At 67.3% G+C, this 55,570-nt stretch carries 51 protein-coding genes, 6 tRNA genes, 1 pseudogene and 1 riboswitch (2 of these 59 cut by a window edge); of the genes and pseudogenes, 32 read left to right on the top strand and 26 right to left on the bottom strand.

Annotation, left to right across the window (positions count from 1 at the left end; all coding sequences use genetic code 11):
* Positions 1-648: the beginning of an FAD-dependent monooxygenase gene (locus tag CFB81_RS04745; protein WP_089434700.1), read on the bottom strand. Its footprint begins 999 nt before the window's first position; the window shows 648 of its 1,647 coding nt (coding positions 1-648); its start codon is at positions 646-648; its stop codon lies beyond the left edge, outside the window.
* A gap of 58 nt (positions 649-706) precedes the next feature.
* Between CFB81_RS04745 and CFB81_RS04740 the strand changes: the two genes are divergently transcribed.
* Entirely contained in the window at positions 707-2,614 is a 1,908-nt protein-coding gene (locus CFB81_RS04740; RefSeq protein WP_089434699.1) for a tetratricopeptide repeat protein, read from the top strand.
* 81 nt (positions 2,615-2,695) lie between these two features.
* On the opposite strand, the gene CFB81_RS04735 is transcribed toward CFB81_RS04740, so the two are convergent.
* A complete protein-coding gene (locus CFB81_RS04735; protein ID WP_089434698.1) occupies positions 2,696-3,991 on the bottom strand; it encodes an MFS transporter in 1,296 nt (431 codons plus the stop codon).
* A gap of 353 nt (positions 3,992-4,344) precedes the next feature.
* Here CFB81_RS04735 and CFB81_RS04730 point away from each other — a divergent pair, with 353 nt between their 5' ends.
* Positions 4,345-5,280 (top strand): hypothetical protein, encoded by a 936-nt coding sequence (locus CFB81_RS04730; protein WP_179235912.1) that lies wholly within the window; start codon positions 4,345-4,347, stop codon positions 5,278-5,280.
* Positions 5,281-5,358: 78 nt separating this feature from the next.
* Here CFB81_RS04730 and CFB81_RS04725 read toward each other — a convergent pair whose 3' ends face one another.
* The gene (locus tag CFB81_RS04725; protein ID WP_069621093.1) at positions 5,359-6,057 is read right to left on the bottom strand and encodes a DUF2968 domain-containing protein; all 699 of its coding nucleotides are present in this window, start codon (positions 6,055-6,057) and stop codon (positions 5,359-5,361) included.
* A 115-nt stretch (positions 6,058-6,172) separates the two neighbouring features.
* Positions 6,173-7,363, bottom strand: coding sequence for a gamma-glutamyl-gamma-aminobutyrate hydrolase family protein (locus CFB81_RS04720; RefSeq protein ID WP_089434697.1), 1,191 nt, complete (start codon positions 7,361-7,363; stop codon positions 6,173-6,175).
* A 254-nt stretch (positions 7,364-7,617) separates the two neighbouring features.
* On the opposite strand from CFB81_RS04720, the gene CFB81_RS04710 reads away from it, so the two are divergent.
* The 7 genes from CFB81_RS04710 (at position 7,618) to CFB81_RS04665 (ending at position 15,637) form a co-directional block, all read left to right on the top strand.
* Positions 7,618-8,298, top strand: a complete 681-nt coding sequence (locus CFB81_RS04710; RefSeq protein ID WP_089434696.1) for a GntR family transcriptional regulator — start codon at positions 7,618-7,620, stop codon at positions 8,296-8,298.
* A gap of 6 nt (positions 8,299-8,304) precedes the next feature.
* Positions 8,305-9,681, top strand: coding sequence for an amidase (locus CFB81_RS04705; protein WP_089434695.1), 1,377 nt, complete (start codon positions 8,305-8,307; stop codon positions 9,679-9,681).
* Between the two features lie 158 nt (positions 9,682-9,839).
* Positions 9,840-10,352: a disulfide bond formation protein B gene (locus CFB81_RS04700; protein ID WP_089434694.1), complete on the top strand. Its 513-nt coding sequence runs from the start codon at positions 9,840-9,842 to the stop codon at positions 10,350-10,352.
* A 619-nt stretch (positions 10,353-10,971) separates the two neighbouring features.
* Positions 10,972-11,976 carry a xanthine dehydrogenase accessory protein XdhC gene (gene xdhC / locus CFB81_RS04690; RefSeq protein ID WP_069621098.1) on the top strand — a complete coding sequence of 335 codons (1,005 nt, stop codon included), beginning with the start codon at positions 10,972-10,974 and terminating at the stop codon, positions 11,974-11,976.
* 18 nt (positions 11,977-11,994) lie between these two features.
* Positions 11,995-13,020: an adenosine deaminase gene (locus tag CFB81_RS04685; protein ID WP_069621099.1), complete on the top strand. Its 1,026-nt coding sequence runs from the start codon at positions 11,995-11,997 to the stop codon at positions 13,018-13,020.
* A gap of 381 nt (positions 13,021-13,401) precedes the next feature.
* The gene (gene guaD / locus CFB81_RS04675) at positions 13,402-14,721 is read left to right on the top strand and encodes a guanine deaminase (protein WP_069621100.1); all 1,320 of its coding nucleotides are present in this window, start codon (positions 13,402-13,404) and stop codon (positions 14,719-14,721) included.
* A 127-nt stretch (positions 14,722-14,848) separates the two neighbouring features.
* Positions 14,849-14,986, top strand: a riboswitch (yybP-ykoY riboswitch).
* 78 nt (positions 14,987-15,064) lie between these two features.
* Positions 15,065-15,637: a TMEM165/GDT1 family protein gene (locus CFB81_RS04665; protein WP_069621101.1), complete on the top strand. Its 573-nt coding sequence runs from the start codon at positions 15,065-15,067 to the stop codon at positions 15,635-15,637.
* A gap of 57 nt (positions 15,638-15,694) precedes the next feature.
* Here CFB81_RS04665 and CFB81_RS04660 read toward each other — a convergent pair whose 3' ends face one another.
* Positions 15,695-16,405: a DUF4136 domain-containing protein gene (locus CFB81_RS04660; RefSeq protein WP_069621102.1), complete on the bottom strand. Its 711-nt coding sequence runs from the start codon at positions 16,403-16,405 to the stop codon at positions 15,695-15,697.
* Between the two features lie 187 nt (positions 16,406-16,592).
* Here CFB81_RS04660 and pepN point away from each other — a divergent pair, with 187 nt between their 5' ends.
* The 4 genes from pepN to CFB81_RS04640 all read left to right on the top strand — a co-directional run bounded on the left by pepN (position 16,593) and on the right by CFB81_RS04640 (position 21,974).
* Positions 16,593-19,286, top strand: coding sequence for an aminopeptidase N (pepN, locus tag CFB81_RS04655; protein WP_089434693.1), 2,694 nt, complete (start codon positions 16,593-16,595; stop codon positions 19,284-19,286).
* 280 nt (positions 19,287-19,566) lie between these two features.
* Entirely contained in the window at positions 19,567-20,580 is a 1,014-nt protein-coding gene (locus tag CFB81_RS04650) for a class 1 fructose-bisphosphatase (RefSeq protein ID WP_069621104.1), read from the top strand.
* 206 nt (positions 20,581-20,786) lie between these two features.
* Positions 20,787-20,862, top strand: a tRNA-Thr gene (locus CFB81_RS04645).
* An 857-nt stretch (positions 20,863-21,719) separates the two neighbouring features.
* Positions 21,720-21,974 (top strand): GlsB/YeaQ/YmgE family stress response membrane protein, encoded by a 255-nt coding sequence (locus CFB81_RS04640; RefSeq protein WP_006476609.1) that lies wholly within the window; start codon positions 21,720-21,722, stop codon positions 21,972-21,974.
* Positions 21,975-22,053: 79 nt separating this feature from the next.
* Here the strand turns inward: CFB81_RS04640 and CFB81_RS04635 are convergent.
* The 3 genes and pseudogenes from CFB81_RS04635 to CFB81_RS04625 all read right to left on the bottom strand — a co-directional run.
* A pseudogene (locus CFB81_RS04635) lies at positions 22,054-22,197 on the bottom strand (TlpA family protein disulfide reductase); the annotation flags it as partial.
* 5 nt (positions 22,198-22,202) lie between these two features.
* Positions 22,203-24,566: a TonB-dependent receptor gene (locus CFB81_RS04630; protein WP_089434692.1), complete on the bottom strand. Its 2,364-nt coding sequence runs from the start codon at positions 24,564-24,566 to the stop codon at positions 22,203-22,205.
* Positions 24,567-24,695: 129 nt separating this feature from the next.
* Positions 24,696-25,085: a DUF2946 domain-containing protein gene (locus tag CFB81_RS04625; protein ID WP_089434691.1), complete on the bottom strand. Its 390-nt coding sequence runs from the start codon at positions 25,083-25,085 to the stop codon at positions 24,696-24,698.
* Positions 25,086-25,282: 197 nt separating this feature from the next.
* On the opposite strand from CFB81_RS04625, the gene CFB81_RS36020 reads away from it, so the two are divergent.
* Together CFB81_RS36020 and CFB81_RS04620 are read left to right on the top strand one after the other, a co-directional pair.
* Positions 25,283-25,429 (top strand): hypothetical protein, encoded by a 147-nt coding sequence (locus tag CFB81_RS36020; RefSeq protein WP_009690993.1) that lies wholly within the window; start codon positions 25,283-25,285, stop codon positions 25,427-25,429.
* Between the two features lie 223 nt (positions 25,430-25,652).
* Positions 25,653-26,246, top strand: a complete 594-nt coding sequence (locus CFB81_RS04620; RefSeq protein WP_089434690.1) for a chorismate mutase — start codon at positions 25,653-25,655, stop codon at positions 26,244-26,246.
* Positions 26,247-26,275: 29 nt separating this feature from the next.
* Here CFB81_RS04620 and CFB81_RS04615 read toward each other — a convergent pair whose 3' ends face one another.
* Both CFB81_RS04615 and CFB81_RS04610 read right to left on the bottom strand, forming a co-directional pair.
* Positions 26,276-27,403, bottom strand: coding sequence for an exonuclease domain-containing protein (locus tag CFB81_RS04615; protein WP_069621108.1), 1,128 nt, complete (start codon positions 27,401-27,403; stop codon positions 26,276-26,278).
* Positions 27,404-27,542: 139 nt separating this feature from the next.
* A complete protein-coding gene (locus tag CFB81_RS04610) occupies positions 27,543-27,746 on the bottom strand; it encodes a cold-shock protein (protein WP_027783827.1) in 204 nt (67 codons plus the stop codon).
* A gap of 393 nt (positions 27,747-28,139) precedes the next feature.
* Here CFB81_RS04610 and CFB81_RS04605 point away from each other — a divergent pair, with 393 nt between their 5' ends.
* Positions 28,140-28,406, top strand: coding sequence for a hypothetical protein (locus tag CFB81_RS04605; protein ID WP_069621109.1), 267 nt, complete (start codon positions 28,140-28,142; stop codon positions 28,404-28,406).
* Between the two features lie 499 nt (positions 28,407-28,905).
* A complete protein-coding gene (locus CFB81_RS04600; RefSeq protein WP_069621110.1) occupies positions 28,906-30,051 on the top strand; it encodes a porin in 1,146 nt (381 codons plus the stop codon).
* A gap of 83 nt (positions 30,052-30,134) precedes the next feature.
* Here the strand turns inward: CFB81_RS04600 and greB are convergent, their stop codons facing one another.
* Entirely contained in the window at positions 30,135-30,698 is a 564-nt protein-coding gene (greB, locus tag CFB81_RS04595) for a transcription elongation factor GreB (RefSeq protein ID WP_006476618.1), read from the bottom strand.
* 128 nt (positions 30,699-30,826) lie between these two features.
* Here greB and CFB81_RS04590 point away from each other — a divergent pair.
* The 3 genes from CFB81_RS04590 (at position 30,827) to CFB81_RS04580 (ending at position 31,183) form a co-directional block, all read left to right on the top strand.
* Positions 30,827-30,903 (top strand) — tRNA-Arg (locus tag CFB81_RS04590).
* A gap of 66 nt (positions 30,904-30,969) precedes the next feature.
* A tRNA-Arg gene (locus tag CFB81_RS04585) sits at positions 30,970-31,046 on the top strand.
* Positions 31,047-31,106: 60 nt separating this feature from the next.
* Positions 31,107-31,183: transfer RNA gene (locus CFB81_RS04580), tRNA-Arg, on the top strand.
* A gap of 194 nt (positions 31,184-31,377) precedes the next feature.
* On the opposite strand, the gene CFB81_RS04575 is transcribed toward CFB81_RS04580, so the two are convergent.
* From CFB81_RS04575 to CFB81_RS04560, 4 genes are all read right to left on the bottom strand, one after another.
* The gene (locus CFB81_RS04575) at positions 31,378-33,744 is read right to left on the bottom strand and encodes a bifunctional (p)ppGpp synthetase/guanosine-3',5'-bis(diphosphate) 3'-pyrophosphohydrolase (protein WP_027783823.1); all 2,367 of its coding nucleotides are present in this window, start codon (positions 33,742-33,744) and stop codon (positions 31,378-31,380) included.
* Between the two features lie 63 nt (positions 33,745-33,807).
* Positions 33,808-34,011 (bottom strand): DNA-directed RNA polymerase subunit omega, encoded by a 204-nt coding sequence (gene rpoZ / locus CFB81_RS04570; protein ID WP_006025620.1) that lies wholly within the window; start codon positions 34,009-34,011, stop codon positions 33,808-33,810.
* 58 nt (positions 34,012-34,069) lie between these two features.
* Positions 34,070-34,753 (bottom strand): guanylate kinase, encoded by a 684-nt coding sequence (gmk, locus tag CFB81_RS04565; RefSeq protein WP_069621111.1) that lies wholly within the window; start codon positions 34,751-34,753, stop codon positions 34,070-34,072.
* 108 nt (positions 34,754-34,861) lie between these two features.
* Positions 34,862-35,785 (bottom strand): YicC/YloC family endoribonuclease, encoded by a 924-nt coding sequence (locus tag CFB81_RS04560; RefSeq protein ID WP_069621112.1) that lies wholly within the window; start codon positions 35,783-35,785, stop codon positions 34,862-34,864.
* A gap of 173 nt (positions 35,786-35,958) precedes the next feature.
* Between CFB81_RS04560 and rph the strand changes: the two genes are divergently transcribed.
* The 9 genes from rph (at position 35,959) to CFB81_RS04510 (ending at position 42,467) form a co-directional block, all read left to right on the top strand.
* Positions 35,959-36,699 (top strand): ribonuclease PH, encoded by a 741-nt coding sequence (gene rph / locus CFB81_RS04555; RefSeq protein ID WP_069621113.1) that lies wholly within the window; start codon positions 35,959-35,961, stop codon positions 36,697-36,699.
* Positions 36,692-37,318 carry an RdgB/HAM1 family non-canonical purine NTP pyrophosphatase gene (rdgB, locus tag CFB81_RS04550; RefSeq protein ID WP_089434689.1) on the top strand — a complete coding sequence of 209 codons (627 nt, stop codon included), beginning with the start codon at positions 36,692-36,694 and terminating at the stop codon, positions 37,316-37,318. Before rph ends, rdgB begins: the two co-directional genes overlap by 8 nt.
* 34 nt (positions 37,319-37,352) lie before the next feature.
* Positions 37,353-38,567 (top strand): radical SAM family heme chaperone HemW, encoded by a 1,215-nt coding sequence (hemW, locus tag CFB81_RS04545; RefSeq protein ID WP_069621115.1) that lies wholly within the window; start codon positions 37,353-37,355, stop codon positions 38,565-38,567.
* A gap of 44 nt (positions 38,568-38,611) precedes the next feature.
* Positions 38,612-38,699, top strand: a tRNA-Ser gene (locus CFB81_RS04540).
* 141 nt (positions 38,700-38,840) lie between these two features.
* Positions 38,841-39,236 carry a hypothetical protein gene (locus CFB81_RS04535; RefSeq protein WP_089434688.1) on the top strand — a complete coding sequence of 132 codons (396 nt, stop codon included), beginning with the start codon at positions 38,841-38,843 and terminating at the stop codon, positions 39,234-39,236.
* A 239-nt stretch (positions 39,237-39,475) separates the two neighbouring features.
* A complete protein-coding gene (locus tag CFB81_RS04530; protein ID WP_050011588.1) occupies positions 39,476-39,769 on the top strand; it encodes a hypothetical protein in 294 nt (97 codons plus the stop codon).
* A 307-nt stretch (positions 39,770-40,076) separates the two neighbouring features.
* Positions 40,077-40,568 carry an energy transducer TonB gene (locus tag CFB81_RS04525; protein WP_089434687.1) on the top strand — a complete coding sequence of 164 codons (492 nt, stop codon included), beginning with the start codon at positions 40,077-40,079 and terminating at the stop codon, positions 40,566-40,568.
* A gap of 303 nt (positions 40,569-40,871) precedes the next feature.
* Positions 40,872-42,182: an MFS transporter gene (locus CFB81_RS04515; protein WP_069621118.1), complete on the top strand. Its 1,311-nt coding sequence runs from the start codon at positions 40,872-40,874 to the stop codon at positions 42,180-42,182.
* A gap of 105 nt (positions 42,183-42,287) precedes the next feature.
* Positions 42,288-42,467, top strand: coding sequence for a hypothetical protein (locus tag CFB81_RS04510; protein WP_006486620.1), 180 nt, complete (start codon positions 42,288-42,290; stop codon positions 42,465-42,467).
* Positions 42,468-42,486: 19 nt separating this feature from the next.
* Here CFB81_RS04510 and waaC read toward each other — a convergent pair whose 3' ends face one another.
* A complete protein-coding gene (gene waaC / locus CFB81_RS04505; protein ID WP_069621119.1) occupies positions 42,487-43,485 on the bottom strand; it encodes a lipopolysaccharide heptosyltransferase I in 999 nt (332 codons plus the stop codon).
* Positions 43,486-43,677: 192 nt separating this feature from the next.
* On the opposite strand from waaC, the gene CFB81_RS04500 reads away from it, so the two are divergent.
* Positions 43,678-45,225 (top strand): chloride channel protein, encoded by a 1,548-nt coding sequence (locus CFB81_RS04500; RefSeq protein WP_089434686.1) that lies wholly within the window; start codon positions 43,678-43,680, stop codon positions 45,223-45,225.
* Between the two features lie 116 nt (positions 45,226-45,341).
* Here the strand turns inward: CFB81_RS04500 and CFB81_RS04495 are convergent, their stop codons facing one another.
* The 5 genes from CFB81_RS04495 to CFB81_RS04475 all read right to left on the bottom strand — a co-directional run bounded on the left by CFB81_RS04495 (position 45,342) and on the right by CFB81_RS04475 (position 48,626).
* Complete coding sequence (locus CFB81_RS04495) at positions 45,342-45,743, bottom strand: YXWGXW repeat-containing protein (protein ID WP_089434685.1); 402 nt, start codon at positions 45,741-45,743, stop codon at positions 45,342-45,344.
* A gap of 161 nt (positions 45,744-45,904) precedes the next feature.
* Positions 45,905-46,159, bottom strand: coding sequence for a cell division topological specificity factor MinE (gene minE, locus CFB81_RS04490; RefSeq protein ID WP_006476634.1), 255 nt, complete (start codon positions 46,157-46,159; stop codon positions 45,905-45,907).
* 12 nt (positions 46,160-46,171) lie between these two features.
* Positions 46,172-46,987 carry a septum site-determining protein MinD gene (gene minD, locus CFB81_RS04485; protein WP_006476635.1) on the bottom strand — a complete coding sequence of 272 codons (816 nt, stop codon included), beginning with the start codon at positions 46,985-46,987 and terminating at the stop codon, positions 46,172-46,174.
* A 59-nt stretch (positions 46,988-47,046) separates the two neighbouring features.
* Positions 47,047-47,832, bottom strand: a complete 786-nt coding sequence (minC, locus tag CFB81_RS04480) for a septum site-determining protein MinC (protein ID WP_046545139.1) — start codon at positions 47,830-47,832, stop codon at positions 47,047-47,049.
* Between the two features lie 170 nt (positions 47,833-48,002).
* Entirely contained in the window at positions 48,003-48,626 is a 624-nt protein-coding gene (locus tag CFB81_RS04475) for a GNAT family N-acetyltransferase (RefSeq protein ID WP_226093718.1), read from the bottom strand.
* Between the two features lie 554 nt (positions 48,627-49,180).
* Between CFB81_RS04475 and CFB81_RS04465 the strand changes: the two genes are divergently transcribed.
* Positions 49,181-50,341, top strand: a complete 1,161-nt coding sequence (locus CFB81_RS04465) for an alkane 1-monooxygenase (RefSeq protein WP_069621122.1) — start codon at positions 49,181-49,183, stop codon at positions 50,339-50,341.
* Positions 50,342-50,695: 354 nt separating this feature from the next.
* Here the strand turns inward: CFB81_RS04465 and CFB81_RS04460 are convergent.
* Both CFB81_RS04460 and serS read right to left on the bottom strand, forming a co-directional pair.
* A tRNA-Ser gene (locus CFB81_RS04460) sits at positions 50,696-50,786 on the bottom strand.
* Positions 50,787-50,902: 116 nt separating this feature from the next.
* Positions 50,903-52,204 (bottom strand): serine--tRNA ligase, encoded by a 1,302-nt coding sequence (serS, locus tag CFB81_RS04455; protein ID WP_089434683.1) that lies wholly within the window; start codon positions 52,202-52,204, stop codon positions 50,903-50,905.
* Between the two features lie 247 nt (positions 52,205-52,451).
* Between serS and CFB81_RS04450 the strand changes: the two genes are divergently transcribed.
* On the top strand, positions 52,452-52,721 hold the full coding sequence (locus tag CFB81_RS04450) for a DUF2164 domain-containing protein (protein ID WP_050011597.1): 270 nt from the start codon (positions 52,452-52,454) through the stop codon (positions 52,719-52,721).
* 43 nt (positions 52,722-52,764) lie between these two features.
* Here the strand turns inward: CFB81_RS04450 and CFB81_RS04445 are convergent, their stop codons facing one another.
* The 3 genes from CFB81_RS04445 to CFB81_RS04435 form a co-directional block, all read right to left on the bottom strand.
* Complete coding sequence (locus CFB81_RS04445) at positions 52,765-54,075, bottom strand: replication-associated recombination protein A (RefSeq protein ID WP_069621124.1); 1,311 nt, start codon at positions 54,073-54,075, stop codon at positions 52,765-52,767.
* A gap of 239 nt (positions 54,076-54,314) precedes the next feature.
* A complete protein-coding gene (gene lolA, locus CFB81_RS04440; RefSeq protein ID WP_069621125.1) occupies positions 54,315-55,004 on the bottom strand; it encodes an outer membrane lipoprotein chaperone LolA in 690 nt (229 codons plus the stop codon).
* A 46-nt stretch (positions 55,005-55,050) separates the two neighbouring features.
* Positions 55,051-55,570, bottom strand: the 3' end of a protein-coding gene (locus CFB81_RS04435; RefSeq protein WP_069621126.1) for a DNA translocase FtsK. 1,790 nt of this gene lie beyond the right edge of the window; 520 of the gene's 2,310 nt are visible here — the last part of the coding sequence; its start codon lies off the right edge, out of view; it ends in the stop codon at positions 55,051-55,053.

Here is a 55,570-nt window from a genome sequence, read left to right as displayed (position 1 = left end):
CAGGCCCGCGATGCCCGCGGGCGTCGTGAACAGATGGATCTCCTCGTCCGGCCAGTCGGGTATCGCCGCGAAATCGGCCAGCAGGAAAGTCTGTTCGAACGCATGCCCGGCAAAGCCCAGGCCGAGCAGGTGCCTGACCGTGCTGTGCGCGCCGTCGGCGGCAATCAGGTACGACGGGGCGAACGACTCGTCGCGGCCGTCGGCGCGGCGCAACGTCACGTCGAGCGACGTGCCGCCCGCGTCGCAAGCGGTCAGCGCCGTACCGCGTTCGACGGTCACGCCCATCCCGGCCAGGTGCTCGGCGAGCAGCCGCTCGGTAATGCTCTGGTCGAGAAACATCAGATACGGATAGCGCGTTTGCAGCGGATCGAAATCGAGCCGCGCGATCACGCGACCGTGGGCATGCAGCTCGGCCGCATGCGCGCGATGGCCGAGCGCGAGAAACGGTTCGACCGCGCGATGCTGCTCCAGCAGTTCGAGCGTGCGCGCCTGGATGCCGATCGCACGCGAGAACGGCGCGGGCGCGACGAGACGATCGATGATGCGCACCGGCACGCGGGCCCGCGCGAGGCTCATCGCCGCGGCAAGGCCGGTCGGCCCCGCGCCGACGATCAGCACGGGCGGGATATCGGATAGTGTGTCAGCCATGGAGACCTCGATGACACGCGACCCTGCCAGTCTACGCCGCTCCGCGTGACGGGGCCATATGCCAACCGGCCGATGCGCGGCCTCGCCGCGCGGTGTGGGAAAATACGCGCTTTCCGCCCCTTTTCGCGTCATGGATTCCGCATTCGACCGGGCGTACGCCGCGCATCGCGCGGGCCGCCTCGCCGAGGCCGAGCACGGCTATCGCCACGCGCTCGCCTCCAACCCCGCCGACGCCGACGCACTGCACCTGTTCGGCGTGCTGCGGCACCAGCAGGGCCAGCACGCCGAGGCAGCCGATCTCGTCGGCCGCGCCGTCGCGCTGCGTCCGGACGATGCCGCGCTGCAGCTCAATCTCGGCAACGCGTTGAAAGCGCTCGGCCGGCTCGACGAAGCGATCGACCGCTTCCGCAACGCGCTGACGCTCGCGCCCGAATTTCCGCTCGCGCACTACAACCTCGGCAACGCATATGCGGCGCTGCAGCGTCACGACGATGCGATCGACGCGTTCGGCCGTGCGCTGCGGCTCACGCCCGACGACGCGTCGATCCACAATAATCTCGGCAACGCGCTGAACGCGCTCGGCCGCCACGACGACGCGCTCGCCGCGTTCGGTCGCGCGCTCGAGCTCCGGCCCGGGCATGCGGGCGCGCACAACAACCTCGCGATGGCGCTAAGCGCGATGGGGCGCGCCGACGATGCGATCGCGCACTTCCAGGCCGCGATCGCCGCGCAGCCGCGGTTCGTCGCCGCGCATTTCAATCTCGGCAACACGTTCGATGCGATCGGCCGGCATGCCGAGGCGGCCGCGGCGTTCGAAGCCGCGCTCGCGCTGCACCCGCCGTTTCCGCTCGCGCTGTTCGGGCTCGCGAATGCACTCTGCGCGCAGGCGCGCCACCGCGACGCGCTGCCCTACTACGAGCGCGCCGTCGGGCTCGATCCGTCGTTCGGGCTCGCCTGGCTGAATCTCGGCAACGCACATCACGCGCTCGGCGCGCACGAGATGGCGCAGCGCGCATTCGACCAGGCGCTGCGCGTCGCGCCCGATCTCACGCTCGCGCGGCTGCATCGCGCGGTCACGCTGCTGACGCTGCGCGACTTCACGCGCGGCCTGCCCGCGTACGAAGCGCGCCACGAGACGCCCGGCGCGACGCCGCTCGGCGCACTGCCGCGCTGGCAAGGCGAGCCGATTGCGGTGTGCACGCTGCTGATCCGCGCGGAACAGGGGTTCGGCGACACCCTGCAGTTCGTCCGCTTCGTGCCGCAGGTGCGCGCACGCTGCGCGCGCGTCGTCCTCGAAGTCCAGCCGGAACTCGTCGCGCTACTGACGCCGGCCGCGTCGCGCTGGCGCGTGACGCTCGTCCCGCAAGGCGCGGCGAAGCCGCCCGCCGCGGACGTCGCCTGCACGCTGATGAGCCTGCCGTTCCTGCTCGGGCTTCAGCCGGAAGACATCGTCGGCTCCCGCTACCTCGACGCGCCCGACGGCGCCCGGCGGCGCTTTCGCGGCTCGCTCGGCGGGCAGTCGAAGCGCAAGTTCGGCCTCGCGTGGTCGGGGCGCCGGCAGGCGCAGGAAAACCGCTCGATGCCGTTCGACGCGCTCGCGCCGCTACTCGCGCTGCCGGACATCGACTGGATCGTGTTGCAGCCCGCGCTCGACGACGACGAACGCGCGCGCGTCGACGCGCATCCGCGCGTGCATCGTCTCGATGGCCGGCTGAACGACTTTGCCGATACGGCCGCACTGATCGAGCGCCTCGACGGCGTCGTCACGATCGACACGGCGGTCGCGCACCTGACGGGTGCGCTCGGCAAGCCGCTGTGGGTCATGCTGCCGTTCGCGGCCGATTGGCGCTGGTTCACCGGCGACGACTGCCCGTGGTACGCGCACGCCAGAATCGCCCGTCAGCCAGCGCCGGGCGCGTGGCCCGACGTGGCGGCCGCGGTGGCCGACATGCTGCGCGAAGCATGACCGCAAACGAACAAGGGAGCGCAATGCGCTCCCTTGTTCAAGGTGATCCGCGGCCGACGCCGCGCGCCATGCCGGCCGCCGTCACGCCGACTTGTACTGGTTGCGCGCGGCGGACGTGCGGTACAGCACGAGCGTCGCGATCAAGCCGCAGATCGCGGCCACACTCAGCCACAACCCCGGCGCCGCCTTGTTGCCCGTCTGGTGGATCAGCAGCGTCGAGATCGCCGGCGTGAAACCGCCGATCGTCGTGGCCAGGCTGTACGCGAGCGAGAAGCCGGCCGTTCGCACGTCGGCCGGCATCACTTCGGTCAGCGCGACGACCATCGCGCCGTTGTACGACGCGTACAGGAACGACAGCCACAGCTCGACCGCCAGCAGCCGCAGGAACGACGGATCGCCGACGAGCCACAGCACGGCCGGGTAAGCCGACAGCAGCGTCAGCACGGTGAACGCGATCAGCACCGGGCGGCGGCCGATGCGGTCGGACAGCGCACCGGACAGCGGCAGCCACACGAGATTCGAGATCCCGACGCAAACGGTCACGACGAGCGCGTCGAGCGACGACAGGTGCAGCACTTCCTTGCCGAAGGTCGGCGTGTACGCGGTAATCATGTAGAACGACACCGTCGTCATGATCACCATCCCCATGCCGGCCACCACGACGCCCCAGTTATCGAGCATCGAGCGCATGATCTCGCCCATCGTCGGGCGGTGGCGCTTCGCCAGGAATTCGTCGGTCTCCTTCAGCGAACGGCGGATCAGGAACAGGAACGGCACGATCAGGCAGCCGATCAGGAACGGAATGCGCCAGCCCCACGCGGTCATTTCCTCGACCGGCAACGCGCGGTTCAGCACGACACCGACGAACGCGGCGAACACGACGGCCACCTGCTGGCTGCCCGACTGCCACGACGTATAGAACCCCTTGTGGCCCTTCGTCGCGATCTCCGACAGGTAGACCGACACGCCGCCGAGTTCGACGCCCGCCGAGAAGCCCTGCAACAATCGGCCGAGCAGCACGAGTACCGGCGCGAGCACGCCGATCGTCGCATAGCCCGGTATCGCGGCCACCGCGAGCGTGCCGATCGCCATCAGCCCGAGCGTCAGGATCAGCCCTTTGCGGCGGCCGTGATGATCGATATACGCGCCGAGCACGATCGCGCCGACCGGTCGCATCAGGAAGCCGGCGCCGAATACCGACAGCGACAACATCAGCGACGCGAACGCGTTGCCGCTCGGAAAGTACGTTTTCGCGATGGCCGACGCGTAATACCCGTAGACCATGAAGTCGTACATTTCCAGGAAGTTGCCGCTGACGACCCGGAACACGGTGCGGACTTTCGATTCCTGCGCGATGGCAGGCGACGCTGTGGACATGTTTTCTCGCTCAGCTCGGATGGCGCGAATACCGCGCCGCATGAATCCGGCGACGCGCGCCGCGCCGGGGCGGGCCGACGCGCACGGGCATCGCTGCCCACCGGCGGCACGGCGCGTAACGGCGCGCCGCCGGCATGATTCGCGAATCATGCCACGGCAAGCCGACATTTGCCTTGTAGCGGCCCCGTCACTGACGTCACGGTGTCCGCCTCGTACAAGTCGCCCCGAAACGGGTACAAGAATCAGATCGATCTGATCGACCGACCTTCGCCGGCTGACCACAATGTCACGATTTGCGACGACATTTTCACGCCGCGCCGGCACGGTCGCCCGTGTCGCACGACGCCCCCGCCATGATCCCATCGCCCCTCGTCCCGGTCGAAGGCGCGCTTGCCCGCCCTCGCGCCACCCCGCTCGACCACGTCCCGCCGTTCGGCCACGAATGGCGATTTCGCGGCGCACCCGGTGTAGGGCCCGCTCGGAACTGCCTTGCGACGCTGACGACATCCTGTATCGATGTCGAACGGCCGCACCATGCGTGCCAATGGCAGCCGCTCTCCATGGCGGCGTCGCTGCCGGCCTCGGCCGGGTTGCCGGTCGCGCCGGCAGTCGTCCCCGGCCGGCGCTCGCGCCATCCGGCCCGCCGTCCTCGCGACCGGCGCGCGATGTACGCCGTCTGCTGGAGCATCGGCACACTCGGCATCATCGGCTGGCTGATCGGCGCATACGAGCCACCGGCGGGTTTCGCTCCCGCGCACACGATTCAAGCCGCCGGCGGCCCGCTCGACCACGTCGCGACATCGAGGGGCCCCGTACGTGTCGCTGCGGCCGAATCGACCACGTCGACGAACACCATGCCGCAGCGCAAGATCGCGACGCCTGCCGCGAACACGACGGAATCCCCGCCCGCCACTCAGCGCGTCGCACCGCTTCACCCGCGAGCGACGGCCGACGTGCGGCATGCCGCCCCTGCTTCGCCACGTCGGGCAGTCGGCCAGCGCACGGCGAAAGCCTCGCCCCGCACACCGGTCATACCGAGGTTGGCTGGACATCCGCCGATCCAGCGCGCCGCGGGCGACATCGGCACACGCGATCGGCTCGCCCGGCCGCCGCGCATGGCAGACACGCGCGAGACGCGCGACTCGCTCGCCGATCCGGCCACGTTGATTGCCATCGCGAACGCGCTGCGCGCCACTCGGCCGGCGCACCCGAGCGCGGTCGGCGTCGACTGGACGTCGCACCTGTCGCACCGCCGCGTGACCGACGTGCCGGACGCATTCGCGCATTGACGCCCGCCCAATAAAAAACCCGGCGAAGATCGCTTCGCCGGGTTTTCGCTCGTCTCGCTTCGTCCGCTCGTCCGCTCGTTACTTGTGCACGGGCAGCCCCGTCTCGGTCTGCTTCTCGAGTTGTCGCACCTGCTCCTGCAGATCGCGCAACTGCAACTGCGCCGCCCGCTTCTCGACTTGCAGCGCCTGCGCCTGCTCCTGCGCCGACTTCTGCCGCTGCGCGACTTCGGCCTGCTGGCTGCGCGCGACGCTCAGGTCGGCCTGCAACTGCTGCGCACGATTCGCCTGCAGCGCGATCACGCGTTCGAGAAATGCCTTCTGCGCCTGCAGCTCGGTCCGGCGAATCTCGATATCGGCGAGTTGCGCCGTCTGCTGGACGAAGTTCGCGTACACCATCTCCGCGCGATTCTTTTCCTGCGAACGGATCACGCGCCACAGGTTCTTGTCCTGGAACAGCGCGACGTAATACGTCATCTCGCGCGGATCGAACATCAGGCTCGCGCCGTAGCTGCCGTTGTACGTCGTCCGCATCTCGACGATCCGGCCGTCGTGCAGCATCTGCGTCAGCTCGGCGACGTTGCCTTGCGCGGCGGCGTCCGTCGCGACCGCGGCCGATGCAGGCGGCGACACGCCGCCGCTCAGGCTCGTGACCGCCGGACGCGTACCGGCGACGGGTGCGGTCACATCGGCGGACCAGGCCATACCCGCTTGCGCGCAGGCGGCCAGCGCAACGATCCACGTTGCGCATCGTGCAGGGGAGAAATTTCGGAAGGCCAACGTCAGACTCCGGCGAACGAATCGGAACTGGCGATTATCGTGCAAAACGAAACGGCCGCATCTCGAATTTATCGGGATGCGGCCGCCCTTGGTGCGACGCGAAAAAGACGGCGTGCTACAGACGCGTTTCGCGCGCCGCGCGCAGGAACGCATCGAGCAGCGGCGTGCAGTCGAGCAGTTCGGAACCGCCCGCGCGATGGAACTCCGGATGCCACTGCACGCCGACGACGAACGGCGAACGCCGATGGCGAATGCCTTCGATGATCCCGTCGCCGGCCGATACGGCCTCGATGTTCAGATCGCGGCCGAGATCGCGGATCGCCTGGTGGTGAATCGAGTTGACGATCGCTTCGCTGCGCCCCGGGAACATGCTCGCGAGCGTCGACGAATCGGGAAAGCGGATCGCGTGACGATGCTGGTCGTAATGCTCGCTCACGTGCGCGTTCGCGGTCGGCACGTCGGTAGCGATGTCCTGGTACAGCGAGCCGCCGAACGCGACGTTGATCAGCTGGCAGCCGCGACACACGCCGAGCACGGGTTTGCCGGACTCGACGAATTCGTGCAGCAGCTCGAGCTCGTACATGTCGCGCACGCGATCGCCGGGCCATTCGGGACGCGCATCCGACGCCGCGTAGGTCTGCGGCGACACGTCGGCGCCGCCTTGCAGCAGCAGGCCGTCGAGATGCTTCGCGTAATCGCGCAGGCGGATGTTGCTCGGATGGATCATGCCTTGATGGCCGACGGTCGGAATCATGAACACGAGCACGTCGCGCGACATCACCCAGTGGGCGATCGATTCCTCGAGATACTGCAGCGTCTTGCCGCGCAGCCCCTTCGCGCCTGGCTCCGGATGGAAGATCCGCGCCGATACGCCGATGCGCAGCGTGCGCTGCGTGATGCGCTGGCCGGCGCGGTCGAACAGCCGCCGCGCGCGTGCCGCGACGATCCGGCCGAACACCGACCACGGCGTGTCGCTCTGCTTCAGATAGGCAGGCGGCGCATTCTGCGCGCTCGCGGGCGGCGGCCGCGGCGTGTCGAAATCGGGCGGCGCGCCGAATCCGGGCGGCGGCGCGCCTGGCTTCAGCGGTGCTGCCGGGGCGGCGCCATCACCGACGGCGCCTGCGGCACCGGGCGCACCGGGCTCGGATGCAGCCGTGACGGGCGACGCGCCGTCATCGGCGACATTCTCGGCGGCGGCCTGCGTGGCCGGCGCATCGGGCGTTTTCACCGGATCGGGACGAGGAGAATCGGAAGAAGCGGAAGAAGTGCCGGGCAGACCGGCCGGGGAAGGCGTGTTTTCGCTCATGACGATAGTCTGATGCGTCGCTCGCGCGTAGGGATAGACGAGGATTCATTATGCTTCAGCGCACGATCGCGCGGCAAACCTGCAACATCCTGTCGATATTGTTGCAAGTCGGCGCCCGCGCGCGCCGGCACCGCTACCCGCTTCGCGCGCGCTGGACATCAGTGATATATCACAATAATATCCAGCGATCGTCCACGCTTCCCGAGCCTCCGCGCCATGATCGCGCCCCTCCCGGCCGCCGCGCCGCAACCGGCATGAGTACCGTGACCGACCTCACCCGCGACCGGGCCGCCGCGTCGCCGGCCAGCCTCGCCGACCGCGCGTACGCGCTGATCCAGCGCGACATCATCACGATGCGCCTGAAGCCGGGCGCCGCGCTCAACGAAGCCGATCTCGTCGCGCGCACGGGAATCGGCCGCACGCCGGTGCATCAGGCCGTGCATCGGCTCGTGCTCGAAGGGCTGCTGTCCGTGATGCCGCGCAAGGGCTTGATGGTGCAGCCGCTGTCGCTCGACGACATCGTCGCGGTGATCGACGTGCGGCGCATCAACGAAGCGCACTGCGCCGAACTCGCCGCGCGCCATGCGATGCCCGACGATCTCGCGCGCCTGGCCGCGCTGCTCGACGATGGGCAGGCCTGCGTCGACACGCACGACGTCGAGGGCATGATGGAGCTCGACCGCGCGTTTCATCAGACGATCGCCGCGGCCGCACGCAATGCCGCGCTCGCCGACATCCTGCGCGCGCTGCACGAGCGCTCGCTGCGCTTCTGGTTCGTCACGCTGTCCGAACCGCACCATCTCGCCGACGTCCAGCACGAGCACCGCGCGCTGTTCGACCGGCTGTCCGCGCGCGACGCCGCCGGTGCGCGCGCGGCCGTCGAAAGCCATATCGATTCGTTCCGCTCCACGCTCCTTCAACATCTTCGCCCCTGAGCCGCCATGACCACTTTCACGCCCTTCCCCCCGCTCGCCCAGCTCGCCGCCGACCTCGCCGCCGGCCGGACCACGAGCCGCGTGCTCGTCGACACCGCGCTCGACCGGATCGCCGATCCGTCGGGCCAGGGCGCCGTCGTCTTCACCGAAGTCGATGCCGACAACGCCCGCGCGGCCGCCGACGCGCACGACCGGCTGCGCGCCGCGGGCACCGTGCTGTCGCCGCTCGCGGGCATTCCGGTGTCAGTCAAGGACCTGTTCGACGTCGCGGGCCAGGTCACGCGCGCGGGGTCGCGCGTACTCGACGGCGCGCCGGCCGCGCGCACCGATGCGGTCGCCGTCGCCCGGCTCAAGCGCGCGGGCGCGGTGCTGGTCGGCCGCACCAACATGAGCGAGTTCGCGTTCTCGGGGCTCGGGCTGAATCCGCACTTCGGCAACCCGCGCTCGCCGTACCACCGCGACGTGCCGGGCGATGCGCGGATTTCGGGCGGCTCGTCGTCGGGGGCGGCCGCGTCGGTCGCCGACGGGATGGCCGCCGTCGCGCTCGGCACCGATACCGGCGGCTCGATCCGCATTCCGGCCGCGCTGTGCGGGCTGACGGGCTTCAAGCCGACCGCGAGCCGGATCCCGACGCAAGGCGGCGTACCGCTGTCGACGACGCTCGACTCGTTCGGCCCGATCGGCCTGACGGTCGCGTGCTGCGCGCTCGTCGACCGGATGCTCGCGGGGCTCGAGCCGCACGTGCCGGCCACGCGGCCGCTCGAAGGCGTGCGGCTCGGCGTGCTGACGAACTACGTGACGGACGGCGTCGATGCCGAAGTCGCGGCCGCGCTCGACACCGCGCTCAAGCATCTCGAAGCGGCCGGCGCGATCGTTACCGAAGTGCGCTTCCCCGCGCTCGACCGGCTGCCGGAGATCAACCGCTTCGGCTTCTCGCCGATCGAGGCGTACGCGTGGCATCGTCCGCTGCTCGCCAAGCATCGCGACCAGTACGATCCGCGCGTACTGACGCGGATCCTGAAGGGCGAACCCGCCAGCGCGGCCGACTATCTCGACCTGCTCGCCGCGCGCGCCGCGATGCTCGACGAAGCCGCGCACACGGTCTGGTCGCGCTTCGATGCGCTCGTCGCGCCGACGGTGCCGGTCGTGCCGCCGCGCATCGCCGAACTCGAAACGGACGACGACGCGTTCACGCGCACCAACGCGCTGATCCTGCGCAACCCGAGCGCGTTCAACTTCCTCGACGCGTGCGGGTTGTCGCTGCCGTGCCATCCGCGCGATGCGGCGCCGGTCGGCCTGATGCTCGCGGCGGCGCCGCATCGCGACGACGCGCTGCTTGCGATCGGCCAGTCGGTCGAGGCCGTGCTGAACACGATCCGCTGACCGCGCCGGCCGAGCGCAAGCCGATGGCCGGCCGATCGCCGTCGGCCCGCGCGCGATGCGGCAGGCTGCCGCACGCGCGCCGTCAGTTTCGTGCCAGATCATTCGCGCTAAAATCGCGCGATTGTTTTCCGGACCGACCGACGAGGAACTCCGCCGACATGAACGACTACACGCTTGCACTCCGCCGCGAACGCCGCCTGCTGATGCTGCTCGGATGGGTGTGCATCGCCCTGCTGGCCGGCGGGCTGTACCTGCAGTACGTGAAAAACGAAGACCCATGCCCGCTGTGCATCATCCAGCGCTACTTCTTCTGCGCGATCGGGATCTTCGCGTTCCTGGCCGCCGGGATCCGCCACTGGCGCGGCGTCTGGGTGCTCGAACTGCTGATCGCGATCGCCGCGGCCGGCGGCGTCGGCACCGCCGCGCGACACCTGTCGATCCAGATGAATCCGGGCTTCAGCTGCGGCTTCGACACGCTGCAGCCGATCGTCGACAGCCTGCCGCCTGCGCAGTGGTTCCCCGGCATGTTCAAGGTCGCCGGGCTGTGCGAGACCGTCTACCCGCCGATCCTCGGCATCCTGCTGCCCGGCTGGGCGCTGATCGGCTTCGCCGCGATCCTGATCGCGGTCGTCGCGAGCCTCTGGCGCCATCGCCGCAAGCTCGCGGGCTGACCAACCGGCCGCGGTGCCGGCCCGTCGCACGGGCGGCCCCGATCGAACGGGCCGCGCCGCCGGCGAGTCGTCTCCCGGCTGCGGCCTGCGCCGTCCCCGCCCGGCCATCGCGCGTAAACACCTATCCCGCCGCCACCCGGATTGCCGGGCTGGCGCGCGTCGCGCGATCGCCGCGCCCCCGCCCCGTCACACGTGCGTTTCGGCCCGATGTGCACGCATCGGTCCCCCGATCCCGCGCGGCCGGCCTATGATCGACATGATCGCCGCCTGATAGCCCGGATCACCGCCCGGCCATGTTCTCGCCGCGTGGCGGTGCTATCTTCGGGACTGGATGGCGATCTACGTGCGCGAGGCTAGGCGGTCTCACCGCTGCCTGCGTAACGCGCGCCCGATCCGCAATGTCGACTGGATTCATCATGACAACGCAAACCATCCGCATCCGTCACCCTCATGGCGTCCGCACGTCCGGCGGCGCCGTTCGCGCACGCCGTCAGTCCGCGGCCGCCGCACGGCATCGGCCGTGCAGCCGGCCCGCCCCGCTCCTGTCCGCCCTCGTTGCCGTCGTGCCCGCCAGCCCGCGCCGCGCGTCGTGCAGCGTCGTCCCGAACGGAGCGTGCTGATGGAAGCCTGGCTCGGCGATCTGCAGCAACTGCTCGCGCACGGCGAAGCGGCCGTGCTCGTGACGGTCGCGCATACCGACGGCTCCGCGCCGCGCGAGGCCGGCACCAAGATGCTCGTCACGCGCGACACGGCCCGCCATACGATCGGCGGCGGTCATCTGGAATGGAAGGCGATCGAGATCGCGCGGCACCTGCTGAAGGACGGCGCGCACGTCCCGCACGCGCGCCGGCTCGAGCGGCTCGCGCTCGGCCCGAGCCTCGGCCAGTGCTGCGGCGGCGCCGTGGTGCTCGCGTTCGAGCGGCTCGACGTCGGCGACCTCGGCTGGATCATGTCGCTCGCGAAGCGCGTCGCGGCCGGCGCCGCGACCGTGCGTAGCGTATCATTCGGCCCCTCGCCGGGCGCGCCGCTGTTGAGCGAGCCCGAATCGGAAGCCGCGCGCGCCGACTGCCTGCTGTGGGAAACCGGCGGCGTATCGCTGATGACCGAAACGATCGCGCCGTATGCGTTCCCCGTCATGCTGTTCGGCGCGGGGCACATCGGCACGGCGCTCGTGAAGGTGCTGGCGACGCTGCCGTGCCACGTGCGCTGGATCGACCGGCCCGATGCGGTGTTCCCGCCGGCCGACGCGCTCGCCGGCATCGGCAATCTCGCGATCGACGCGGCCGCTTCCCCGGCGGACGCGGTCGACGCAGCGCCGCCGCAGTCCTACTTCGTCGTGATGACGCATGACCACGCGCTCGATTTCGTGCTGGCCGAGCGCATCCTGCGACGCGGCGACTATGCGTATTTCGGGATGACCGGCTCGCATACGAAACGCGCGCAGTTCGATCATCGCCTCGCCGCGATCGGCATCGACCCGGCCCAGGTCGCGCGCATGCGCTGCCCGATCGGCGTCGAAGGCATCATCGACAAGGCGCCCGAAGTGATCGCGATCTCGGTGGCCGCGCAGTTGCTGCAGGCCGTCGAGGCGAATGCGTCCGCGCAGGCTTCCCTTACCTACTGACCGACCCAAAACGACGCCATGACCCCGACATTCAAGAACAAGATTGCCCGCGCGCCGAAAGCGGAGCTGCACATCCATATCGAAGGCTCGCTCGAGCCCGAACTGATTTTCGCGCTCGCGCAGCGCAACGGCGTGAAGCTCGCGTACGACTCGATCGACGCGCTGCGCGCCGCGTACGCGTTCACCGACCTGCAGTCGTTCCTCGACATCTACTACGCCGGCGCGAGCGTGCTGCTCACCGAGCAGGATTTCTACGACATGACGGCCGCGTACTGTGAGCGCGCGCTCGCCGACAACGTCGTCCACACCGAACTGTTCTTCGACCCGCAGACGCACACCGAGCGCGGCGTGCCGATCGAAACGGTCGTCGCGGGCATCGAGCGCGCGCTCGCCGATGCCGAAGCGCGCGGGCTGTCGAGCAAGCTGATTCTGTGCTTCCTGCGCCACCTGTCCGAAGACGACGCGCTCGCGACGTTCGAATCCGCGTTGCCGCTATTCGAGCGCTATCGCCATCGGCTGATCGGCGTGGGCCTCGATTCGTCCGAGCTCGGCCATCCGCCGACGAAATTCGCGCGCGTGTTCGAGAAGGCGCGCGCGCTCGGGCTGAAGCTGGTCGCGCACGCAGGCGAGGAAGGCCCGCCCGCCTACATCTACGAGGCGCTCGACGTGCTGAAGGTCGACCGGATCGACCACGGCGTGCGCAGCATCGAGGATGCGGCGCTCGTCGAGCGTCTCGCGAAAACGCGTACGGCGCTCACCGTGTGTCCGCTGTCGAACCTGAAGCTGTGCGTGTTCGACGACATGGCGAAGCACACGCTGAAGGCGCTGCTCGACCGCGGCGTGGCGGTGACGATCAACTCCGACGATCCGGCCTATTTCGGCGGCTACGTCAACGAAAACTACTTCGCGACGGTCGAAGGGCTGCAACTTACGGATGCCGAAGTCCATGCGGTGATCCGCAACGGCTTCGAGGCGTCGTTCATCGAACCGGCGCAGCGCGATGCACTGTACGCGCGCCTCGACGCGTACTGGCAGGCCGCGTGACGGCCCGCATCGAGACTCGCTGACAGATGAAACACGGCAACGGCATCCGCTTCGCGACTCCCCGGCCGGCCTTGCGCCGGGCCGGTCGGCTGCGTGCATGCGGCGCGATCGCGCAGTACGGCGTCGCTCGCACCCGCCGGTCGTCGCGGCTTGCCGTGCCGTTCGCCGTCGCATGGGTTGCGGACGTATCGGTTGCGCGCTCAACGGCCGCGAGGTGCGCCCGCAACCACTCGCGGGCGGCTTCGGCCGCCACGTTCGCCCGTGCCGTCGCCTCCGTGCCGCACATCACGTGCCGCCGCCGCTCGCGACGCACCGCCCCGCCCCCGTGCGGCATCGATCGCTTTCTTCTGTTCGCCTTACCTTGATGCAGGACCCTTCGTCATGACGCAAACCGCTTTCCGTTCCCAGCTGCTGACCTTCAACGGCGACCCGGCGCAATCGAGCCAGGCCGCGAACCACGAAACCGACGGGCTCCTGATCGTCGACGACGGCAAGGTCGTCGCGGCCGGCCCGTATGCGCCGCTCGCCGCGACGCTCGCGCGCGATGCGGTGGTCCACGATCTGCGCGACAAGCTGATCGTGCCCGGCTTCATCGACACGCACATCCACTATCCGCAGACGGACATGATCGCGTCGCCAGCCCCCGGGCTGCTGCCGTGGCTCGACAAGTACACGTTCCCGACCGAGCGCCAGTTCGGCGACCCCGAGCATGCGCGCGAAGTCGCCGACTTCTTCGTCGACGAACTCCTCGCGTGCGGCACGACGAGCGCGCTCGTCTACTGCACCGTGCACAAGCAGTCGGCCGATGCGCTGTTCGCGGCGAGCGACGCGCGCGACCTGCGGATGATCGCGGGCAAGGTGCTGATGGACCGCAACTGCCCCGAATTCCTGCGCGACACCGCGCAGTCGGGCTATGACGACAGCGCCGAGCTGATCGATCGCTGGCACGGCAAGGGGCGCCAGATGTACGCGCTCACGCCGCGCTTCGCGCCGACGTCGACCGAGGCGCAACTCGAGGCGTGCGGCGAACTCGCGCGCCGCCATCCGGACGTGTTCGTGCAAAGCCACGTCGCCGAAAACGTCGACGAGGTGAAATGGGTGGCCGGGCTGTTCCCCGGCCATCGCAGCTATCTCGACATCTACGACCGCTACGGGCTGCTGCGGCCGCGCGCGGTGTACGGCCACTGCATTCATCTCGACGACGAGGATCGCCGCCGGATGGCCGAGACGCGCACCGTCGTCGCGCACTGCCCGACGTCGAACTTCTTCCTCGGCAGCGGGCTGTTCGATTTCGACAAGGCCGGCGAATACGACGTGCCCGTCACGCTCGCGACCGACGTCGGCGGCGGCACGTCGTTCTCGATGCTGCAGACGATGAACGAGGCGCACAAGGTCGCGCGGCTGTCGGGCCATCACCTGACCGCCACGCGGATGTTCTGGCTCGCGACGGCCGGCGCCGCACAGGCGCTCGACCTTGCCGACACGGTCGGCACCCTCAAGCCGCGCACCGAAGCCGACTTCGTCGTGCTCGATCCGCAGGCGACGCCGCTGCTCGCGCGCCGCACGCAGCGCGCGGATTCGCTCGAGGAATTGCTGTTCGCGTTCGCGCTGCTCGGCGACGACCGCGCGGTGTACCGCACCTATGCGGCCGGCGAACTCGTGCACGAACGCGGCGCCGCGCGCCGCCCGGCCGCCGCGTAACGCCCCGCGGGTACGCCGTTCCGGCCGCGCGGCCGCTTCGCCGTCGCGCGTGCCGGAAATCGACGCGCATTGCGCGCCGTACGGCGGCTCCGGCTGCTTTCCCGCGCGCGATGCACCGTGCTAGAATTCGCCGCTCATTGGGGAGTAGCCGCTCCGCTCGATGTCCCGCGCCCCCGGCGCGCATCGTGACGGAGGCGTCCGTCAACAGACTTGGCCGTTCGGCCATGGCGGGCGCAGCCACGTTGGCCTGGCGAGACCGATGGTTCACTGCGCGCCGCATCAGGGCCCGGCGCGCGGCGGATCGTCGCTCGCACGCACAACAACGGCCCGTGGAACCCCATCCGTGTCTCAAGCCTTCCTGATCTCCACCGGCGCCGTCGCCCTCGCTGAAATCGGCGACAAGACCCAGCTGCTTTCCCTCGTTCTGGCCGCGCGCTATCGCAAGCCGGTGCCGATCATTCTCGGCGTGCTCGTCGCGACGCTCGTCAACCACGGTTTCGCCGGCGCGCTCGGCGAATGGCTGGGCGTGCTCGTCACGCCGTCGATCATGCGCTGGGCGCTCGCGTTCTCGTTCATCGCGATGGGACTGTGGATTCTCGTGCCGGACAAGCTCGACGAGAACGAAGCCAATGCGACCCGCTCGCGGCTCGGCGTGTTCGGCGCGACGCTCGTCGCGTTCTTCCTCGCGGAGATGGGCGACAAGACGCAGATCGCGACCGTCGCGCTCGCCGCCCGCTTCCAGGATTACATCGGCGTGGTGGCCGGCACCACGCTCGGGATGATGCTCGCGAACGTGCCGGCGATCCTGCTCGGCGACCGCTTCGCGCACCGTCTGCCGACGAAGCTCGTGCACGGGATCGCGGCCGTGCTGTTCGTTGCGCTCGGCGCGCTGGCGCTGCTGGGTATCGGGGTCTGACGGAAGGGAAACGGGCTGGCGCGGCCGGGCGGCGGCCGCGCCGAGAGGGATGCCGCGTTACTTCGCGACGGCCGCGCCCGACGCTGGCGCCGCCGGCACCGCGCGCTCGTTGGCGGCCGGCGCCGCCGGCCCGCCGCGCTTGTCGACCGGCAGCCTGACCGTGCGGACCGCGCCGTTCGACAACGGGAAATCGGCGAGCGCGCTGCGCGCGAGGAACGGCATCGCGTACAGCAGCGTGCCGTTGTCGCCGGTCGTGCGCGCGGACACGTTGTAGACCTCCTTGCCCGTCGCGCGCTCGGTGATGCGGATGCCGAGCATGTAGTCGAACACCTGGTACGTCTGCGCGACATAGCCGGACGGCACCGGCCCCCAGGGACCCCACGGGCCCCAGGGACTCCACGGCCCGCCTCGCCAGTACGGCCCCGGCCCCATGAACCACGGGTCATAGTAGACCGGCTGCGGCACCGTCACGAGATCGCTGCCGACCGAATAGGTCAGCCCGACGAGATAGCGCGCCTGCGATTGCGGCACCTGCCGGAATGCATACGCGGACAGCTCGTTCGCGACGATCGGCTCGTAGGTCGACTGCTCGATGCTGTTCTTCTGCGCGTCCGTGCGCGTGAACGCATAGGTGCGGGTCGCGTCGCTGCCGCTCCAGTCGGAGAAGGCCGTGACCTGGGTGGTCACGTAGCTGGTGCAGCCGGTCAGCAGCGCGACGCACAGCGCCGCCGCCCAGCCCGCACCGCGAAAAATCCATTCGCGTTTCATGTTGATCCTCGTCGATCCGTCACCCGTTCGTCGCACCGCGCGAAGCACAACGGGATGCCGATAATACGCGGACTCCCGGGAGCGGTAAAAAGTTCGCCCGGCACGCAGCCGCAAGCCTTTGTACAATGGCCCGGTTCGCCCGGCCCGCGCGACGGGCCCGCCCCCCACTCCACCGATCTCGACGACCATGTCCGACAACGCCTCCTCCACCGTGATCCGCCGCGCCGACTACACGCCGCCGGCCTTCCTCATCGATTCCGTCGCACTCGAATTCGATCTCGCGCCGGCCCGCACGATCGTCAGGAACACGATGCGCGTGCGCCGCAATCCGGACGCCGCGCCCACGCCCCACCTGGAACTGATGGGCGAGGCGCTGGAATTCGTCGGCGCGCAGCTCGACGGCGCGCCGTACGGCGCGGTGCGCGCACACGAACACGGGCTGACGGTCGAGAACGTGCCCGACGCGTTCGAGCTGACGCTCGAAAGCGCGTGCGCCCCCGATCAGAATACGACGCTGTCGGGCCTCTACGTGTCGAGCGGCAACTTCTTCACGCAGTGCGAAGCGGAAGGCTTTCGCCGCATCACCTACTTCCTCGATCGCCCCGACGTGATGGCGTCGTACACGGTCACGCTGCACGCCGACAAGGCCGCATACCCGGTGCTGCTGTCGAACGGCAACCTCGTCGATTCGGGCGACCTGCCCGACGGCCGCCACTTCGCGAAGTGGGAAGACCCGTTCCGCAAGCCGAGCTACCTGTTCGCGCTGGTCGCGGGCAAGCTCGTCGCGATCGAGGAAACGATCACGACCGGCTCCGGCAAGGAAAAGCTGCTGCAGGTATGGGTCGAACCGGCCGATCTCGACAAGACGCGTCACGCGATGGATTCGCTGATCCACTCGATCCGCTGGGACGAAAAGCGCTTCGGCCTCGAGCTCGATCTCGACCGCTTCATGATCGTCGCGGTCGGCGATTTCAACATGGGCGCGATGGAGAACAAGGGGCTCAACATCTTCAACACGAAGTACGTGCTCGCGAACCCCGAGACCGCGACCGACACCGATTTCGCGAACATCGAGTCGGTGGTCGGCCACGAATATTTCCACAACTGGACCGGCAACCGCGTGACCTGCCGCGACTGGTTCCAGCTGAGCCTGAAGGAAGGGCTGACGGTATTCCGCGACCAGGAATTCTCGGCCGACATGGCCGCCGGCGACGACGTCGAATCGGCGGCCCGCGCGGTCAAGCGGATCGAGGACGTGCGCGTGCTGCGCCAGTTGCAGTTCGCCGAGGATGCCGGCCCGATGGCGCACCCGGTGCGCCCGGAGAGCTACGTCGAGATCAACAACTTCTACACGATGACCGTCTACGAGAAAGGCTCGGAAGTCGTGCGGATGTACCAGACGCTGTTCGGCCGCGACGGCTTCCGCAAGGGGATGGATCTCTACTTCAAGCGCCACGACGGCCACGCGGTGACCTGCGACGACTTCCGTCACGCGATGGCCGACGCGAACGGGCGCGACCTCGCGCAGTTCGAGCGCTGGTACAGCCAGGCCGGCACGCCGCGCGTGTCGGTGCGCACCGCGTACGACGCGGCCGCGCGCCGCTATACGGTCACCCTCGCGCAAGGCTACGGCGACGCGTCGCCGGCCGCGCGCGAAACGCAGCAAGGGCCGCTGCTGATTCCGTTCGCGATCGGCCTGATCGGCCGCGACGGTCGCGACCTGCCGCTACGTCTCGACGGCGAAGCCGCCGCGTCGGGCACGACGCGCGTGCTCGAGTTCACCGACACCGAGCAGACCTTCACGTTCGTCGACGTGCCGGAAGCGCCGCTGCCGTCGCTGCTGCGCAACTTCTCGTCGCCGGTCATCGTCGAGTACGACTACAGCGACGACGATCTCGCGTTCCTGCTCGCGCACGACAGCGATCCGTTCAACCGCTGGGAAGCCGGCCAGCGCCTCGCGACGCGCGCGTTGCTGACGCTCGCCGCCCGTGCCGCCGCCGACGCGCCGCTCGCGCTCGGCGAGAACTTCGTCGCCGCGTTCCGCCGCGTGCTGACCGATGAAAGCCTGTCGCCGGCGTTCCGCGAGCTCGCGCTGACGCTGCCGTCGGAAACCTACCTCGCCGACCAGATGGCCGAGGCCGACCCGGCCGCCGTGCATCGCGCGCGCCAGTTCGTGCGCCGCCAGCTCGCGACCGCGCTGCGCGCCGACTGGCTCGCAGCGTACGAGCAGCACCAGACGCCCGGCGCCTACGAGCCGACGCCGGAAGCGTCGGGCCGCCGCGCGCTGAAGAACCTCGCGCTCGCGTATCTCGCCGAACTCGACGATCCGGCCGACGCCGTGCGCCTCGCCACCACCCAGTACGACGCGGCGAACAACATGACCGATCGCGCAGCGGCGCTCGGCGCGCTGCTGTCCGCGGCCGCCGCAGGTGCGAACGGGCCGGCCGAGCATGCGCTCGACGACTTCTACCGTCGCTTCGAGAAGGAGGCCCTCGTGATCGACAAGTGGTTCGCGATGCAGGCGGCGCAACGCGGTACGGCCGCGCAGCCGACACTCGCGAAGGTGCGCAAGCTGCTCGCGCACCCGGCGTTCAACCTGAAGAACCCGAACCGCGCGCGCTCGCTGATCTTCAGCTTCTGCGCGGCCAACCCCGCGCAATTCCATGCGGCCGACGGTTCCGGCTACGCGTTCTGGGCCGAACAGGTCCTCGCGCTCGATGCGATCAACCCGCAGGTCGCGGCACGCCTCGCGCGCTCGCTCGAACTGTGGCGCCGCTTCACGCCGGCGCTGCGCGACCGGATGCGCGAAGCCCTCGAACAGGTCGCCGCCGGCGCGAAGTCGCGCGACGTGCGCGAGATCGTCGAGAAGGCGCTCGCGTAAGTCGCGCGATCGCCCCAATCGCGTCCGCGCGCTCGAGCCGGCACCGCCTCATGCGGTGCCGGCTTTTTGATTGCACGCGCGCGGCTGAAACCGCGTGCACGGGGTCGGACCGCTCGGCGCGCCTCCGCGGCGACACGCGCCCCCGCCCGTCATCGCCGCCCGATACCGGTCCGATTCGACGGCCACGCCATGTAACCGGACGAAAAAAGCCGGCGGCAGCGCAGGCGCGGCGGGTAAAATTGCGGCCATTCAAGGATTCTTTGGCCTTTCGGAGTCTGTCATGTCCATTGCCCGCCGCACCACGCTGTCGAAGTTCCTGATCGAACAGCAACGTGAGACCAACAACCTCCCCGCCGACCTGCGCCTGTTGATCGAAGTCGTCGCCCGCGCGTGCAAGGCGATCAGCTACAACGTGTCGAAGGGCGCGCTCGGCGAAGCGCTCGGCACCGCCGGCAGCGAGAACGTCCAGGGCGAAGTGCAGAAGAAGCTCGACATCCTGTCGAACGAAATCCTGCTCGACGCGAACGAATGGGGCGGCAACCTCGCCGCGATGGCGTCGGAAGAAATGGAAACGTTCTTCCCGATCCCGGCGAACTACCCGCGCGGCGAATACCTGCTCGTGTTCGATCCGCTCGACGGCTCGTCGAACATCGACGTCAACGTGTCGATCGGCACGATCTTCTCGGTGCTGCGCTGCCCGGACGGCCAGCAGGCGACCGAGGAATCGTTCCTGCAGCCCGGCACCGAGCAGGTCGCGGCCGGCTATGCCGTGTACGGCCCGCAGACGGTGTTCGTGCTGACGACCGGCAACGGCGTGAACTGCTTCACGCTCGACCGCGAAGTCGGCTCGTGGGTGCTCACGCAAAGCAACATGCAGATCCCCGTCGACACGCGCGAATACGCGATCAACGCATCCAACGCCCGCCACTGGTACGACCCGGTCAAGCGCTACGTCGACGAGTTGAACGCCGGCAAGGACGGCCCGCGCGGCGACAACTTCAACATGCGCTGGATCGCGTCGATGGTGGCCGACGTGCATCGGATCCTGAACCGCGGCGGCATCTTCATGTATCCGGCCGACAAGCGCACGCCCGATCGTCCGGGCAAGTTGCGGCTGATGTACGAAGCGAACCCGATGTCGTTCATCGTCGAACAGGCGGGCGGCGCCGCGACGACCGGTACGCAGCGGATCATGGAAGTGCAGCCGACCGGCCTGCACCAGCGCGTGCCCGTGTTCCTCGGTTCGAAGAACGAAGTCGAGCGCGTGACCGGCTATCACGACGAAGCAAAATAATTGCACTGCAGCACTGGACGGAGGTGCGAGACATCAGTACAATCGCGCCTTCGCGATGTGGCCCTAACGGGTCGCATCGCAGTGAAGTGAAAGCGGAAAGTCCGCCGGATCGAGGGTTTCGCGAAGCAGCCGCAGCAAGCTGAAAAAATTTCGCAAAACCTATTGCCAAGATCGCGGATTTCACCATATAATTTCATTTCTCTGCTGCCGGTGTAGCTCAGTTGGTAGAGCAGCGCATTCGTAATGCGAAGGTCGTAGGTTCGACTCCTATCTCCGGCACCAAGACATAAAGGTCTGACAAGCATCGCTTGTCAGACCTTTTCTCTTTTCCGGCGTCGAAATCCTGAAGTCGTTCGACGGCGCGCACTACCGATCACGCCGAGCCCGATCTTCGTGTACGGATTCGGCAATCGCTCCCCTACACGTTGTCCGGCGCCAGTCCTCGCGGCGACCGTTATCTGCACAACATCCGCTCGACATTTCCACACACTCGACGGCGGCCGGCCGATCGAGCTGGACAGCCCACGCAACGGCACCGCATTTGTCGTGCGTCCCGACCGGCTCGCGCTCGGCCGCCGGGACGCGCGTCGGCGACATGGCTGCCACGCTCGATCTCCCGCTCCCTCCTCACGCGTCGTCCGAAGCAAATCCATCAGGACACCGAATGAGGGTGGACATCGGATACGGCACACGCTGCACCAATCCGTGCCACACGATGCCCCGGATCGGCGAAGCGATGCCGCCGCGCGTCCCATCCGTTTCGCGCTGCTGTCGACCGCAGCGAGAAGCGATGCCGCGACCGTCGGGCGCCTGATCGCCGACGCAGCTGACGGCCTGCCCCGAAGCCACCTTGCCGGCAACGACGCTCGAGCGATGATGTGCCCGACGGACGGACTTCGGCGACAGTCATCCTTACAGACTCATTTCGCCATGCGTCGCGCGCGCACGGAACATGCGCTACGCAGACAAATCCCCTGGAAAATCTGCTTAAGGGTGCATAACATTACTTAACGATCCTGACCCGTCTATCGCGTTACATTGCGTGGGCGGCGCCACGGCCGCATGTCGCTTGCGACCCGCTCGCGGCGTGCACCGGCCGGTGCCCGGTCATTTCGACTCAACCCAAGGAGAGGACCACCATGACTCATGGCTTGATTATGTGGCTCATCATCGGCGCGATCGCCGGCTGGCTCGCCGGCTTGCTCGTGAAGGGCGGCGGCTTCGGGCTGATCGTCGACATCATCGTCGGGATCGTCGGTGCGGTGATCGGCGGCTGGCTTGCCGGGTTGCTCGGCATCAGCATCGGCAGCGGCTTCATCGGCTCGGTGATCGTCGCGGTCATCGGCGCGGTGATCCTGCTGTTCGTGATCCGGCTATTCAGGCGAGCGGCCTGACGTTTCTCTCCACGCGCCTTCGGGCGCGTTTTCGCATCGGGCCGGCGCGCGGCCGGTTCGCCGCGCGCCACCGGCTCCGTCAGCGCTTCGCGTGCCGCAACCCGCCGTCGAGCACGTCGGCCTTCCGCAATCCGCTGCGCGCTTCATGCACACCATCGCGCCCGCTCCACACGGTGCGCGACATCTCCCCTCGCCATCCCGCATCGAGCGCCGCCCGCAGCCTCGCTTTCACAGCGACCATTTCAGTTCTCCATAGAAAGTGCGGCCCGGATACGGGTGGAACACGTAATAGCGGCGATCCGTCACGTTGTCGATGCCGGCCGACGCGGTCCAGTGACGACCGAAGCGATACCGCGCCTTCAGATCGACGACCGTGAACGAACTCGTGCCGCCGTAGACGTCCGGATTCACGTCGCTGTTGTCCAGCGTGTTGAACTGGCGACCCGAGTAGCGCACGCCGACGCTCGCGAGCCAGCGCTCGTCGAAGCGATACGACGCGAGCAGGTTCGCGCGCATGCGCGGAATGCGCGGGAAACGCGAACCGACGTAGGCCGGATTCGCGGCATCGGCGAGAATCTGCGCGTTGCTCGCCGACACGTTCGCGTCGACGTTGAGCCCGCGCAGCCCGACGTTCTCGCCGCTGAACGCGAGTTCGACGCCGCGCACGCGCACGCGGTCGACGTTCGAGATGTTGGTGACGGTGCTCGCGCCCGACACCGTTGTCTGGCTATAGATCGAATCGCGCAGGTCGCTCTGGAACACGCTCGCGCGCACGACGCCGACGCCCACATCGCGTTCGGCCGTGAAGTCCCAGTCGATCGCCTTTTCCGGCCGCAGGTTCGGGTTGTTGTTGACGATCGCGTTGTTCGAAATCGTGCCCTGGAACAGCTCGCCGACCGTCGGGAACCGCGTGCCGGTCGCGAACGACAGCCGGAAGCGCCAGACTTCCGTCGCATCCCATTGCAGCGCGATTTTCGGCGACAGCGCATTCGCGCCGCGATCCGCGTAGCCGAGCGTGCCCTTCGCATTGCCGAGCGCGCCGCCGTACGCATCCCAGCGCTCGTAGCGCAGCCCGAGCGTCGCGAGCCAACCGGGCGCGAAGCGCCACGCATCCTGCCCGAACAGCGCCTGCGTGCGGGTGTCGCCGCGATAGACGCTCGCGAGCGACGTGGTCGGCCCGGCCAGCCAGTCGGCCGTGTTGTACGTGACATTGCGCAGGAAGTAGGTGTCGTAGTGATAGCCGAACGTGAACGTATGGCCTTTCACTTCCGGCGCCTCGGCCTTCAGGTCGAGCGTGCGCCAGCCGGTGCCGTCGCCCTGGAACAGCGTGCCCGCCCCACCCTGCACGGTCGAGGCCGCACGCAACACGTCGCGCGACACGTCGTACGCGGACACCACGCCCGACAGCCGCCAGCCGGAATCGAGTCGGCCGTTCAGCCCGAGCGCATACAGCCAGTTCTCCTGGTCGCCGCGCTGCGGCGCGAACGCGTTTGGCGCGACCGTCATTTTCTGTCCGCCGAGCGACACGTTGCCGCCGTAAACCGGCTCGCCCGTCGCATCGCGCAGGAAGGTCTCGCCGTGCTGCCGGTAATGGTTCTCCCAGTGCCCGAGCGTCAGCGTCGCATCGACATGATCGGTGAACGCATAGCCCATCCGGACCGTCTCGTTGAGCTGCTCGGTCCGCTCGATCGTCTGCGCGCCGACGATGGTTCGCGGCTTGCCGTTGGGTCCGATGTCGGTCACGGCGCCCGTCACGGGGACGGCGACGCCGGGTTTCGGGTTGTAGACCGAATTGGGGCTCGCGTACTGCATCGGCTGGCCGTCGTTCTCCAGCCGGTCGAGCGACAGCGCGAACCAGAACCGGCCGACGCGGTTCGCGATCCGCGCGGTCTGATGATTGCCGCCGAAGCTGTCCGCGAACCCGTAGCCGTCGTGGTAGCGCTGCGTGAAGAACTGCGTCGACAGCGACGCCTCGAGCTGTTCGGGGCGGCGCGTGGTGAGCAGCACGGTCGAGCCGATCGCGTTGCCCGGGTACAGCGCGGAAAAGGGGCCGTAGAGCACGTCGACGCGCGCGATGTCGTCGGGCGGAATCAGCGACCAGCGCGGCGGGTACGCATAGCTCGACCCGAGCAGGTTCGACAGCAGCACGCCGTCGGCATAGACGAGCCCGCGCGCGCTCTGTAGTTCATTGAAGTCGCGGCCCGCGAATACGCTGTTGCGGTCGCCGATGTAGCGCTTGCGAACCATCAGGTTCGGCGCGTACTTCAGCGCGTCCTCGGTGGTGACGTTGGTGTGCGCATCGATCTGCTCGCGCGTGACCGACGCGACGACGGCCGGTGTATCCGGATCGACCGGTTGCCGCTGCGCGGTCACGCTGACGGCGGTCAGCGTGTCGCCCGCTGGGGCGGCCGCTACAGCGACATCCACGGACGCCGACGCCGCGGCGGCGGGACGATCGATGCCACCGCCGCGGGCCGCGTCGGCGCGGGCATCGTCGGTCGAAGCCGCGTGGGCGGCCGGGCATGCGAAAGCGGCCGCGCATGCGAGCGCGAGCCGGCCGCGCGACGAACGCGCGGCAAGGGTAGACGACATGAGTGAGTTCCTGAAAACGTGATCGGGCGCCGCCGGACACGGGCGCGCGAGCCGCGCACGCACGGCGCGACGCGCGGGCCGAGGCCGCGAGCGGCTCGCGCGCCACCGGGGGCGCGCGGATGACATCAATCAGACCGGAACGTTTTCAGGCGGGGCGCGCGGCTGCGCGAGACGGATGCCCTTGCGACGCGCATCGGGAACGATCGGGGCAGCCGCCCGATACGCGAACGTCCGCACGAAGCCCGGCATCGCGGGCAGGCTCGTGCCCAGCGCGACGTTCGCCGCGAAGCCCGGGCAGTACACGCAATGCGGGACGCCCGCATGGTCGAACGACGACGTATCGCGGTCGTCGCGCGCGTGCGCGAGCACGACCTGACGCGCGCCCGCTGCACTGCACAACTCGAGCGTGAGCGCGCCGGAACCGCTCGACGCAAGACGCGCGTAGCCGACGACGGGCGACAGTACGTTCAGTACCAGCGCCAGCCATACGAGGCCCATCCATCGCGTCGTTCGTCTCATCGCGGTCCGGGAAAAAGTGCGCGCAAGTATAACAAGCGGCCCGACTGTCACCATCGCGCCGCGCGCGATAGCGGGCATCACACTTCGCGCCGGAGCGCATGTGCCGTTAATACAACAGAGACAAAATCTAACGATTCGCCGCTGGCATAAATCCGAGCGCGAGGTTGATAATCATTGAACCTGCTGGAGAAACGATCATGGACGAAAGACCGACTCGCATGCCACCGCCCGAGCAAGTGATGAGCCCGGATCCGGAACCCGTCGGCGTGGAATTCCTCGCCGAATTGCCCGAGCACGTTCGGGCATTCTTCGATGAGCAGCACAAGCTGTACTCGCCGAAGTGAACGCCAGTTCGGTTCTGTAACCGCCACGTGTCGATCCTCGCTATCGTGCGGTTCATCCAGGCGCTTCGCGCGCAATTCGCCTCGCACCCGGGCCGCAACAGCCTGACGGTGCCGGATCAGCTCGCCTGCTGATTCTCCTGTCGCGACGCTACGCCGCGCGACTGTCTTCGTCTATCCTTCTGGTTTTCCACGTCCGGCCCGCCCGGCTCTCCCGATCGTTCCGATGAAGCAAGCCATTCGTGCCAGCGTCGCTGTCGCCGCGCTCGGTGTCGCCCTCCTTTCGTTGCCGCCTGCCGCCCGCGCAGACGGCGACGACACCGCCCTCACCAATATCGTTGCGCTCGCGTCGCAGCGCCTCGCGCTCGCCGAACCGGTCGCACGATGGAAATGGGCGAATCACAAGGCCATCGAGGACCAGCCGCGCGAAGCGGCCCTGCTCACTGCAGTCGAAAAGCGCGCGGTCCAGGCCGGCGTCGATCCCGCCTTCGCCCGCACGTTCTTCGAGGATCAGATCACCGCAAGCAAGGACGTGCAGAACGCACTGTTCACGACCTGGCGCACGACGCGGCCGCCGGAAGGCACGCCGCCCGATCTCGCGACCAGCACGCGGCCGGCACTCGACCGGCTGACGCAGAAAATGCTCACCGGTCTCGCGCAGGTCGCCCCGCTGCGCGACGCGCCCGACTGCCAGGCGCGGCTCGCGCGCAGCATCGCGAACTGGAAGACGCTCACGCGCTACGATTCCACGCAGACGCGGGCACTCGATACCGCGCTGTCGCATGTCTGCTCCGCCGGCGGGGCCAGCGCGATCGGCTGACGCAGCGGGCGCGGATCGCCCCGCGGCGCTCAGTCCGCGGGGGTCAGCGCCACGAGCGGAATCACCTGCAGGCCGCGCGCGAGGTGCGTCTGCAGCAGGCGATGGGTGAAGGGTTCGAACGCGCCGCCTGCCGCATCGGCCACGAGCCGTGCGGCCGCATCGAGCGAGTCCGCCGAACCGAGATAGCACCAACCGTCGATCACATGAAACAGGCGGCGCTCACCGGTCGCCTCGAACGCGACGGCACCTTCGAACGGCCAGGGCGCACCGCCCGCGCGGGCGGCGTCGGCCGTGGGGCGCCGGTTGTACGACGGGCGCAAGCGGGCGATCCATTGCGCTTCGGCAAGCATCGCCCCCAGCTCGTTGCCCGTCTCGCGCCATTCGACGCGCCGCACCTGCTGCGCGAGTCGCATTTCCTTCGACGAGCGGCGCTCGCCGGTCAGCAGCGCGCGCAGCCGCTGTCGCACGCGCACGCTGCGGCCGACATACAGCGCTTCGTCACGCTCCCCGAATAGCGCATACGCGCCGCACCCTGCCGGCGCGGTATCCAGCCACGCCTCGGTCAGGTCGCCGCCGAGACGGAAGTGGCGCGTCGTGCGCGCGATCTGGTCACGCAGCCGCTCGAGCGGCACGATGTCGTGCAGCTGGCGCCAGAACTGCCAGATCAGGTCGGCATCGGCCAGCGCGCGGTGACGCGCGGCCGGAACGAGCCCGTGCCGTTCGATCAACGCATCGAGCCCGTGCCGCGATTCGCGCGGAAACAGCGCGCGCGACAGTCGCACCGTACAGAGCACATCGGGATTGAACGCCAGGCCGGCGCGCTCGAATTCGGCGCGCAGGAAGCCACGGTCGAAGCTCGCGTTGTGCGCGACGAACAGCTTGCCGTCGAGCCGCTCGAACAGCGCCGGCGCGAGCGATGCGAACGTCGGTGCATCGCGCACCATCGCGTCCGAAATGCCCGTCAGTTGCTGGATGAACGGCGGAATCGCCTGCCCCGGATTGACGAGGCTCGTCCACGTCGACACGCCGAGCGGTCCGATTTCGACCACACCGATTTCGGTGATGCGGTGCTCGGCGGACGAGCCGCCGGTGGTTTCAAGGTCGACGAAGACGAGTGGCTGCTCGCTGCCGGGATCGGACGGAACGAAATCGGACATGAAAAGACAGGGAAACGATGCTTTCGTGAGTATGCACCGGCAGGCGGACTCGGGCCAGTCCGGACGGCGTACTCCGTCCCCGGAAAACAAAAAGCCCCCGCCATGCGGGGGCCGGACGTGATCGGCAATGCGTGGCGCGTCAGACCGCCTGGATATTCGCTGCCTGCTTGCCTTTCGGCCCGACTTTGACCTCGAACGAAACACGCTGGTTTTCCTTCAGCGTCTTGAAGCCGTCCATCCGGATTTCGGAAAAGTGCGCAAACAAATCTTCACCGCCATTGTCCGACGTAATAAAGCCAAAACCTTTAGCATCGTTAAACCATTTCACGATACCGGTATCCATGTCTTCGTTCCCCACTCTATAAGATCAAAAAAGCTATTTTTATAGCCGTTTTCCGAAATCCCGAAACATTGCGCCAGCACCCGCACCAGCACGCCGCCCGAGGACGGAGTGCTGACTTTATAAATTGGACAATCCGGGTGCGTCAAGAAAATTTTTAGCAACTGCTTTCTCGAAAAGACGCTAATACCACTGGAATCGGTACACCATCGCCGATGATTAATTGATTCGCATCAAAAACCTGTCAACATTACCGGGATCGGATCGCTAATAATCGCGGCAAGCGAAATTTCTACCGGGGACAAATCGACTCGGTAAAGTCCTCGGGTTTTTTCGGGTTGCAGAAATCCGGGGACGTTGCGATCCTGAATCAACGCCGAAAGGAAGGAGAGGGTCATGTGGCTGGACGGAATCAAGCGCTTCGCGAGCCGGCTCGGACGCGTACGTCGCAAGTCCCGCGCCCTGGCCGAGTCCGCGCGCGAAGCGCCGTGCGATACCGAATTCGATTTGACGTGGCACGGCGATCACTGGCAAAACCTGCTCGCATCGCCTCTGGATGCCCGTCACTACGTGATGGAAGACTGGACCAACACGCCGCCACCGATCGAAGCAGAGAACGCCGCGCCCGCGGGCAAGCGCAAGCGTCGCTCGTACACGTCGTAGCGCGCCGAGCAGCCGGGCAAAAAAAAGCGCGACTGGGAAGTCGCGCCGACAAAGGTTTGGAGATCTTTTCCGTCAACGAAAAAGTCTGCTTCGGAAAGCAGAGACCGCAGTATAGCGAGAGAACTACCTTTCATTATCCATGCTCCACACAAACCTCTATTGCCGATGTGTCAATAATCGCGCTATAGCCGCCCTCGCCCGCCTCTGGCGCCTGTCGCAAACGCGCAACGTCCGCTACGCAATCCCGATCGTCATTTCGTTTCGCCGCACCGCAGCGAACCCTTGCGCGGCAATCGTTTACGGGACCTTCCCGATTTTTGCGGATTCCAAAACACACTGTTTCTTAAAGTGTGGGCCGCTCCCGCTCCGCGCACTTCGTACACTGCAGATGGATTTCTGATAAGCGCACCGCCGTTCTGCCGGACCGGCTACAGCGTCAAGCAAAACACGGCCGTCCGCCCCAGGTTCGATCGACATCATCGTGTTTGGAGACAGATCCATGAAGAAAGCTCTGATCGTCACCGCGTTGTCGGGTGTGTTCGTGACCGCCGCCCACGCTCAAAGCAGCGTGACGCTGTACGGCCTGATCGACGCAGGCATCACCTACACGAACAATCAGGGCGGACACAGCGCCTGGCAGGAAACAAGCGGTTCGATCAACGGCAGCCGATGGGGCTTGCGCGGCACCGAAGATCTCGGCGGCGGCCTGAAAGCCATCTTCACGCTGGAAAACGGTTTCGGCATCAACAACGGCACGCTGAAGCAGAACGGTCGCGAATTCGGCCGGCAAGCGTTCGTGGGCCTTGCGCACACCACCTACGGTTCGCTGACGCTGGGCCGGCAGTATGACAGCGTCGTCGACTATCTCGGGCCGCTGTCGCTGACCGGTACCCAGTATGGCGGCACCCAGTTCGCCCACCCGTTCGACAACGACAACCTGAACAACTCGTTCCGGATCAACAACTCGGTCAAGTACCAGAGCGCGAACTACGGCGGCCTCAAGTTCGGTGCGTTGTACGGGTTCTCGAACTCGTCGGCGTTCGCGAACAACCGCGCGTATAGCGGCGGCGTGTCGTACAGCTACCTCGGCTTCAACGTGGCCGCAGCCTACTTGCAGCTGAACAGCGACGTGAACGCGCTCGCGCAGGCCGCGTCCGACCCGGGCGCGGTCGCCGGCGACTGGACCTTTGCGTCGCGCGTGCAGCGCACCTGGGGTGCCGGCCTGAATTACGGGTTCGGCCCCGCCACGGTCGGCTTCGTGTTCACCCAGACGCGCCTGAGCGGCCTGCGCGCGATCAGCGCCGGCCAGTCGGGCGTGGTAGGCGGCATCACGGGCCTCGGCGACACCGGGCGCTTCAGCAACTACGAAGTCAACGGCCGCTACGCGCTGACGCCGGCCCTGTCGCTCGCCGGCTCGTACACGTACACCCAGGGCCGCCTGTCCGGCGACAAGCCAACCTGGCACCAGTTCAACCTGCAAGCCGACTACGCACTGTCGAAGCGCACGGACGTGTACCTGCAGGGCGAGTTCCAGAAGGTCAACAGCGACGGACTCGACCTCGGCGCCAACATCAACGGGCTGGGCGCCGCGTCATCGACCAACAAGCAGATCGCGGTCACGGCCGGCCTGCGTCACCGCTTCTGAGCGACCGGCACATTCGCCGTACGCCGAAAGACGAAGCGCCCCGTCGGGGCGCTTTTTCCTGGTCGCGGCGCGCGAGCTGCCACTCAGGCGTCGCCCCGCGCCGGATACCGGACATCGAGTATGTCGATCGGCTGCGGGCCGGCCGGCGTCATCAGCGTGACGGTGTCGCCGATCTTCGCCTTGATCAGCGCACGCGCGACCGGCGAAATCCAGCTGACGCAGCCGCGATCGAGATCGACCTCGTCGATCCCGACGATCGTCACCGTGTGATCCTCGCCGTCCGGCGTCTCGTAATCGACCGTCGCGCCGAAAAACACCTGGTCGACGTTCTCCTGCCGGCTCGCGTCGACGACTTCGGCGAGGTCGAGCCGCTTCGTCAGGAAGCGGATGCGGCGATCGATCTCGCGAAGCCGCCGCTTGCCGTAGATGTAGTCGCCGTTTTCGGACCGGTCGCCGTTCGAGGCCGCCCACGACACGAGCCGCACGACCTCGGGACGTTCGACGTCGATCAGGTTCAGCAGCTCGTCCCTCAGCCGCTTGTGGCCGGCCGGCGTGATGTAGTTCTTCGCGCCCGCCGGAATCGCGGGTTGAGCCTGGTCGAGATCGTCGTCGTCACCGTCCGACTCTTTGACAAACGCCTTGTTCATGATGCAGATTCAACGTGAATGACTGATCCCCAAGGGTACACGATGGGCGGCCGGCCAAGGCCATGGCACCAAATTCGCGAATAAGGCTTCCCTTTTTATACGACTCTGCTATACTTCCGCTTCTGCGTGCGGCTGTAGCTCAGTTGGATAGAGTACTTGGCTACGAACCAAGGGGTCGTGGGTTCGAATCCTGCCAGCCGCGCCACTTTTTCGAGGGCCTTCCGAACCGAAGGCCCTTTCAGTTCGAAGCAGTAGAAGTTTGTTTTTGCGTGCGGCTGTAGCTCAGTTGGATAGAGTACTTGGCTACGAACCAAGGGGTCGTGGGTTCGAATCCTGCCAGCCGCGCCACTTTTTGGGGGCCTTCCCATCGCAGAAGGTTCCGACAGTTGAAGCAGTACCGTTTTGCGTGCGGCTGTAGCTCAGTTGGATAGAGTACTTGGCTACGAACCAAGGGGTCGTGGGTTCGAATCCTGCCAGCCGCGCCACCTTAAAAGGGCTTTCCTTCGGGAAAGCCCTTTTTCTTTTTGCACCCGCCCTCCCGTCGTTCGCACCATCACCCCGCACGCGTTCGGCAAGCGCCGGCAACATCGCACGCCCTTTCGGCAGCCCCAATGAAAACGGCGGCCATAAGCCGCCGTCCGTCGATCATCGAATCCGCCCGCCGCCGCGCGTGTCGGCGTCAGTAATCCTGCCGCTCGCGCTCGATACGCATGCCGCCGTCATGGCGCGCGTGCGCACCGTCGTCGGTCGAACGCTCGCGCATGATCCGCATCACGTCCGGATTGGTTCTCACGCGCCGCATCACGTTCGCGAGATGCACGCGGTCGCTGACCTGGATCACGAAGCGCAGCACCGTCGACTCGTGCGTCAGATCCTCGTCCATCGCGATATGGACGATGTTCGCGTCGGCCGACGTGATGTCCGCCGCGACGCGCGCGAAGATGCCCTTCGTGTTCTTCACGAGCGCCTTCACCGCGACATCGAACAGGCGGCCCGGCTGCGGCGCCCATTCGACGTCGATCCAGCGACCCGGATCGCGACGATGGATGCGCTGCGCGACGCGGCAATCCGTCGTATGAATCGCCATGCCCAGACCGATGCCGATGTAACCCATGATCGCATCGCCCGGGATCGGCCGGCAGCATGCGGACAACTGCACGGACATCCCTTCGGTGCCGGTAATCACGACCGGCGGCGCGTGATGCGCGGGGTGCCGCTCGGACTTCGGCAGATCGTCGTCCGCGTCGCGGCCGCTCATCAACACTTCGATGCGCTTGGCCATCACCGCCGCGACGCGACGACCGAGGCCGATATCCGCGAAAATTTCCTGACGGCTCTTGTTGCCCGTCCACTGCACGAGCTTCTCCCACACTTCCGGCTCGACGTCGGCCAGCGCGAGACCGTAGCCCTTCAGGCTCTGGTCGACGAGCCGCTCGCCCAGCTGCACGGACTCGTTCAGGCGCATCGTCTTCAGGTAGTGGCGGATCGCCGAACGCGCCTTGCCGGTGCGCACGAAGCCGAGCCACGCGGGGTTCGGCTTCGAATACGGCGCGGTGATCACCTCGACGATGTCGCCACTCTTCAGCTCGGTGCGCAGCGGCAGCAGCTCGTTGTTGATCTTCACGGCCACACACTGGTTGCCGAGATCGCTGTGGATCGAATACGCGAAATCGAGCGCCGTCGCGCCGCGCGGCAGCGCCATGATCTTCGACTTCGGCGTGAACACGTAGACCGCGTCGGGGAACAGGTCGATCTTCACGTGCTCGAGGAATTCGCTCGAATCGCCCGCTTCGCTCTGGATGTCGAGCAGCGACTTCAGCCACTGGTGCGCGCGCTTCTGCACGTCGCTGAGATCGGCGCTGCCGTTCTTGTACAGCCAGTGCGCGGCGACGCCCGCCTCGGCGATCTCGTGCATCTTGCGCGTGCGCACCTGGAACTCGATCGGCGCGCCGAACGGGCCGACGAGCGTCGTGTGCAGCGACTGATAGCCGTTGATCTTCGGGATCGCGATGTAATCCTTGAACTTGCCGGGCACGGGCTTGTACAGCGCGTGCAGCGCACCGATGCACGTGTAGCAGTCGAGCGGGCTGTCGACGACGACACGGAAGCCGTACACGTCGAGCACCTGCGAGAACGACAGCTGCTTGTCGCGCATCTTGCGGTAGACGCTGTAGATGGTCTTCTCGCGGCCGGTGATCTCGGCGTCGATCTTCGCGTCGGCCATCGCGCGCTGCGCGGCCTCGAGGATCTTGCTGATCACTTCGCGGCGGTTGCCGCGCGCGGCCTTCACGGCCTTCTCGAGCGTCGCGTAGCGATGCGGGTTGAAGTTCGCGAAGCTCATGTCCTGCAGTTCGCGATACGTGTTGTTCAACCCGAGCCGGTGCGCGATCGGCGCGTAGATGTCGAGCGTTTCGCGCGCGACGCGGCGGCGCTTTTCCATCGGCACCGCGCCGAGCGTGCGCATGTTGTGCAGGCGGTCGGCGAGCTTGACGAGAATGACGCGCACGTCGCGCGCCATCGCGAGCAGCATCTTGCGGAAGTTTTCCGCCTGCGCTTCCTCGCGGCTGCGGAATTCCATCTTGTCGAGCTTCGACAGGCCGTCGACCAGTTCGGCGACCTTCGGGCCGAACCGCTCGGCCAGCTCGTTCTTGGTCACGCCCTGGTCTTCCATCACGTCGTGCAGCAACGCGGCCATCACGGCCTGCGCGTCGAGCTTCCAGCCGGCGCAGATTTCCGCGACGGCGACGGGATGGGTGATGTAGGGTTCGCCGCTCTGGCGATATTGACCGAGGTGGGCTTCGTCGCTGAAGTGGAACGCCGCCTTGACCTCTTTGATTTCGTCCGGAGCGAGATACTCGGCAAGCGCGGCCGTCAGTTTCGCGATCGAAACGACGCCGTGCTTGCGCGGCTGCTCCGGGGTGGCGGTCGGCCCGAACAGATGCCGGAAGGACTGTTCGAGGACCGCGTCGATGTACTGGCGCGCAGGCGACTGGGCCGTGGCTTCGGTGGTCGGATCCGCGGAGGCGGACGATGGGGTGGTGCTCATATTCGCCTCCAGGTCGAGTCGTTGCGCGCGTGGACTACATGGCTGGAACGGGCCGGATGCGCGTTACACCGGCACCTTCTTCAGCATCTCGACGCCGACCTGGCCGGCAGCGATTTCGCGCAGCGCGACGACGGTCGGCTTGTCGCGGCTTTCGATCTTCGGCGTATGGCCTTGCGCGAGCTGCCGCGCGCGATAGGTGGCGGCGAGCGCCAGTTCGAAGCGATTCGGGATTTGCTTCAGGCAGTCTTCGACGGTAATGCGAGCCATGTTGGTAATTCCTTCTGAATATAGTCCTTATTCTACCTTATGTCCCTCGTGCCCCGCGTCATTCCGCGTGGGGCAGATGGATACCGAGCTCGATGAACAGCTCCGCGTGTCGCGCGTACTGCGAAGCAAATCGCAGGCGCGTCGCCGCGACGATGCATTCGAGTTCCGCGAGCGCACGCTCGAAATTCTCGTTGATCACCACGTATTCCGCTTCCGACGCGTGCGCGATCTCGCTGCCGGCGGCCAGCAGGCGTCGCGTGATCACGTTCGGCTCGTCCTGGCCGCGCTTCTTCAGGCGTTCCTCGAGGGCGTCGAGCGACGGCGGCAGGATGAAGATGCCGACCGCGTTGCGGAACTGCTTCTTCACCTGCAACGCACCCTGCCAGTCGATTTCGAGCAGCACGTCGTGGCCGCTCTTCATTTGCTCTTCGATCCAGACGCGCGACGTGCCGTAGTAGTTGCCGTGCACTTCCGCGCTCTCGAGGAATTCGTGCGCCGCATGACGCGCGCGGAAATCGTCGACGGTCGTGAAGTGGTAGTGCTGGCCGTCCTGCTCGCCCGGGCGCGGCTTGCGCGTCGTGTACGAGATCGACAGGCAGATGTCGCTGTCCTTCGACAGCAGCGCATTCACGAGCGTCGACTTGCCGGCGCCCGACGGCGCGACGACCATGAACAGGTTACCGGGATAGACGCCGCCGTGCAGCGAATGCGACGCGTGGCCGTCGCGAGTGGATTCGGTCATGACAGCCTCCGCCGGGTCTGGCCACATCCGCATGAATCAGCTTTCGAAGGATGGGGGGGCTGCGCCCCCCCAAGCGAACGTAGTGAGCGTGGGGGTCGTTTCATCTCTTTACTCCAGGTTTTGCACTTGCTCGCGCATCTGCTCGATCAGCAGCTTCAGCGCCATCGACGCGTCGGCGAGTTCCTTCGCCGCCGCCTTCGAGCCGAGCGTGTTCGCTTCGCGATTCAGTTCCTGCATCATGAAGTCGAGACGCTTGCCGACGCGGCCGCCCTTCTCGATCACGTGACGCGTTTCGTTCAGGTGCGCGGTGAGCCGCGACAGCTCTTCCGCGATGTCGATCCGGATCCCGTACATCGTCACTTCCTGACGGATGCGCTCCGCCGCTTCCTCGCGCGTGACGACCGTCGAGCCGCCTTCGGGCGCCGCGAGGCCGAGCGCTTCCTGCAGCCGCTCGACGATCTTCTGCTGGTGCTTCGCGATCAGCTCCGGCACGAGCGGCGTGATGCGCGCGACGATCGCCTCCATCTCGGTGACGTTCGACAGCAGCATCGTCGCCAGTTGCGCGCCTTCGCGCGAACGTACGACGACGAGCTCGCCGATCGCTTCCTTGCCGCAGGCGAGCACCGCGTCGCGGATCGCTTCGGCCGACACGCCGCTCTCCGCGATCACGCCGGGCCAGCGCAGGATCTCGCCCGCGCGCAGACGGCCGACGCCGGGGAACGAATCGAGCACCGCGCGTTCGAGATCGGCAAGCTGGCCGAGCGCCGACTGGTTCAGCGCGCCCGCGCCGATGCTCTGCTCGCCGCGCTGCAGGTTGATGCGCACGTCGACCTTGCCGCGCGACAGCTTGTTCATCAGCATTTCGCGCAGCGCGGGTTCGCACGCACGCACGTCGTCCGGCATCCGGAAATTGAGATCGAGGAAGCGCGAGTTCACGGTGCGCAGTTCGACCGACACGCTGGTGCCGCCATTGCCGGCAGCCGTCGCGAGTTCGCGCGTCGCGCTCGCATAGCCCGTCATGCTGTAGATCATGGTTCGTCTCGCCGTCTGGTGCCCTCGCGGGCGGGGAATACATCGAGGCGCCCGGCGCATCGGAAGGCGCGGGGCGGGAAGCGCGCATTATCCCATTTTTGCGGACCACCCCGCCGGGCAAGCGCGCCGTTCGGCGCTAAAATCGGGGTTTCCTCCCCTTCCGCGATTTCCCCATGACGTCTCCCGTTTCCCGCCCGAGCGGCCGCCGCGCCGACGAACTGCGCAAGGTCGCCCTCACGCGCCACTACACGAAACACGCCGAAGGCTCCGTGCTGGTCGAATTCGGCGACACCAAGGTGCTCTGCACCGCCAGCGTCGCCGAGCGCGTGCCCGAGTTCCTGCGCGAGCGCGGGCAAGGCTGGTTGACCGCCGAATACGGGATGCTGCCGCGCGCGACCCACACGCGCAGCGACCGCGAAGCGGCGCGCGGCAAGCAGACGGGCCGCACGCAGGAAATTCAGCGCCTGATCGGCCGCGCGCTGCGCGCGGTGTTCGATCTCGAGGCGCTCGGCCCGCGCACGATCCACCTCGACTGCGACGTGATCCAGGCCGACGGCGGCACGCGCACGGCCAGCATCACCGGCGCGTTCGTCGCCGCGCACGACGCGGTGTCGAAGCTGATCGCGGCCGGCAAGCTCGCGCGCTCGCCGATCACCGACCACGTCGCCGCGATCTCGGTCGGCGTGTACGAAGGCGCGCCCGTGCTCGACCTCGACTACGCGGAAGACTCGCGCTGCGACACCGACATGAACGTCGTGATGACGGGCGCGGGCGGCTTCGTCGAAGTCCAGGGCACGGCCGAAGGCGTGCCGTTCTCGCGCGCCGAGATGAACGCGCTGCTCGACCTCGCGCAGGGCGGGATCGCCGAGCTCGTGCGGCTGCAGAAAGAGGTCCTGGGTGCGACCCATGCCTGACGACCGCACCGTCGCGCCGCTGTCGCGCATCGTTCTCGCGTCGAACAACGCAGGCAAGCTGCGCGAATTCACCGCGCTGTTCTCGACGGTCGGCATCGAGATCGTCCCGCAGGGCGACCTCGCGGTGCCCGAGGCAGAGGAGCCGTTCGGCACGTTCATCGAGAACGCGCTGACCAAGGCGCGCCACGCGTCGCGGCTCACCGGGTTGCCGGCGATCGCCGACGATTCCGGCCTGTGCGTGCGCGTGCTGCGCGGCGCGCCGGGCGTCTATTCGGCGCGCTATGCGCAGCGCGCGGGCCGCGACAAGGGCGACGAGGCGAACAACGCGTATCTCGTCGAGCAGTTGCGCGGCGTCGCCGACCGGCGCGCGTACTACTGCTGCGTGCTTGCGCTCGTCCGCCATGCGGACGATCCGGAACCGCTGTTCGCCGAAGGGCGCTGGGCCGGCGAGATCGTCGATACGCCGCGCGGTGATCACGGATTCGGCTACGACCCGTATTTCTACCTGCCGTCGCTCGGCGCGACGGCCGCCGAACTCGAGCCGGCCGTGAAGAACACGCACAGCCACCGCGCGCTGGCGCTGAAGGCGCTGCTCGCGCGGCTCGCGGAGGAAGCATGAACCTGCCCGATACCCCTTCGCTGCGGGAGGCGGTATGAGCCAGGCCGCGGAAACCGGCGCGCGCGTCGTCGCGACCTTCACGTCGCCCGGCCAGGTGCGCCTCACGTCGCTGCCGCCGCTTGCGCTGTACGTGCATTTCCCGTGGTGCGTGCGCAAGTGCCCGTACTGCGATTTCAACTCGCACGAATGGAAAGGCGAACGGTTTCCGGAAGCCGACTATCTCGACGCGTTGCGCGCCGATCTCGAGCAGGCGCTGCCGCTCGTGTGGGGACGGCAGGTGCATACGGTGTTCATCGGCGGCGGCACGCCGAGCCTGCTGTCGGCGGCCGGCCTCGACCGGATGCTGTCCGACGTGCGCGCGCTGCTGCCCCTCGACGCCGATGCCGAGATCACGCTCGAAGCGAATCCGGGCACGTTCGAAGCCGCGAAGTTCGCGCAGTTCCGCGCAAGCGGCGTGAACCGCCTGTCGGTCGGCATCCAGAGCTTCAACGAAGCGCACCTGAAGGCGCTCGGCCGGATTCACGACACCGCGCAGGCGCGCGCGGCCGTCGACATCGCCGCGAAGAACTTCGACAACTTCAACCTCGACCTGATGTTCGCGCTGCCGAACCAGACGCTCGACGAATGCCGCACCGACATCGAGACCGCGCTGTCGTTCGCGCCGCCGCACCTGTCGCTGTATCACCTGACGCTCGAGCCGAATACGCTGTTCGCGAAGTTTCCGCCCGTCGTCCCCGACGACGACGCGTCGGCCGACATGCAGGAATGGATTCACGCGCGCACGGCCGAAGCCGGCTACGGGCGCTACGAAGTATCCGCGTACGCGAAGCCGAATCATCAGTGCAAGCACAACCTGAACTACTGGCGCTTCGGCGACTATCTCGGGATCGGCGCGGGCGCCCACACGAAGCTGTCGTTCCCGAACCGGGTCCTGCGGCAAGCACGCTACAAACATCCGGCAACCTTCATCGAACAGGCGAAGGCCGGCACGGCCGTGCAGGAGGAGCGTGAAGTCGGCGCGCGCGACCTGCCGTTCGAATTCATGCTGAACACGCTGCGGCTCGTCGAGGGCTTTCCCGTGCACAGCTTCGTCGAACGCACGGGCCTGCCGATGAGCACGATCGAGCCCGCGTTGAAGGAAGCGGAACGGCGCGGATTGATCACGCGCGATTTCACCCAAATCGCGCCGACGCCGCTCGGCCAGCGTTTCCTCAACGACCTGCAGGAATTGTTCCTGCGCGACGACTGAACGGATGAACGAGGCGGCATTTCGGTTACAATGCCGCCTCGTGTGGAAGCGTGGCCGAGCGGTTTAAGGCACTGGTCTTGAAAACCAGCGACGGGAAACTGTCCGTGAGTTCGAATCTCACCGCTTCCGCCAGGAAATTCGCCGAACCCCGTCCATTCGCAGAATGACGGGGTTTTTGTTTGTCCGCACGCGTGCGCCCCGCACGTCCCGACGCATCGCGCCGGATGCCGTTACAATCCCGCGCTCCGATTCGCGAAACGGGAAATCCACGTCATGAAGCCCTTCCTCGCCTCGTCGCTCGTCGCCGTGCTGGCCGCCGTCAGCCCGCATGCGGCGGCCGACACCGCCTCCGGCAGCGACGCGCAAGCGTCGTGCGCGATCGCGTACGTGACCGGCGTCGGCGGTTCGCCGCGCGGGCTGAGCGAATATCTCGCGAGCCCGTCGCCGTACAACTACCTGAAGGACAACGAGCTCCAGTGCAAGGTGGCGGACGACGGACGCACGTCGAACTGCACCGGCGTGACCTATCTGCGCAACGAACAGGTCAGCGTGTACGACGATTCCGATCCGGCGACGCTGACCGTCGTCGCGCGCGTGGAACTCGATCATGGCCAGAAGTATCCGGTAATCGTCGTCGTGCAGCGCAAGGACGCGCGCTGCAAGCAATGACGCCCGCCATGTGATGCCCCCTTTCCGTCGCCCGCTGATGGAATCGGCGCCGGATCGTCGACGCGCCGAAGCGACGGGGTGCGACCGTCCCGGACGCCCGCGGCCGCACACAGCCGGACACCTCCCGGCCCGCCCCGCCATCGCCTAGAATTCGTTCAACACGGCGACACGAATGCCGCCGCGTGTTCGATGTATTCGATGCCGCACGCGCCACCCCTGCGCGGCACACGGAGATCGCCATGACCGACCTGTCGACCGCGACGGACCACGTCGATTACGAAGGCTTCGAAATCCATGTCGTGCCGGCCGCGATGCCCGGCAGCGACACGCGCTATACCTACACCGGCTACGTGTGCCATCCGGGCGTGAATCCCGCGCTGCCCGGCCATGCGGTGCCGTTCCACGCGGACGGCGAGGAAAGCTTCGCGAGCGTCGACGAGGCGACCCACGAAGCCGTGCACATCGGCAAGAGCATCATCGACGGCACGCACCCCGACCTGTCGGTCCTGTCGCTCGTGACGCACGGCTTCTGACGCGGCCGGAACGCATCGCCGACGATTCCCCGGAAGGCCGCCGAGGTTGCCGCGTCGGCTGACCGCGCCGCGCGACCGGACGATCGCAGCGTGCCGCGGCTTTCAGCCTTCCAACACGCGCGTGCGCCGCGGACGCTGTCACATGTCGCGTCACATCGGGGTGCACGACGTGCGTTGCTCGACGCGACGTCCGGCCGGCGTCATCCGCGATCGCAACGACCGATCCCGCGCGCTATGCGTTTCCCCCCATATCGTCTCGCGTCGGTACGCCTATCATTTTTTTATCGTCCCTCCCGGCCATCACGTCATGCGCCCCCTTCTCCGTCCGCGCGTCCCCCGGCTGCGTGTTGCTGCGCTGGCCGCGGTCGCCCTGCTTGCCGCGTGCACGATCACGCCGCCTTCGTCGTTACGCTCGGTCCTGACGATTCCGTCGGTCATACGCAGCGGCAATCTCGACCAGTATCGCGTCGAGGTCGCGCACCGCGTCGCCGAACGCAATCCGTCCGGCATGCTGCACGGCACACCGCAGGCCATGCTGCGTTCGCTCGTCGTCGTGGCCTTCACCGTCGACGGCAGCGGCCGCGTGATCAACGCATCCGTCTATCGCAGCAACGGCGACAGCGAGGCGGAAGCGCTCGCGCTCGCGTCGCTGCGCCGCTCGGCGCCGCTGCCGGCGCCGCCGTCGCGGCTGCTCGACGGCAACGGCCGGCTCGAACTGATGGAAGGCTGGCTCTTCAACGACGACGGCCACTTCCAGCTGCAAAGCACCTCGTCCGCGCAGGCGCAATCGATCGACTGACGCGCCGCCGCGGCCCGATTGCCGGTGGGCGCCGCCGCTGGCTATAATTTTCCGCACTCGCGCGGCCATCACGCCGCGCGCGCGTTCGCGCGCCCCACCCGGCAAGCGAGCCGACCACGCCGGCACCGGGCGGCGGCGACGTACCCGTCTCCATCGTCGACCGGCGGGTGACGTCCGCGCCACGGCGCACGTCCACGCCGCCACCGCGTCATCCGCATCAATCATTTGCCCGGCTACCGGCAGGCAGCCGCTTGCCCCGGCGCACGCCCAGCCGACTGCCCCAACGACAAAACGGAGACATCCATGTCCGCATCCCCCGCAACCGTTGCACACGCAACCGGTTCGGCCGGCGCCGTCAGCCACCGGCGCATCGTGTTCGCGAGCTTCATCGGCACCGCGATCGAGTTCTACGATTTCTACGTGTACGCGACGGCCGCCGCGCTCGTCATCGGCCCCGTATTCTTCCCGCACGGCTCCGCGACGGCGCAAGCGCTGTCAGCGTTCGTCACGTTCGGGATCGCGTTCATCGCACGCCCGATCGGCTCGTTCCTGTTCGGGCACTTCGGCGACCGCATCGGCCGCAAGTCGACGCTCGTCGCATCGCTGCTCGTGATGGGCGTGTCCACCACCGCGATCGGCTTCGTGCCCGGCTACGACGCGATCGGCGCGCTCGCGCCGGTGCTGCTGTGCGTGCTGCGCTTCGGCCAGGGGATCGGCCTCGGCGGCGAATGGGGCGGCGCTGCGCTCCTCGCGACCGAGCACGCGCCGCAGGGCAAGCGCGGCTGGTTCGGGATGTTCCCGCAACTGGGGCCGTCGGTCGGCTTCCTGATGTCGAACGGGCTGTTCTTCGCGCTCGCGCTGTCGCTGTCCGACGCGCAGTTCCGCAGCTGGGGCTGGCGCATCCCGTTCCTCGTCAGCGCGGTGCTCGTCGCGCTCGGCCTGTACGTGCGGCTCAAGATCACCGAAACGCCCGCGTTCCAGGCGGCGCTCGACCGCAACGAGCGCGTGCGCGTGCCGGTCGCGACGCTCGTCACGCAACACTGGCGGCCGACGCTGCTCGGCGCGCTCGCGATGGTCGTCTGCTACACGCTGTTCTACATCTCGACGGTGTTCTCGCTGTCGTACGGCGTGTCGGCGCTGCATATTCCGCGCCAGAGCTTCCTCGGCCTGCTGTGTTTCGCAGTCGTCTTCATGGGTCTCGCGACGCCGCTGTCCGCATGGGCATCGGACCGCTTCGGCCGCAAGCCGGTGCTGGTCGTCGGCGCGATCGCCGCGCTGCTGTCGGGGTTCGCGATGGAACCGCTGCTCGGCAGCGGCTCGATGCCGCTCGTCGCGCTGTTCCTGACGATCGAGCTGTTCCTGATGGGCGTGACGTTCGCACCGATGGGCGCGCTGCTGCCGGAATTGTTCCCGACCAATGTCCGCTACACGGGCGCGGGCGTCGCGTACAACCTCGGCGGGATCCTCGGTGCGTCGATCGCGCCGTATATCGCGCAACTGCTGGCCGCGCGCGGCGGGCTGTCGTGGGTCGGCGGCTACGTGTCGGTGGCGGCGGCGATCAGCCTGATCGGCGTACTGCTGATGCGCGAAACGCGCGACGCGTCGCTCGTCTGACCCTTCGGGGCGACCCGGGTTGTACGGCGGCGGGCGCTGCCTATACTCGATCCTGGGCGCGTCGTTGCGCGCCCGGGGATCCCGCCCCGACAAGGAGCCGCCGCCATGAATATCCGCCTTGCCAATGCCGATCTCGTGCTGATTCTTGCGCTCGCGCTCGGTGGCGCGCTGTTGCTCGCGCTGCGGTTCCGGCCGAAGACCTGGCGCGGCCTCGTGTTCGAGGCGCTGCTGGCGAATCTGGCGGCCATCGCAGCCGTCGTCACGGTCGAAGCACTGCTCGCCTGACCGCGGCCGCCGCGCCGCGTCAGGCCAACAGCCGCGCGCGCACCGCGCCGTAGGCCGGGCAAACCGTATCGATCGCATCCAGCGCCTCGTCGACGGTCGGCATCGCGCCCGGCTCGCCGATCGACAGCGCATTCGGCACGCCGCCGATGCCGCAATGATGGCGCGACGTCGCGACGAAAATCATGACGGTGGGCCGCTGCAGTGCGTGCGCCATGTGCACGAACCCCGTATCGACACCCACCACGAGCGCGGCCCGGCCAAGCGCCGCGCCGAGCTCACGCACCGTCATCGCCGGTAACACGACCGCGCCCGGCGCCCGCGCGGCGATATCGCGCGCATCGTCGTGCTCGGCCGCCGATCCCCACGGCAACAGCACGCGCACGCCGCGCGCCATCATCTGCGTCGCAAGGGCGGCCCAGTGCTCGGCCGGCCACTTCTTGTCGGGATTGGACGTCGCATGGAACAGCAGCATGAACGGCCCGCCGTCGGTCACGGCGGCCGGCAGGTTCGCATCCTGCGGCGCGACGATGCCGTGCGTGGCAGGCCCTTCCGGCACGTAGCCGAGCGCTTCGCCGGCACTCACGCGCATCCCGTGCCATGCGTCGCAGTCCGGCCGCGGACCGAAACGGTGCGAATACGCGAAGCGCGCACCCGTTTCGCCGAGATCCTGCGTCTGGTAGCCGAAGCGACGCGCGCCACGCGCCAGCGACGAAATGATCGCGCTCTTGTACACGCCGTGCAGATCGATGATCGCGTCGTAGCGGTGCGCACGCAACGCACCGATCGATGCCGAGATGGCCTTCAGGTCGCCGGCATTGCGCAGTTTCTTGAAACGGCGCAGCGGCGCGCACAGGACGGCGCTCACACCTGGATGCCAGCGTACGACCTCCGCGCACGATTCGTCGACGGCCCAGTCGACCGTCACGCCGGGGAAAGCGCGATGCAGGTCGGCGACGACAGGCAGCGTCTGGACGACATCGCCGAGCGACGTCACTTTCACGATAAGGATACGTTTCACGATTTGCGGGGACTCTCGACTGGCCATTCTGGCATGCTAACGACCGTTGCTATGTACAGACATTACGCGAGCATTACATTTGCAACAAATTGCATCTCTTTTGTGAATTTTTGTCGTCCCTCGCAGAGCATCGTCGCCCCGGTGGCATCCGGTTCTTTTTATAATTCCCTCTTTGCCCTCCGGCCCGAGCCCATGCCGCGCCCTGCCCTTCCCGCGCTGTTTCCCGCCCTTACCCGCCGCTCGCTGCGAATCTGGCGCCAGTATGGTGTTTTCTGGCTCGGCGCGATCGTCGTCGGCCTCGCGGCCGTACTGTATGCCCGATTGATCGACTGGGGTTACGAGACTTTTCGCGCGATGCGCGATCACGCCGCCTGGCTGCCGCTGCTGCTGACGCCGGCGATCGCCGCCTTGTCGGCATGGATCACGCGCCGCTTTTTCCGCGGAGCCGAGGGCAGCGGCATCCCGCAGGTGATCGCGACGCTGCATGCGCGCCCGAGCGCATTCGGCGCGCGGCTGCTGACGCTGCGCATCCTGTTCGGCAAGGTGCTGATCTCGTTCCTCGGCATCCTCGGCGGCTTCACGATCGGCCGCGAGGGGCCGACCGTGCAGGTCGGTGCGGCGCTAATGTTCAACCTGCGGCGCTTCTACCCGCGCTCGAACGCGCAGATCGAACGCCAGCTCGTGCTCGCTGGCGCGGCGGCCGGACTGTCGGCCGCATTCAATACGCCGCTCGCGGGCATCGTGTTCGCGATCGAGGAACTGACCCGCAGCTTCTCCGCACGCGCCAGCGGCGTACTGATCACCGCGATCATCCTCGCCGGCGTCGTCGCGCTCGGGCTGAACGGCAACTACACGTATTTCGGCACGATCAACGCCGGGCTCCATTTCCCGAAGCTGCTGGCGGTGGCGGTGCTGGTCACCGCGATCGTGACGGGCATCGCGGGCGGCTTGTTCTGCTGGCTGCTGCTGAACACGGGGCGCTGGCTGCCCGCGCAACTGCTGGGCCTGTACCGTGAGCGGCCGGTCACGTTCGCCGCGCTGTGCGGCTTCACGATCGCCGTCGTCGGGCTCGTGTCCGGCGGCACGACGTTCGGCAGCGGCTATGCGGAGGCGCGCGGCCTGCTCGACGGCAGTCAGCAGCTGTCGGTGTTCTATCCGCTCCTGAAGATGGTGTCGATGGTCGCGTCGTACCTGCCGGGCATCCCGGGCGGGATCTTCGCGCCGTCGCTGTCGATCGGCGCCGGCTTCGGCAACGTGCTGCATGCCGTGTTCAGCAACATGAGCCTGCCGATGCTGATCGCGCTCGCGATGGTCGGCTATCTGGCCGCCGTCACGCAGTCGCCGATCACGTCGTTCGTGATCGTGATGGAAATGATCAACGGTCACGCGCTCGTGATTTCGCTGATGGCGACCGCACTGGTATCGAGCCGGGTATCGCGCTTTTTCGCGCCGCCGCTCTACGAGACGCTCGCGCAGCGCTATCTCGCGCCGCCCGTCGCGCCGGCCGCGGCAACCGCAGCGCCCGCGGCGGGCAACATGACCGACGTGACCGAACCCCAGGATGCAACGGCGGCCCCCGCCGATCCGCTCGACACGCTGCGCGACGAAGGCGACGAGGAGCCGGCCGCTGCGGCGCCGGCCGACAGCGCTGCGGACACGGCGGCGCCGCACGATACCGGACCCGCTGCGACCGATGCGAACGGCCCGACGCAACAGCACGGCCCGCGCGACGCTCAGTAGATCACGACGGGCGCCGGCCGGTAGTAGACCGGCCGCGCCGGCACGACGATGCACCCGGCCAGTGTGATCGCGACGAGCGCGATGGCGATTGCGGTTCTTTTCATCGCGCGCCGCCATCAAGCCCAGTGGCCGCGGGTCCAGAACCAGTTCGGACCGCGCTGGTCCCAATGCCCGGGCACCCACTGCATGCCGACGCGCTCGGCCTCCCAGTGGCCGCCGATCCACACGTAGCGCCCATGCTCCCAATGCCAGTGCCCGCGCTCCCACACGTAGCCCACGCGCGTGGCCGGTACGACCTCGTAGCGCACGGGCGGCGGCGCATTCGGCGCGACGGCGACGATTTCCCCGCTAGGCACGGCGACCGGCTCCGCGATGACCATGCGTCCCTGCGGCGCGATCACGGGCGTGCCGACGAGAATCTCGTCCGCATGCGCGGCGAACGGCGCGACGACGGCCGACAGGCCCGCGGCGAACAGCGCGAGCGAAACGATACGACGTGAAACGGTAGAGACAGCCATCACAACCTCCTGGTTGAACAACACACGTGAGCGTATTCGTTCAATGCGGGAGGGTCGATGACGGACGACAGGCGTCGTGTTACGGCGCGCCCGAAAGTGCAACAGGGCGTAAGACGCGCACGGCGGCGGGCGCCGCCGTGCGGAGGGACACGCGCTCAGCGTCAGGCTTGCGGGATCTCGATCTTCACTTCGAGGACTTCGAGATCGTCCTGGCGCTCGAGGCTCACGCGGATGTCATCGTCCGAAATATGGACGTACTTCGAGATGACCGCGACGAGCTCTTTCTGCAGCGCCGGCAGGTAATCGGCAGGCGGCCGGCCGCCAACCCGCTCGTGCGCGATGATGAGCTGCAGGCGCTCCTTCGCGACCGATGCGGACTTCTTCTTCTCGCCGAGGAGAAACGAAAGGATGGACATGGGCGGCCTCCGTTACTTGCTGCCGAAGAGGCGCTGCAGCAGGCCCGGCTTCTGGTAATCGGTGAAGCGCAGCGGCTTGTCCTCGCCGAGAAAGCGGGCAACGACGTCCTTGTACGCTTCCGCAACGTCGGTACCGTCGATATGCACGGCCGGCAGACCCTGGTTCGACGCATGCAGCACGGCTTCCGACTCGGGCACCACGCCGATCAGCTTGATGCGCAGGATCTCGCTGATGTCCTCGAGCGACAGCATCTCGCCTTCGCTCACGCGCTTCGGGCTGTAACGCGTGATCAGCAGGTGTTCCTTGATCGGCTCCTTGCCTTCGGTCGCGCGCTTCGTCTTCGACGACAGGATGCCGAGAATGCGGTCCGAGTCGCGCACCGACGACACTTCCGGGTTCGTGACGATCAGCGCTTCATCCGCGAAGTACATCGCATGCAGCGCGCCGGCTTCGATACCGGCCGGCGAATCGCAGACGATGTATTCGAAGTCCATCGCGACGAGGTCGTTCAGCACCTTCTCGACGCCGTCGCGCGTCAGCGCATCCTTGTCGCGCGTCTGCGACGCCGGCAGGATGAACAGGTTCTCGCACTTCTTGTCCTTGATCAGCGCCTGGTTCAGGTTCGCTTCGCCCTGGATCACGTTCACGAGGTCATACACGACGCGACGCTCGCAGCCCATGATGAGATCGAGGTTGCGCAGGCCGACGTCGAAGTCGATCACGGCCGTCTTGTGGCCGCGCAGCGCGAGACCCGACGCGAAGCTCGCGCTCGTCGTCGTCTTGCCCACGCCGCCCTTGCCCGAGGTCACCACGATGATTTTTGCCATTTACCCAATACCCTGTGTTCGTCAATGAGAGCCGATCGATCCGGAGCGCACCGCGTGAATCACGTCAGGCGCAGCGGTTCGATCATCAGTTTTTCCTCTTCGAGCCGGATCTGTACCGATTTGCCCAGTACGTCGGCGGGCAGCGGGTTCTCGGTCGTTCGATAGATACCCGCGATCGAAATCAGTTCCGGTTCGAGACACGTGCAGAAAATGCGCGCGTCGTGATTGCCGTGCACGCCCGCGAGCGCGCGGCCGCGCAACGGCGCGTAGATGTGGATATTGCCTTCCGCGATGATTTCCGCGCCGTGACTGACCGGCGCGAGCACCACGAGGTCTCCTTTCGCGTAAATCTGCTGCCCCGAACGCAACGGCCGGTCGATCACCAGCGTCTGGCCGCCGGCCTGCACGAGCGTCGGCGCGGGCTCCGACGGCTGTTCGGGCGCCGCTGCGGCTGCCGCAGCGGCGGCGGGCTCGACGGCTGGCACGGCCGCCGGCTCCGCTTCGTCGGCAGGTTTCGCGGCCGGCGCGCGGCGATCGCGCGCCTCCAGCAACGGCAGGCCGGCTTCCCCCGCCCAGCCCTGCGTTGCCAGTGCGACGACGCCCACCGGACGCATCCGCACGTCGTTCAGCATCTGGCGGATGTCCGCGAGCGCGACGCGCTCGCCGTCAGCCAGGCGGCGGACGTCGATCGCGACGACATCGTCGGCGAAAAACTCGGGAGTCGCTTCGAAGCGCTTGACCAGTTCGGTACGCAACGCGTCGAGATCGGTCGTCTTCACGGTGAACAGCAACGTATCGACCGATCCGCTGCGCAGCTCGAAGAATGGCGATTTTTTAAGCGACATGGACACTCTGCAAAAATTTTTTGCGTATTTTACAGGCGTCCACGCGGGCGGCCATTATTTTTGGGACTCAGGGTTGCGGCGGCCCGGGCGGACGCGCAACCGGCAGGCGGGCAGGCCAGCGGGCGATCGGACTTTTGTCGCGCCGCGCGGCGGGCTATTTCGAGGTCGGGTCAGTGCTTCACCTGCGACACGAACAGCGATTTCATCGCGCCGGGCATCCGCGCGATCGGCGCATGTTCGCCGGTGTTGCCGAAACCGGCACGCTCGTAGAAACGGATCGCGTTGCGATTCGCATCGGCGATCCACGCGTAGACGTCGGTGGCGCCGCGCTCGGCGAGCCATGCGGTGGCCGTCTCCAGCAGCAGCACGCCGCCCCGCAGATGACGCACCGCATGCGCGACCCACAGTTCGCTGACGAACGCGCGCCGATCGGGCGTGTTGTCGAAATACGCGCCGATCATGCCCGCCGGGTGGCCTTCGGTGTACAGCAGGAAAGTCGTCGACTCGTCGGACACGGCGCGCTGCGCGGCGATCGCCGACGCCGCGTCCGTTTCGACGGTCAGCAATTCGGCCTCCGGCGCTTCGCCGGGCGCATAGGGCTCACGCAGCGATGCGGCGCGGAGTTCGCGATACACGCCGCCCTGGTCGGCAGCGATACGACGAACGGTCAAGGTCGAACTCATGCAGGCACAGCCCCCTTCGGACAGCAAGCTAGTAGCTTCAACCGAAAGCGGGGCATGAGTCAAATCGTAATTTTCAAATGGCGGCGCGGATCGAAAGGCGGCAGATGTCATCCGCGACGACCCGCACCGCTCGGTGTGCAGGTGCAGCATCGTGGCATCGACGCAGACGACGGAAGGGTGAGCGCGTTCGCGTGATCCGGCGCTACGCGTCGTTCTCCTTGCGATGCGCGGCCGGCCGCTCTCGAACCGCGGTGCAACGCGTCGCGGCGGCCGTAACGCTACGTAATATAAGCGAACCAAAGCGCACGGCGCCCATATTTCGGCAGCCTCATTATTGCGATGCAACATTTGTTGCAGCCCCGTCACACCGGCCCGTGCGCGCCGCACGCCGAGCCAATCGTCTGACGAACGCGCCGCCGCGCGGGCCGATCCGCCGTCGTCGGCACGTTTCAATCCGCGCGTAGCGGCTCCGCCCCGCCCTGCGTCTCGCGCACGCCGTCGTTTGGAGCGCCACGCCTAGCGCGCGGGTTTGGCAAGCACGCGCACCGGTCGTATAACAGGCAGAACCGGGCAACGATCCGGCGCTGCCGCGCGCGTCGCGGACCACGAGGATTCGAACAATCTTGCATGCGGCCGCCCGCGGGCCGGCCGACTGGAGAGAGACAATGGCAATGACCGACGGATCGGCCTCGGGCTGGTCGGATGGCAAGCGTTACCTGTGGCTGCTCGGCGCGCTGACGATCACGCTGCCGATCCTCGCCGCGCAACTCGCGCTGTCGACGGGCCTTCACGTGTTCTGGTGGTTCGGCCCGCTGTTCGCGTTCGGCGTGATCCCGATTCTCGACACGCTGATCGGCGACGATCGCGACAATCCGCCCGAGGCCGTCGTGCCGCACCTCGAACGCGAGCGCTATTACCGGTACATCGTCTATCTCGCGACTTTCGTCGAATACGTCGCATTCTTCATGTGCGTCTGGATCGTCGGCACGCACGCGCTCGCGTGGTACGACTACGTCGGCTTCGCGCTGTCTCTCGGCGCCGCGACGGGCATCTCGATCAACACCGCGCACGAACTCGGGCACAAGACCGACCGCTTCGAACGCTGGCTCGCGAAGATCACGCTCGCGCCGGTCGCGTACGGCCACTTCTACGTCGAGCACAATCGCGGCCATCACGTGCGCGTCGCGACGGCCGAGGATCCGGCGAGCGCGCGCTACGGCGAGTCGTTCTGGGCGTTCCTGCCGCGTACGGTGACGGGCAGCATCCGCTCCGCGTGGCGGCTCGAGAAGGCTCGCCTCGAACGGCTCGGCCATTCGCCGTGGACCTGGCGCAACGAAGTGCTTCACGCATGGGCGATGACTGTCGTCGTGTGGGGCATCGCGATCGCGATGGCCGGCAAGGTCGTGATCCCGTTCCTCGTGATCCAGGCCGTCTACGGCGCGTCGCTGCTCGAAGTCGTGAATTACGTCGAGCACTACGGGCTCGGCCGCCGCAAGCTGCCGAACGGGCGCTACGAACGCTGCACGCCGCAGCATTCGTGGAACAGCAATCACGTCGTCACGAACCTGTTCCTGTATCAGTTGCAGCGACACGCCGACCATCACGCAAATCCGACGCGCTCGTACCAGGCGCTGCGCCACTTCGACGATGCGCCGCAATTGCCGGCCGGCTACGCAACGATGATCCTGTTCGCGTACGTACCGCCGCTCTGGTATCGCGTGATGAATCCGCGAGTCGTCGCGCACTATCGCGGCGACATGGCGCAATCGAATATCAAGCCGTCGATCCGCGACAGGGTGCTGGCGCAGTATCCGGCGGCGGGGTGATGGGTCGGCAGGACTGTGTAGAAGCCGGCGAGCGCTGTGGGAGACGGTTGGCGCGCCGGCAACCGGTTTGCATGCGCACGGTGCGACAGCGACGCCGTCACGCCATTTCGGGCAACGCGGACATGGCCCGGTGACGACGGCAGTCAGCCATGCAAAACCCGTCAGGACTTCCGACAGTCGGTGCGTCACGGGGCGGCGTATTCGTCATGCAGCGAGCCGGCATCGAAGATGCGGCAGGATCCGATGCAGCCGTCGTAGCCAGCCTGTCGTCACCGCATCCGTAATCGACACATTGCACCGACGACCCAAAACGAAAAACCCCTTGATCCTTCCGGATCAAGGGGCTTCGTATTTTGGCGGAGAGGGTGGGATTCGAACCCACGGTACGGGGAAACCGTACGCCTGATTTCGAGTCAGGTACATTCGACCACTCTGCCACCTCTCCTTCCTTGCTGCATTTCGCGGCTGGTCGTTTCCGCGAGAAAAAGATTATAAGACGATCGCTTCGAGGCTGACAAGCCCTTTCTGCAAATTTTTTGCGAAGGCTCCGAAAGACCCGCGTTACGACGCCTGTGCCGGCGCGTCGATCCGCTCCATGCCGCCCATGTACGGACGCAGCACTTCCGGCACCGTGACCGAGCCGTCCGCGTTCTGGTAGTTCTCCAGCACCGCGACGAGCGTGCGGCCGACCGCCAGACCCGAACCGTTCAGCGTATGCACGAGCTCCGGCTTGCCCTGCGCGTTGCGGAACCGCGCCTGCATCCGGCGCGCCTGGAACGCCTCGGTGTTCGAGCAGCTCGAGATCTCGCGATAGGTGTTCTGCGCGGGCAGCCACACCTCGAGGTCGAACGTCTTCGCGGCCGAAAAGCCCATGTCGCCCGTGCACAGCGTGATCACGCGGTACGGCAGGCCGAGCTTCTGGAGGATCGCTTCCGCGTGGCCGACCATTTCGTCGAGCGCCGCGTACGACGTTTCCGGCGCGACGACCTGCACCATCTCGACCTTGTCGAACTGGTGCTGACGGATCATCCCGCGCGTGTCGCGGCCGTACGAACCGGCTTCCGAGCGGAAGCACGGGGAATGCGCGGTGAGCTTGATCGGCAGCGCGGAGGCGTCGACGATCGACTCGCGCACGGTATTCGTCAGCGAAATCTCGGACGTGGAGATCAGGTATTGCGTGACCGTGTTTTCCGCACCGCCCTTCTCGACGCGGAACATGTCGTCCGCGAACTTCGGCAACTGGCCCGTGCCGTACAGGATCTCCGGGTTCACGATGTACGGCGTGTACGTTTCGGTATAGCCGTGCTGCTGCGTGTGCGTATCGATCATGAACTGCGCGAGTGCGCGGTGCAGGCGCGCGATCGGGCCGCGCAGCATCGTGAAGCGCGCACCGGCGAGCTTCGCGCCCGTCTCGAAATCGAGGCCGAGCGGCGTGCCGACGTCGACGTGATCCTTCACCGCGAAGTCGAACTGGCGCGGCGTGCCCCAGCGGCGCACCTCGACGTTGTCGGCTTCGTCCTTGCCGACCGGCACGCTTTCGTGCGCGACGTTCGGCATGCCCAGCATCAGGTCGGACAGGCGCGCCTGGATCTCGCCCAGCTTGGCTTCCGACGCCTTCATGTCATCGCCGATCCCGCTGACCTCGGCCATCACGGCCGACGTGTCCTCGCCCTTGCCCTTCATCGCGCCGATCTGCTTCGACAGGCTGTTGCGGCGCGCCTGGAGCTCTTCGGTGTGGGTCTGGATCGCGCGGCGTTCCGCTTCGAGTGCGGAGAACGCGGCGACGTCGAGGGTGTAGCCGCGATCGGCGAGGCGCTTGGCGACGCCGTCGAGGTCTTTGCGCAGCAACTGGATGTCGAGCATGGGAGGACTTGGAAAATCGTTGTGTAAGACGGGAATTCTAACGCACCGCGCGGCCGCCACGGCGTCGGCCGGATGGACAATGCCGCAAATGGGCAGCCATGGCAGTATCGCATTCGCGGTCCGCCGCATCGGCGGCCGGCGAACTGCCGAGCGCGTGGCCATGACGGGATCGCACAACGCCCGCGCCGGCTGGCGGCAACCGAATCGGGCGGAGCGCCGGCTCCGCGTCACAGCCCCAAGGAATCCGATGACCATCGAACTCGACAAGGATGTTCGCGACCGCGCGATCGCGTCGCTGCAACGCTATTTCACAGAAAACATGGACGAGCCGATCGGCAACATCCAGGCCGGCGCGCTGCTGCATTTCTTCATTCAGGAAGTCGCGCCGGCGATCTACAACCTCGCGATCGCCGACGCGCAGGAACGCCTGCATGCGCGGGTCGCCGAACTCGACATCGAATGCCACGAAGAGCCGTTCGAATACTGGAAGAAACAGCAACCGGCCCGCAAGCGCTGACGCCTGCGCGGCAGCGCGGATCGAACCGGCGCGGGCGGCGCCGTCAATCCTTCTTGCCGGCCTCGCGATCGAGCTCGCGCAGCCATGCGAGCTTCTCGGCGATCTTCGACTCCAGCCCGCGCGGCACCGGCTGATACCAGCGCGGCTCGCGCATCCCGTCCGGCAGGTACGTCTCGCCGGCCGCGTACGCGTTCGGCTCGTCGTGCGCGTAACGATAAGCGTGACCGTAGCCGAGCTCCTTCATCAGCCTGGTCGGCGCGTTGCGCAGGTGCACGGGCACCTCGCGCGACTTGTCCTGCTTCACGAACGCCATCGCCTGGTTGAACGCGTTGTAGCCGGCGTTGCTCTTCGCCGCGCACGCGAGATAGATCACGGCCTGCCCGAGCGCGAGTTCGCCTTCCGGCGAGCCGAGCCGTTCATAGGTTTCGGCCGCATCGTTCGCCACCTGCAACGCGCGTGGGTCGGCCAGGCCGATGTCTTCCCACGCCATCCGCACGATGCGCCGCGCGAGATACTTCGGATCCGCGCCGCCGTCGATCATCCGGCAGAACCAGTACAGCGCGCCGTCCGGGCTCGATCCGCGCACCGACTTGTGCAGCGCCGAAATCTGGTCGTAGAAGTTGTCGCCGCCCTTGTCGAAGCGCCGCGCGTTCAGCGTCATCGCGTTGCTGACGAAATCGGCATCGATCGTCGTGACCCCGGCCGACGTCGCCGCCGTCTGCGCCTGTTCGAGCAGGTTCAGGAAGCGGCGCGCGTCGCCGTCCGCGTAGCCGACCAACGTATCGATCGCCTTGTCGTCGAACGCGAGGCCGTCGAGCGCGATTTCCTGCGCACGCTTCAGCAACTGGCGCATCTCGTCGTCGTTCAGCGACTTCAGCACGTACACCTGCGCCCGCGACAGCAATGCCGAATTGACCTCGAAACTCGGGTTTTCGGTCGTCGCGCCAATGAAGGTCACGAGGCCCGACTCGACGAACGGCAGCAGCGCATCCTGCTGCCCCTTGTTGAAACGGTGGATCTCGTCGACGAACAGGATCGTGTGGCGGCCGGTACGGTTCAGCGTGTCCTTCGCCTGCTCCATCGACTCGCGGATGTCCTTCACGCCGCCGAGCACCGCGGACAGCGCGATGAACTCGCAGTCGAACGCAAGCGCGGTGAGCCGCGCGAGCGTCGTCTTGCCGACGCCGGGCGGCCCCCACAGGATCATCGAATGCGGCTTGCCGGATTCGAACGCGAGCCGCAACGGCTTGCCTTCGCCCAGCAAATGCGTCTGGCCGATCACCTCGGCGAGCGTTTTCGGCCGCAGCGCCTCGGCGAGCGGGCGGCGCGGCTCGACTTGAAACAGGTCGGACATGAACCCTCGCTCCACATCAAACGGTCGCGGCCGAACCGGCCGCCGGACCTGACATTATGACAGCCGCGCGAACGCGCCGCCGGGCCTGGTGCCCGCACCTGTTGCACGCGTCCGTTACACGCGTCCGTTACACGCGTCAGTTACACGCGTCCGTTACACGCGTCCGTTACACGCGCCCCAAAACAACACGGGCCTGCCGTTGCCGGCAGGCCCGTGTCGGGAAAACGGCGCGGCGAAGGTCAGCCGTTGATCACGTCTGCGCCCTTCGGCACGACGAACTTGAACGTATCGCCCTTCAGCGACGGGTTCGTCTGGATGTTCGTGAAGGTCAGCAGCGTCACGTTGCCGAACACGTCGTGCAGCTCCATCGCGGCGAGCGTGCCGTTGCGGAAACCGATGCCGATCCGCTGGAACTGCGTGTCCTGCGCCTTCGGCAACATCTCGAGCCACTCGATGCCGCCCTTCTCGCCGGCATCGCGCAGCGTGTAGTTCTTGTCGAGATCGTTGCTGCCGAACAGGATCGCCGCCGGGCTCGCGCCCAGCGCGCCGTTCAGCTTGCGCTCGGTGACCTGGTTCAGGTCGCGGTCGTACACGTAGAGCTTGTCGCCGTCGGCCTGCAGCACCTGCTGGTACGGCTTCTGGTACGTCCAGATGAACTTGCCCGGCCGCGCGAACACGAACGTGCCGCTCGAATTGTCGGTGGGCTTCGGCGCGGCCTGCGCGGCGCTCGCGCCCTTGGCCGGCGCCTTGACGATCTGCTGCGTGAAATCGCCCTTCGCCGAACGGACCTGCGACACGAAGGCCTTCAGTTGCTCGGTGCCGCCCGCGAACGCGTGCGTCGCCGCGAGCATCAGCGACGCGCCGGCGAGCGCCGCGCCAAGCCAGCGCCGCGTCGAACGAAGGGAAGGGGCGAACGAAAGTTGCTGCATGATGCGGTTTTCTCCGTGGGTGGCCGGCGCCGCGGGCGCCGCGGACTCATTCCGCGTCGCGCGCCGGCACAAGAATTTCGCGGTTGCCGCTCGACGACATCGCCGACACGAGCCCCGACTGCTCCATCTGTTCGAGCAGCCGCGCCGCGCGGTTGTAGCCGATCCGCAGATGACGCTGCACGAGCGAGATCGACGCGCGGCGGTTCTTGATGACGATCTCGACCGCCTGGTCGTACAGCGGATCAGACTCGCCACCGCCTTCGCCGGTTCCCGCGCCGGCCGAGCCCTCGTCGCCGTCGGCGGTGCCGCCTTCGAGCAGACCCTCGACGTAGTTCGGCTCGCCCTGCTCCTTGAGCTTCTCGACGACACGATGCACTTCGTCGTCGGCGACGAACGCGCCGTGCACGCGCACGGGCAACCCCGAGCCGGGCGGCAGATACAGCATGTCGCCCATCCCGAGCAGCGATTCGGCGCCCATCTGGTCGAGAATCGTGCGCGAGTCGATCTTCGACGACACCTGGAACGCGATCCGCGTCGGCACGTTCGCCTTGATCAGGCCCGTGATC

It is taken from the genome of Burkholderia sp. AU28863 (assembly GCF_002223195.1).
Lineage (GTDB): Bacteria > Pseudomonadota > Gammaproteobacteria > Burkholderiales > Burkholderiaceae > Burkholderia > Burkholderia sola.
This window is presented reverse-complemented; position numbering and strand designations above follow the sequence as displayed.

Bases quoted from the DNA above. Each gene is read 5' to 3' on its own strand.
- CFB81_RS04575 (WP_027783823.1), bottom strand. From the start codon at position 33,744: ATGAGCACCACCCCATCGTCCGCCTCCGCGGATCCGACCACCGAAGCC.
- CFB81_RS04560 (WP_069621112.1), bottom strand. From the start codon at position 35,785: ATGATCTACAGCATGACGGGCTATGCGAGCGCGACGCGCGAACTCGCG.
- CFB81_RS04620 (WP_089434690.1), top strand. From the start codon at position 25,653: ATGAAGCAAGCCATTCGTGCCAGCGTCGCTGTCGCCGCGCTCGGTGTC.
- CFB81_RS04685 (WP_069621099.1), top strand. From the start codon at position 11,995: ATGACCCCGACATTCAAGAACAAGATTGCCCGCGCGCCGAAAGCGGAG.
- CFB81_RS04740 (WP_089434699.1), top strand. From the start codon at position 707: ATGCCAACCGGCCGATGCGCGGCCTCGCCGCGCGGTGTGGGAAAATAC.
- CFB81_RS04525 (WP_089434687.1), top strand. From the start codon at position 40,077: ATGCGCCCCCTTCTCCGTCCGCGCGTCCCCCGGCTGCGTGTTGCTGCG.
- lolA (WP_069621125.1), bottom strand. From the start codon at position 55,004: ATGCAGCAACTTTCGTTCGCCCCTTCCCTTCGTTCGACGCGGCGCTGG.
- CFB81_RS04660 (WP_069621102.1), bottom strand. From the start codon at position 16,405: ATGAAACGCGAATGGATTTTTCGCGGTGCGGGCTGGGCGGCGGCGCTG.
- CFB81_RS04500 (WP_089434686.1), top strand. From the start codon at position 43,678: ATGCCGCGCCCTGCCCTTCCCGCGCTGTTTCCCGCCCTTACCCGCCGC.
- CFB81_RS36020 (WP_009690993.1), top strand. From the start codon at position 25,283: ATGGACGAAAGACCGACTCGCATGCCACCGCCCGAGCAAGTGATGAGC.
- xdhC (WP_069621098.1), top strand. From the start codon at position 10,972: ATGGAAGCCTGGCTCGGCGATCTGCAGCAACTGCTCGCGCACGGCGAA.
- CFB81_RS04610 (WP_027783827.1), bottom strand. From the start codon at position 27,746: ATGGATACCGGTATCGTGAAATGGTTTAACGATGCTAAAGGTTTTGGC.
- CFB81_RS04445 (WP_069621124.1), bottom strand. From the start codon at position 54,075: ATGTCCGACCTGTTTCAAGTCGAGCCGCGCCGCCCGCTCGCCGAGGCG.
- CFB81_RS04625 (WP_089434691.1), bottom strand. From the start codon at position 25,085: ATGAGACGAACGACGCGATGGATGGGCCTCGTATGGCTGGCGCTGGTA.
- serS (WP_089434683.1), bottom strand. From the start codon at position 52,204: ATGCTCGACATCCAGTTGCTGCGCAAAGACCTCGACGGCGTCGCCAAG.
- gmk (WP_069621111.1), bottom strand. From the start codon at position 34,753: ATGACCGAATCCACTCGCGACGGCCACGCGTCGCATTCGCTGCACGGC.
- guaD (WP_069621100.1), top strand. From the start codon at position 13,402: ATGACGCAAACCGCTTTCCGTTCCCAGCTGCTGACCTTCAACGGCGAC.
- CFB81_RS04700 (WP_089434694.1), top strand. From the start codon at position 9,840: ATGAACGACTACACGCTTGCACTCCGCCGCGAACGCCGCCTGCTGATG.
- CFB81_RS04530 (WP_050011588.1), top strand. From the start codon at position 39,476: ATGACCGACCTGTCGACCGCGACGGACCACGTCGATTACGAAGGCTTC.
- minD (WP_006476635.1), bottom strand. From the start codon at position 46,987: ATGGCAAAAATCATCGTGGTGACCTCGGGCAAGGGCGGCGTGGGCAAG.
- rph (WP_069621113.1), top strand. From the start codon at position 35,959: ATGACGTCTCCCGTTTCCCGCCCGAGCGGCCGCCGCGCCGACGAACTG.
- CFB81_RS04630 (WP_089434692.1), bottom strand. From the start codon at position 24,566: ATGTCGTCTACCCTTGCCGCGCGTTCGTCGCGCGGCCGGCTCGCGCTC.
- CFB81_RS04720 (WP_089434697.1), bottom strand. From the start codon at position 7,363: ATGAGCGAAAACACGCCTTCCCCGGCCGGTCTGCCCGGCACTTCTTCC.
- CFB81_RS04495 (WP_089434685.1), bottom strand. From the start codon at position 45,743: ATGGCTGTCTCTACCGTTTCACGTCGTATCGTTTCGCTCGCGCTGTTC.
- greB (WP_006476618.1), bottom strand. From the start codon at position 30,698: ATGAACAAGGCGTTTGTCAAAGAGTCGGACGGTGACGACGACGATCTC.
- CFB81_RS04510 (WP_006486620.1), top strand. From the start codon at position 42,288: ATGAATATCCGCCTTGCCAATGCCGATCTCGTGCTGATTCTTGCGCTC.
- CFB81_RS04650 (WP_069621104.1), top strand. From the start codon at position 19,567: ATGTCCATTGCCCGCCGCACCACGCTGTCGAAGTTCCTGATCGAACAG.
- CFB81_RS04465 (WP_069621122.1), top strand. From the start codon at position 49,181: ATGGCAATGACCGACGGATCGGCCTCGGGCTGGTCGGATGGCAAGCGT.
- minC (WP_046545139.1), bottom strand. From the start codon at position 47,832: ATGTCGCTTAAAAAATCGCCATTCTTCGAGCTGCGCAGCGGATCGGTC.
- CFB81_RS04450 (WP_050011597.1), top strand. From the start codon at position 52,452: ATGACCATCGAACTCGACAAGGATGTTCGCGACCGCGCGATCGCGTCG.
- minE (WP_006476634.1), bottom strand. From the start codon at position 46,159: ATGTCCATCCTTTCGTTTCTCCTCGGCGAGAAGAAGAAGTCCGCATCG.
- CFB81_RS04705 (WP_089434695.1), top strand. From the start codon at position 8,305: ATGACCACTTTCACGCCCTTCCCCCCGCTCGCCCAGCTCGCCGCCGAC.
- CFB81_RS04475 (WP_226093718.1), bottom strand. From the start codon at position 48,626: ATGACATCTGCCGCCTTTCGATCCGCGCCGCCATTTGAAAATTACGAT.
- hemW (WP_069621115.1), top strand. From the start codon at position 37,353: ATGAGCCAGGCCGCGGAAACCGGCGCGCGCGTCGTCGCGACCTTCACG.
- rpoZ (WP_006025620.1), bottom strand. From the start codon at position 34,011: ATGGCTCGCATTACCGTCGAAGACTGCCTGAAGCAAATCCCGAATCGC.
- CFB81_RS04735 (WP_089434698.1), bottom strand. From the start codon at position 3,991: ATGTCCACAGCGTCGCCTGCCATCGCGCAGGAATCGAAAGTCCGCACC.
- CFB81_RS04730 (WP_179235912.1), top strand. From the start codon at position 4,345: ATGATCCCATCGCCCCTCGTCCCGGTCGAAGGCGCGCTTGCCCGCCCT.
- CFB81_RS04515 (WP_069621118.1), top strand. From the start codon at position 40,872: ATGTCCGCATCCCCCGCAACCGTTGCACACGCAACCGGTTCGGCCGGC.
- rdgB (WP_089434689.1), top strand. From the start codon at position 36,692: ATGCCTGACGACCGCACCGTCGCGCCGCTGTCGCGCATCGTTCTCGCG.
- CFB81_RS04640 (WP_006476609.1), top strand. From the start codon at position 21,720: ATGACTCATGGCTTGATTATGTGGCTCATCATCGGCGCGATCGCCGGC.
- CFB81_RS04600 (WP_069621110.1), top strand. From the start codon at position 28,906: ATGAAGAAAGCTCTGATCGTCACCGCGTTGTCGGGTGTGTTCGTGACC.
- CFB81_RS04615 (WP_069621108.1), bottom strand. From the start codon at position 27,403: ATGTCCGATTTCGTTCCGTCCGATCCCGGCAGCGAGCAGCCACTCGTC.
- CFB81_RS04535 (WP_089434688.1), top strand. From the start codon at position 38,841: ATGAAGCCCTTCCTCGCCTCGTCGCTCGTCGCCGTGCTGGCCGCCGTC.
- CFB81_RS04605 (WP_069621109.1), top strand. From the start codon at position 28,140: ATGTGGCTGGACGGAATCAAGCGCTTCGCGAGCCGGCTCGGACGCGTA.
- CFB81_RS04710 (WP_089434696.1), top strand. From the start codon at position 7,618: ATGAGTACCGTGACCGACCTCACCCGCGACCGGGCCGCCGCGTCGCCG.
- pepN (WP_089434693.1), top strand. From the start codon at position 16,593: ATGTCCGACAACGCCTCCTCCACCGTGATCCGCCGCGCCGACTACACG.